The following is a 57,671-nucleotide window of genomic DNA, read 5'->3' as shown; positions in this document are numbered from 1 at the left end:
CGAAACGAGACGTATTTTTGAAGAAACAGGGGCACACTATACAATTGAAACAATGGCAGAGCTACCTAAATTAATTGAAACAATTAATGCTCGTTTAAATCGATAAAAATAAACCTCGGCAGATGTATAACTGCCGAGGTTTATTTTAATCTCGCTCATATGGAATGGAATCAGGTATTTCTGCAAATGGGTTTTTTTCATTGATACGATCATAAAACATTACGCCGTTTAGATGATCTAGTTCATGCTGAAATGCAATAGCTGGCAAACCTTTAAGACGCATTTTCTTTTCTTCGCCATCAATTGTTTTAAATTTGACTGTGATGCGCGCATGACGGGGTACATAACCAGGTATATTACGGTCAACAGAGAGACAACCTTCTCCTGCTGTTAGGTATGTGTTTTCGACAGAGTGGCTTACAATTTTCGGATTAATGGCAACAAAGCTTAATTGTTCACCAGCCTCATCTTTTAAATGTAGAGCAAACATACGCTGTAAGCTATTTACCTGATTGGCAGCTAGGCCAATACCACTACGCAAATTATATTTTTCTGCCATTTCAGGGTCTTGGCTGTTGATTAAATACTGAAGCATATCTTCAGCGAGCTTTCTTGTTTCATCAGTTAAAGGGAATTTAACTTCCTCAGCTTTTGTGCGTAAAGTCGGATGACCTTCGCGGATAATATCATCCATTAAAATCATATAGTAATCTTCCTTTCAACTTTGTAGTGCCTTACTAATAAGTATACATCACGTCTTAAAACAATCACATGTAAAAAGACCTTATTTGAATATACTCAAAAAATTTTTCTAATGCTATTAGATTTTCTAGATTGGGGTATTCTACTATTGGAAAACCTGTTGGAAAACTTAAGGAATATATGGTGTTAATAAGGTGTTGTAATACAGATTTTAGATATTGGTAATACAGTATAGGACAGTGGTATTGGAATGTTATTTTAGAAAAAATCTTTGTTTATAGCCGTAATATATGATTGACCGACAGTATTTTATTCAGTATACTGAGTGTCAAGAATAAGTTGTACTAGTAAAAATGGTGATTTATTTTAATACAGCTGAAAGGGAGATGTGACAAATGAGCAAGAAAAACAATAATATTTTTGATGCGAAACAAACGCTAACTGAAATCGAAGATAAATTTGAAATGTTTCAAATTTTAAATGAAGAAGGCGAAATTATAAATAAAGAGGCAGACCCAAAACTATCTGATGAGGAACTAGTTGAACTAATGACACGTATGGTTTACACACGTATTTTAGATCAACGCTCAATCTCACTAAATCGTCAAGGACGTTTAGGTTTCTATGCTCCTACAGCAGGTCAGGAAGCTTCACAACTTGCTTCTCACTTTGCATTAGAGCAAGAGGATTGGATTTTACCAGGTTACCGTGATGTACCACAAATTGTATGGCATGGCTTACCTCTTGAAAAAGCATTTTTATTCTCACGTGGTCACTTCATTGGGAATCAGGTTCCTGAAGGTGTAAACGTTTTAGCTCCACAAATTATTATCGGAGCACAATATATTCAAGCTGCAGGAGTGGCACTTGGTATTAAAAAACGCGGGAAAAAAGCTGTTGCCGTAACTTATACAGGTGACGGTGGTTCATCACAAGGTGACTTCTATGAAGGAATTAACTTTGCAGGTGCATTTAAATCTCCAGCAATCTTTATCGTACAAAATAACCAATATGCAATTTCAACTCCTCGTGAATTGCAAACAGCTGCTAAAACAATTGCACAAAAAGGTGTAGCAGCAGGTTTACCAAGTATTCTAGTAGATGGAATGGATGCGCTTGCAGTTTATGTAGCTACTCGTGATGCTCGTGAACGTGCAATTAATGGCGAAGGTCCAACATTAATTGAAACTATGTGTTACCGTTATGGTCCGCATACAATGGCAGGGGATGACCCAACTCGTTACCGTACTTCTGATACTGATAATGAATGGGCTCAAAAAGACCCTCTTGTTCGCTTCCGTAAATACCTAGAAGCAAAAGGTTTATGGGATGAAAAGAAGGAAGAAGCAGTAATTGAGCGTGCAAAAGAAGAAATTAAAGAAGCAATCAAAAAAGCAGATGCTGCTCCAAAACAAAAAGTGACAGAGTTAATGGAAAATATGTATAAAGGCGAAATGCCATCTAATTTAAAAGAACAGTATGAAATCTATAAAGAGAAGGAGTCGAAATAACCAATGGCACAAATGACGATGATTCAAGCAATTACAGATGCACTTCGCACAGAATTAAAGAATGATGAAAACGTTCTTGTATTCGGGGAAGATGTAGGTGTCAACGGTGGGGTATTCCGCGCTACAGAAGGCCTACAAAAAGAGTTCGGTGTTGATCGTGTGTTCGATACACCATTAGCAGAATCAGGTATTGGTGGGTTAGCAGTTGGTCTTTCTCTTCAAGGATTCCGTCCAGTTCCTGAAATTCAATTCTTTGGTTTCGTATATGAAGTAATGGATTCTATTAGTGGTCAATTAGCACGTATGAGCTACCGTAGTGGTGGTGTATACAATGCGCCAGTAACAATCCGTTCACCATTTGGTGGTGGTGTGCATACACCTGAAATGCACTCAGATAGCTTAGAAAGCCTAATGACAGCACAACCAGGTTTAACAGTTGTTGTACCATCAACACCATATGATGCAAAAGGATTACTTATTTCATCAATCCGTAATGATAACCCAGTTATTTTCCTAGAGCACTTAAAACTTTACCGTTCATTCCGTGAAGAAGTGCCAGAGGAAGCATATGAAATTCCGCTAGGCAAAGCAGATGTAAAACGCGAAGGTAAAGATTTAACAATTATCGCTTACGGATTAATGGTTCATGAAAGCTTAAAGGCTGCAGAGGAACTTGAAAAAGAAGGACATTCTGTAGAAGTAATTGACTTACGTACAATTCAACCAATCGATGTGGATACTATTATCGCATCAGTTGAAAAAACAGGACGTGCGATTGTTGTCCAAGAGGCTCAAAAACAAGCGGGTATCGCTGCAAACGTAGTAGCAGAAATTACAGAGCGCGCAATTTTAAGCTTAGAAGCTCCTGTTCTTCGTGTGGCTGCACCAGATACTGTGTACCCATTCCCACAAGCTGAAGGTGTTTGGTTACCAAACTACAAAGATGTAATGGAAACAGCGAAAAAAGTTTTAACATTCTAATAAAGCTTCTAAACTTGAAGAGTAAATAGAAAGGATGGGTACACATGGCATTTGAATTCAGACTACCGGATATTGGCGAGGGTATTCACGAAGGCGAGATCGTGAAATGGTTCGTTAAAGCTGGAGATACAGTTAAAGAAGACGATATTCTTTGTGAAGTACAAAATGATAAAGCAGTAGTAGAAATCCCTTCACCAGTAGAAGGTAAAGTAGAGGAAGTTTTAGTAGGAGAAGGGACTGTTGCCGTTGTTGGTGATGTCTTAATCCGATTTGATGCACCTGGTTATGAGGACTTAAAGCTTAAAGGTGACGATCATGCTGAAGCGAAAACAGAAGCACAAGTTCAAGCAACTGCTGAATCTGGTCAGAATGTAGAAAAAGCTCCTACAAACGAGGAGAAGGCACCAGAAAAAGCTCAAGATAAAGCTCCAGACAAAGTGGAGACTGTTGTTGATGAATCAAAACGTGTGATTGCAATGCCTTCTGTACGTAAATTTGCACGTGATAACGATGTTAACATTCGTGAAGTGAAGGGTACAGGTAAAAATGGTCGAATCCTAAAAGAAGATATTGAAAACTTCTTAAAAGGTGGAGGTACTGTAGAAGCTCAAGCTGCAAATGTTGAAGCAACTGAAGCAACGGCGCAGGAAGAGACAGCAGCACCGGCAGCACCAGTAGTTCTTGAAGGGGAATTCCCTGAGACGCGTGAGAAAATGTCTGGTATTCGAAAAGCGATTGCAAAAGCAATGGTACACTCGAAACAAACGGCTCCTCATGTTACACTAATGGATGAAGTCGATGTAACAGCTCTTGTAGCACATCGTAAAAAATTCAAAGATATCGCTGCTGAAAAAGGTGTTAAATTAACATACTTACCATATGTAGTTAAAGCTCTTATTTCAACTTTACGCGAGTTCCCAGAATTTAACCGCTCATTAGATGATGCTACACAAGAAATTATTCAGAAGCATTACTATAATATCGGTATTGCTGCTGATACTGAAAGAGGCCTACTAGTACCAGTTATTAAGCATGCAGATCGTAAATCTGTATTTGCAGTGTCTAATGAAATCAATGAGTTAGCGACGAAAGCCCGTGAAGGCAAGCTTGCGCCACATGAAATGAAAGGTGCTTCCATGTCCATTACGAATATTGGCTCTGCAGGAGGACAATGGTTCACACCAGTAATTAATCATCCTGAAGTAGCAATACTAGGTATTGGTCGAATTTCAGAAAAACCTGTAATAAAAAATGGTGAAATTGTAGCCGCACCTGTGTTAGCATTATCATTGAGCTTTGATCATCGTATGATCGATGGAGCCACTGCGCAAAATGCTTTAAATCACTTAAAGCGTTTGTTAAGTGAGCCAGAATTATTATTAATGGAGGCGTAACAAAAATGGTAGTAGGAGATTTCCCAATCGAAACAGATACTCTTGTCATTGGTTCAGGTCCTGGAGGATATGTAGCAGCAATTCGTGCAGCTCAAACTGGCCAAAAAGTAACAATCGTTGAAAAAAATGTACTTGGTGGTGTGTGCTTAAACGTAGGTTGTATCCCATCAAAAGCATTAATTTCAGTAGGTCACCGTTTTGAGCAAGCTAAACATTCAGATGACATGGGAATCATCGCTTCTGATGTGAAATTAGACTTCTCAAAAGCACAAGCATTTAAAGACAGCGTTGTTAAAAAATTAACTGGCGGTGTTGAAGGCTTACTTAAAGGAAACAAAGTTGAAATTGTACAAGGTGAAGCTTATTTCGTTGACGCTCATTCAGTGCGTATCATCAATGGTGAATCTGCTCAAACTTACACATTTAACAATGTCATTATTGCAACAGGTTCTCGTCCAGTTGAGATTCCAACATTCAAATTCTCTGATCGCGTACTAAATTCTACTGGTGCACTTTCTTTACAAGAAGTTCCTGGTAAATTAGTTGTTATCGGTGGAGGTTATATTGGTACAGAGCTAGGATCAGCTTACGCAAACCTTGGCTCTCAAGTAACAATTATTGAAGGCGGAAAAGATATTTTAGCTGGCTTCGAAAAACAAATGACTCAAATCGTTAAAAAAGGCCTTAAAAAGAAAGGCGTTGAGATTGAAGTTAACGCGTCTGCAAAAGGCGTTGAAGAAACTGAAAACGGCGTAGTAGTAACTTATGAAGTTGGCGGAGAAGAGAAAAAGGTTGAAGCTGATTACGTATTAGTTACTGTAGGTCGTCGTCCAAATACAGATGAAATGGGCCTTGCTGAAATCGGAGTTGAATTCGGTGAACGTGGTCTAATCAATGTTGACAAACAATGTCGTACAAATATTCCAAACATCTATGCAATCGGTGATATCGTAGCTGGTCCACAACTTGCACATAAAGCATCTTACGAAGGTAAAGTTGCTGCTGAGGCGATTGCTGGTGAAAAATCAGTTGTTGATTATCTTGCTGTACCTGCTGTATGCTTCACAGATCCTGAAATGGCAACAGTTGGTTATAATGAAGATCAAGCAAAAGCAGAAGGCATCGAATACACAGCAGCGAAATTCCCATTCGCAGCAAATGGTCGTGCTCTTGCATTAAACCAATCAGAAGGCTTCGTGAAGCTTGTTGCTCGTAAAGAAGACGGCTTATTAATTGGTGCTCAAATCGTAGGTGCTGGTGCATCTGATATGATCGCTGAAATGGGCTTAGCGATTGAAGGCGGAATGACTGCTGAAGATATCGCATTAACAATTCATGCTCACCCAACATTAGGTGAAATTACAATGGAAACTGCTGAAGTACTACTTGGCAACCCAATTCACATTGTAGCAAAAAAATAATGGTAACAGTTCTAACGGCTATAAAGCAAATGCTTTGTAGCCGTTTTTTGTATATTGACCGTAATTTTGTTAAAGTAAAGATATTGTTAGGAATATTCGAAATAATTTGGGGTGATAATGATGGATTTAGGCTTAAAGGGGAAAGTGGCAATTATTACTGGGTCAAGTAAAGGAATTGGTTATTATACGGCTATGCAGCTTGTCAAAGAGGGAGCACAGGTTGTATTGTGTGCTCGTGGAGAAAAACAGCTACAAGTGGCAGCTGGATGTATTAAAAATGAAACAGGTATAGATGTTTTAATTGTTCCAACAGATATTACAAAAGAAAAAGATTGTAAGTATTTAATCGAACGTACTGTAGAACAATTTGGCCATATTGATATTCTCATTAATAATGCAGGTACCGCTTCAGCAAATCCCTTCGAAACGGTGAGTAGTGAATTATGGCAAGCTGATTTAGATTTAAAGGTATTTGGGGCCATTCATTGTTCAAAATATGCGGCACCTTATATGCGAAAAGCTGGCGGAGGTGCAATCGTCAATGTGACAGCTGTAATGGCGAAGACACCTCCAGCAAGCTCACTTCCTACTACTGTAAGCCGTGCTGCTGGACTTGCCTTAACAAAGGCAATGAGCAAGGATTTAGGAAAAGATAATATTCGAGTAAATTCTGTCTGTATAGGTCTTATTCGTAGTGACCAAATTGAAAAGAAATGGAAAAAAGAAGAACCGGATTTATCGTGGGAAGAATATTCCCGTAAGGTGGGGCAAGCTATTCCGCTCGGTCGTGTAGGTGATACACAAGAGGCTGCAAACGTTATAACTTTTTTAGTATCTGATGCAGCGAGCTACGTTACAGGCACTTCAGTTAATATCGATGGTGGCTCTGGCCACGCATTATAGAAAAGTAAAAATCCACTATACTTATAGAAGCATAGTGGGTTTTTAAATTTTAACCTTCTTCATTAATAAGTACATTTTTACCACGTATTTTCATAACCAGTGGTATAAGTAACCAAGAAATTGCAACCACTAAAAATAGTAATGATAAAGGCTTTGTTATAAAAATAGAAAAGTCTCCATTCGAAATGGTTAATGCACGGCGCATATTATTTTCAATCATGGGCCCTAGTACAAGTGCAAGGACTAAGGGAGCAACTGGGTAATCATTTTTAGCAAATAGATAACCAAGAACACCACAAGCTACTAATAAAAATAAATCAAACGTAGCGAATTGAACGGCATAAACGCCAAAAATTGAAATCGCAATAATAATGGGCAATAAATACTTTTTAGGTGTTTCGATTATTTTGGCAAAAATTCGGACCAATGGCATATTTAATGCTAGTAACATTAAGTTACCAATAAACATACTGGCAATTAATCCCCAAGCAACTTGAGGATGCTCATCAAATAATAATGGACCCGGCTGAATATTATACATAATAAGTGCACCCATTAAAATTGCAGTAGTACCTGAGCCGGGAATTCCTAATGTTAGCAAGGGAATCATTGCACCGCCTGATGCAGCATTGTTCGCTGATTCAGGTCCAGCTACACCCGCAATATGACCTTTTCCGAATTGCTCGGGTGTTTTACTGAATTTTTTTTCGGTAATATAAGAAAAGAATGAGGCAAGTGTTGCGCCTGCACCGGGTAATACACCGATGAAAAAGCCTAGTAATGAGCCTCGAGCAATAGGAACAGCACTATCCTTTAAATCTTGCTTTGTTGGTAATACACGATTAATTTTTGCTAATTGACCATCCTCTTCTTCTTTTTCAAGAATGGTTTTAAATACTTCACCTAATGCAAATAAACCAACAGCGATAGTTAAAAATTCAATTCCAGAGAACAGCATAGGCTGACCAAATGTAAAACGTTCGATACCTGATACGGCATCTATACCAACTGTCCCGAGCATAAGCCCTAAAACAGTCATGATTAAAGCTTTGGTAATAGAACGTCCTGCTAGTCCACTTACTGCTGCAAGTCCTAATAGCATCAGAGAAAAGTATTCTGCGGGTCCAAATTTAAGTGCTAATTTTGACAATGGATTAGCTAATAGTATTAGACCTAGTAACGCTACAACTCCAGCACAAAATGAGCCAATGGCCGCGATAGAAAGAGCACTTCCAGCACGGCCTTGTTTAGCCATTTGATAGCCATCCAATGTTGTCACAACTGATGAGGACTCACCAGGCGTGTTTAATAGAATGGATGTTGTTGATCCACCATACATGGCTCCGTAGTATACCCCTGCAAGTAAAATAATTGAGCTTGTAGCGGCAGCCTCCGTTGGAAGTCCAGCTGTAATAGTTGCTGTAACGGGGATTAATAAAGCAACCCCGCTCATTGGACCTATACCTGGAAGTACACCAACTGCTGTACCAATTATGACACCAACAAGAGCGAATAAAAGATTTTGCCATTGAAGGGCAACAGCAAATCCATCAGCTAAAAATTGCAATGTCGACATATGTTCACTCCTGTACTAAAAAATTGGGAAACTAGGCAACGATCCTCCTAGTAAACTTGTAAATAAATAATAGACACCTAGTGAAAATCCAGCTGCAATAAAAATTGAATAAATAAGTTTAGTACGTTCCATTGTTTGGAAGCTAATACACAAAAATAAAAATGTTGTTATCATATAACCAATTTTTTCAAGGAAAAATACATACGCTAGAGCGCTACCCAAAATGATTAAGAACTTTTTGAGCTCTGTTGAAGATATTTTAGAAGAAGTTGTTGGTCCTGTGTTTCGCTCTCTCACAGCTTTTTTCCATGATTCATAAAATAATTGAAGACTTAATAAACCTAAAATAATACCTAAACCTAATGGGAAAATTTTTGGCCCAACTGTAGACCCATAAGCACTATCAGAAATCTGTGTTGCTTGAAAAATAAACAAAATGCTAAGTGCTAAGAGGATTATGCTAAATGTTTTATCAAATGTATAGCTCAAACGTTTTACACCTCCATTAAAAATAGATAAAGTTACACAAGTAGTTCTATATTTAATGGAAATACTTGTGTCTTTTTTAAAAAACGATTTTTTATTTTTGCATACCAAGAGCTGTAAGTAGTTCAATGATTATTTTATTTTGATTGTCTAGATAAGCTGTAAATTCTTCCGCATTACGGTATTCTGCTTGCCAGCCATTACGTGTCACCTCAGCTTGCCATTCTTTTGATTCAGACATTGCCTGTAATTTTTCAGACCAATAGGTAATCGCATCTTCACTCATATTTTTTGGACCGAAAATACCACGCCAAATTGTAAATTCCTCATCAATACCAGACTCTTTAAATGTAGGAACCTCTGCTAGCTCACCTTCTAAGCGTTCAGAGGAACTTACAGCTAATACACGAACATCTCCAGATTTAACATAAGTAGCAATTGTGGAGGCATCTGTTGCAATAACATCAGCATTGCCACCTAATAATGCTGTAACCGCCTCACCGCCACCGTCATAAGAAACATATTTAATTGTTTTTAAGTCAATGCCCGCTTTATAAGCCGGAATAATTCCTACTAGATGATCCATCGAACCCGGTGCAGAACCACCTGCTAATGTGACATTTTTTGGTGAAGTTTTCATGGCATTTAAAACATCTTCAAGCGTTTGAAAAGGAGAATCCTTTTTAACAACGATTGCGCCATAGTCACGTGTTAATTGTGCTAAAGGTGTAGTATCCTTATAGCCAAATTTACTATTTCCTTCAGCCTTTTCATGATTTATAAGGATCGGTGGTGATTTAACCATTAACATATAATCATTATTGGCCTCCTTTGTAGCAAATGTTGCCATGAAGGCAGCACCACCACCACCTGGCTTGTTCTCAACTTGAATTGCCTTATCAATTAACCCTGTGTCATTCATGGTTTTTGCTACTGCACGAGCGGTTAAATCCCAACCACCACCTGCACCAGATGGAGCAACAATGGTAATATTATTTTTCGGATAATCACTGGCGTTCTTTCCCTCTGTTTTTTCTCCATTTGATGATGAGCAGCCAACCAAACTAGTAAATAGTAAGCCAGCTACCATTATTTTAGAAATGTTCCTCCACATAAAAATCCCCCTTAAAAATAAAATGGTAGCGCTATCAATTTAGCGCTACCCATACTATAACTTACTTCATAATTTTAGGAATATTGTGATAATAATGTGAATTAACATCATTTTGTTCATAAAGTTTATTGAGAAATAAAGTATCGTCGTTCAGGACGACCAACTGTGCCATAAGTCAGTTCGGTATAGACCTGCTTTTGTGTAACTAAAAATTCTAAATAACGACGAGCGGTGGAACGGCTGACACCGATATTCTTTCCTAACAGCTCAGCTGTACTACCATTCTCCATTAAACTTAAATGGTTAATAACATGATTCATTGTTGTTGGATCAATCCCTTTTGGTAGTAATAACGGTGTTTCTTGAGGGCCGGATGAACCTGCTTTTGGCCAAAGATATTGAATTTTTTCTTGTGTAAAATTCTCATTATTTTTCAGCAATAAATGCTTGTAACGGAATTTTTCTATACTCTCTTTTAGTTGTTCGAATGTAAATGGCTTTAAAATGTAATCTGTAACATTTTTCCGATAAGCTTTCTGTACAATATGTGCCTCTGTGGCTGCGGTAATCAAAATAATGCTACTTGTTGGGCTTACTTCTTTAATTTTATCAATTAAATCAACCCCGAGTATATCTGGTAAAAAGACATCAAGTAATATAAGTTGCGGTGAAAATGATTGAAGCCAATCTAAAGCTTCTTCACCAGTGTTTGCCCGCGCAATTACTTTATAGCCTTCAATTTTTTCTAAAAAACGACAATGTACGTCTGCTACACGTACATCATCTTCAATTACTAGCACTTCAATATCGTTCATGGATCATAGTCCCCCTTTTGCTAATAGATACGATAAATAGGGCACCTCCTAAATCGCCTTTTTCAAGAGCAAGAGTGCCGTTTAGATCATGGATGCTGGAAATTACTTTTCTTAAACCATAGCCTCGATGTTTCCTATCTTTCGTGGAAATATTTTCAGAAAATAGTACATTTAATTTTTCTTGTGCTAAACCTTGACCAGAGTCCTCAACCTCAAAGATGATTTCCTCTCCATTATCTAATATAAAAAGCCTGATAATTGGTTGTCGCTCTTTGTTTTTATCAACCTCTTCAAAAGCATTGGTTAATAAATTCCCTATAATAGAAATAATTAGGCTTTTTTCAATGTTTTCAGGAAAGGTTTCTAAATAACTATCCTCATCAAAGATCAATTTGATCTTTAATTCACGGGCACGATTAAAAAATCCGATAATTAAACCATTTAAAAATGGGTCCTTTACACGCTTTGTTATAAATTGGGTTAGAGAAGAATGTCCTTGTACCTCTTTATGAATAATAGATAGTGCTTCATCAGAAGCATTTAATTGAATAAGGCCAGATATTGTGTAAAGGACATTATTAAACTCATGTGTTTGGGCACGTAAAGCCTCCGTATATTGTTTTACTTGTGATAATTCGATAGCCATTTGCTCTATTTCTGATTGTAATCGGAAACTTGCAACAGCGCCGACAACTTTACCATTCACCTTCATAGGTACACGGTTAACGATAATTTCATGACCATTAACAATCATCAATTTATCAAGTTGTTTTTCACCGTTCGTTAATACGTTAAGAAGATGTGTATTAGGTATATGCTGTTCGATATTATCACCAATGATAGAAGCTGAATCCGTTAAATTTAAGATTTTGGCGGCAGCATTATTTAGGGTTGTGATTTCACCTTTCTCATTAACCGTTATAATCGCTTCACGAACTGATTCAATTAAAGTATTTTTTTCTGTTAAGAGACTGGCAATTTCGCTTGGCTCTAAATTAAAAATTTGCTTTTTAATATTACGGGATAAAAAAATAGAACCGATTATACCGATGCTTAATGCAATCACCATCGTATAAAAAATATTATCAAGATATAAAAAATATAAGCTATCCAATTCACTTGTTAAGTATCCAATTGACACAACTCCAATAATCGATCCATTTGTGTCAAAGATAGGTGCCTTTCCACGAATGGATTGTCCCATTGAACCATTCGCAATGGAAATATAAGACTCACCATCGATTAATGCTCGGTTATTATCATCGCCAACCATGGTTTTACCAATACGGTCAGCGATAGGATGGGTGTAGCGTATGCCATGTTTATCTCCTATTACAACATAAGTAGCTTTTGCTGCAAGCATAATATCATTGCTAATTTTTTGTAGACTTTCGGAAGGATTATTTGTATGAAACGCTTCGATTACATCGCCCCTGCTAGCTGTTGTTTCAGCTAAATATAGTGCTCGGTTACCAATTTGTGTTTGCAACGCATCAGATATGGTCATATAAAAGAGAATGCCTGATAAAATGACAATAATAAAAATTAAAAAACTGCTGTAATAGGCAAAGCGAGCTTGAAGTTTTAATGTTTTAAAGATAATAGAAGATCCCACCTTATTGTGTATTATGGAAATTTTAGTAATGTATATAACTAGTATCTTTTGTAATTTTCGATTATATAAAAAATTTTTGAAAATTACTAGTTGGAATATTCTAAAAGTTACGAGAACCGAATCGGCACAATTAGCAAATGAAGCAGTTAAGTGATCTATTGATAAAATCTGTATGAGAGTATCATCAACAGCAACATCATGAAAGTTTTGGAGAATAGGAATTTGAATACCATTTCATAAAATTACTTAGATTTTTCAATCTTTACTAATTATTTTTCTAAAATTACAATAGACAGAAAATTCCTACAGATGTAGAATGAACGATATAGGGGGTGAAAAGTGGCGAAATGTTGAAAGAAAATTTTGCTGCACTATTGTTGCGAGTTGTTCGGATTATTGTTCAAATTGGCATACTAACCATTTTTTATTATATGGGAGTAGGGATAGTATCGTATTTACATATACCTCTTCCAGGAAGTGTTATTGGATTATTGTTATTAGCACTTTCACTCATTTTTAAAATCATTAAGGTTGAATATATTCAAGATGGAGCAAGTTTTCTCATTGGCATCTTAACGTTATTTTTCATACCTGCAACAGTAGGTGTTATTGATTATCCAGAACTCATGTCAATGACTGGACTGATCATTATCTTAGCCGTTATAGCTAGTACATTAATCTCTATTTATATTACAGGTCTACTGACACAAATCATTGAGAAAAAAGAATTGGCGAAAAAGGAAAACGCAGAAACAACTGTTGAAGAAGGAAAGGGGGAGTTATCCGTTGATTGAAGCGATTGTTATCCTTAGCACCATTTTCATGTTCATTTTATTTACAAAGCTTTATCAGCGAATTCCACATCCTATCATGATTCCTTTGGTCACAACAACGATTGTCAGTGCAGTGATTTTGCTAGTTTTTGATATCCCATATGCAACTTATATGAAAGGTGGAGAATGGCTTCAGCAGATGCTTGGACCGGCTGTTGTCGCACTTGCCTATCCCCTCTATAATCAACGAGCCATTATTATAAAATATAAATATTCTATTTTATCAGGACTTTTCATAGGTATGATCACAGGATTATTTACTATTTTTGTATTGTTAAAATGGATTGGTGTTAAAGCTAGCTGGATGCTGACGGCCTTACCTAAATCATTAACTACGCCTGTTGGAATGCAGGTAAGTGAGACAATTGGAGGTATTCCACCTTTAACAGCTGTTTTTGTCATGATTGCAGGGTTTGTAGGCGCTATTATCGGACCATTAGTCATTAAATATGGCAAAATCGACTCGGCGGTTAGTAGAGGTGTTGCAGTAGGTAGTGCCTCACATGGGGTAGGTCTTGTTAAATTAAGAGAATATGGGGAACAGGAATTATCAGTTGGTTCATTATCTATGGGCTTAACAGCTGTGATTGGGGCATTTTTTTGTCCTCTCTTTGTCTATTTATTTTTGTAAAGAGTTATTACTATTTTGTTGTCTAAAAAATTGAATTATTGACGTTTTATCGTGAATAAGCAAACAAGCTAGCTCTTCATGAAAGAGAGCTAGCTTGTTATGTTTAGAAAATCGGTTTCCGTTCTTTTATAACACGAATTGTTTTTAATGTGGTATCTTCTGGACCTTGTACTGGTAAACCAGCCTCGATATTCATTTGAATATAGTGAATATTTTCTTGGGTAATTATTTCCCCGGGAATAAAAATTGGAATTCCAGGAGGATATACCATAATAAATTCTGCACATATACAGTTATCTGCTTCTGCAAGTGGAACGACTTCTGTATCTGCATAAAAAGCATCACGTGGTGACATAGCAAGAGCTGGAATTTCTGGAACATTCACTAAAGCTTCTGTTATAGCCGCTTCAGAATCAAATGCTTTTGACATACGAGTTAATGCATTCACTAAAAGATTAATTTCTTTTTTCGTATCTCCTAATGTCACCAAACATAAAATATTATAAAGGTCAGATAGTTCCACTTCAATATTAGCGTTATGACGTAACCATTCTTCAGCTCTGTGGCCAGAAATACCTAAATCTTTTACACTAATAAGAAGTTTTAATGGATCCATATCATAGGTTGCAGAGGAGTGTAGTTTTTCCTTACCTGCACATTTTAAATGCGGGATCTGATTGATCCGTTTACGTGCATCCTTAGCTAAACGCAGTGCATCGTCGATTAAATCATATCCATGAATAGCTAGCTGGCGTCGAGCTGTGTCGAGCGAAGCAAGTAATGGGTATGATGTTGACGTAGTTGTTAGCATGGAAAATACAGCTTGTACACGTTTTGCTGAAACAAGACCTTCACGTACATTTAAAATAGATGTTTGTGTCATGGAACCACCGAGCTTGTGAACGCTTGTCGCAGCCATATCAGCGCCGGCTTCCATTGCGGAATACGGTAGGTCATCATGGAATTTTATGTGGACACCATGAGCTTCATCTACTACAACCGGAATATTACGATCATGAGCAATTTCGACAATACGCTTTAAATCAGCTGTAAAGCCAAAATAAGTTGGATTAATAACAAGTACTGCCTTTGTATCTGGGTAAGCATTTAATGCTTTCTCAACAGCTTCAGGGGAGATGCCATGAGAAATCCCATATTCACTGTCAACTTCAGGGTGAATAAAAATTGGAATTGCACCAGCGAATACAATCGCAGACATAATGGATTTATGAACATTCCGTGGCACTAGAATTTTATCACCTGGACCGACGACGGTCAGAATCATCGTCATGATGGCGCCACTAGTACCTTGAACGGAAAAGAATGTATGATCAGCACCAAAGGCTTCTGCTGCAAGGTTTTGTGCTTCTTTAATAGCACCCTTTGGTGAATGTAAATCGTCTAGTGGAGCAATATTAATTAAATCAATTGATAAAACGTTGTCGCCGACGAATTCACGGAAAGCAGGGTCCATCCCTTGCCCTTTCTTATGGCCTGGAATATGGAACTGTATGGGATGTCTGTTCCGATGTTTAAGTAATACGTCGAACAATGGAGTCTCTAGTTGTGACAACGCAGGTACCACCTCACTTTATAATATCTAAGAAAACAAATGAATTATAGCACCTAACGACACGAAAACATAGACTTTTCATAAAAAATAAAAGGATTTTTTTCAGGGTATCGAGAAATTAGTATCGAACGAAAGGGGAGGTACTATGAATTGGAATACACGTGTGACGGAGCTTTTACAGGTTAAATACCCAATTATACAAGGAGGATTAGCCTATTTAGCATACGCTGATTTAGCTGCTGCTGTGTCGAATGCTGGAGGTTTAGGGCAAATCACGGCTATGAGTTTACGAGATCCTGACTTGTTACGAGAGGAGATCCATAAAGTACGAACATTAACAGATAAACCATTTGGTGTTAATTTTGCAATAGGTATGCATGGGAAAGGCTATGAGGAGATGGTGCGCGTTGCTGTCGAAGAAGAAGTTCCGGTTGTGACAATGACCGGAGGAAATCCAGCACCTATATTTGATTTATTGGCAGGAACTAACATCAAAAAATTAGTCCTTGTAGCTGCACGTAGACAAGCTCAAAAGGCTGAGCAGCTTGGAGCAGATGCTGTCATGGTCGTGGGTCAAGAGGGCGGAGGTCATCTTGGACGTGATGATGTCGGCACAATGGTGCTGGTTCCACAAGTGGTTGATAGTGTGAAAATTCCTGTCATTGCTTCTGGCGGAATTGGTGATGGTCGCGGCTGGATGGCAGCTCATGCACTAGGTGCAGAAGGCATTGAAATGGGCACTCGCTTTATTGCGACAAAGGAGTGTGTCGATGCGTCAGAGGCTTACAAGGAGGCGTTACTTGCAAGTACAGAGGCTGATACAACAATTATTAAGCGCTCTATTGGTGCACCAGCACGAGCGTTACGTAATGAATTTACGGAAAAAATTTTAGAAATTGAAGAAAGAACACCAACATATGAGGCGTTAAAAGAATATATAAGTGGGACAGCCAATAAGCGTTTTATTTATGATGGAGATAGAAATCAAGGCTTTGGATGGGCAGGTCAAGTGACAGGGATGATTCACGATATCCCAACCGTTGAAGATCTAATCAATCGAATGGTTGCAGAAGCTGAAAGTATACGGTTAAAATGGGGGCATTAACATAAAGGTGGTTTTGTCGAATGGAATATTCTTATCCGTTTTCAACTGATTGGTCCACAGAGGAGATTGTGGATGTTGTTCAATTCTTCGAGGGAATCGAGAAAGCTTATGAAAAGGGCATCAAGCGTGAAATCATGCTAGCTAAATATCGTCGCTTTAAAGAGATAGTCCCTTCACAAGCTGAGGAAAAATCAATTTTTCGTGAATTTGAAGAGGCAAGTGGCTATATTAGCTATCCTGTCGTGAAACAAACAAAGGAAGCCGAAGATGGTACGATAATAAAAATTGTGCCTAAAGGTGGTCGATAAAAAAGTGGATGTGAGTCATACTCACATCCACTTTTTTATTTTTTGTGTTAAAAAACGACATATTGCATAAAATACATCAATCAAAATCCATACAAAATGAATCGAAATAGGGCTATTTTCCAACGATGATATTGTAAATAGGAAGTAGGCTTTCAAACGTTTCTTCTGTTAATTGGTGTAATTCGCTAGCAGTAAGCTTTGTTGCCTGCTCTTTTGGAATGTGTCGACCAATTAAGAACTCACCCTTTTTGACATCTCGCAGACGTATAAGCAATGCTTCAAGGTTGTCTTCTTCTTTTGCCTCTTCGAGAGAAATGGCTTCAGGGGACATATGGTCTCCAGACACAATAAAGTCATTAGGAAGCTGCTCTAGTAATGATTTATGAGCTAGTAAACGTTCAGCCATTACATTTTTTTGAGGTGCTTCATAAATAATAGCTAACACGATGAATAAATGTGTGTGCCATAGACCAATCTGAAAGTGAGGCAATGATTTATACCCTCTTTTATAGGGAGCAAAGGCAACCCAACTATCTTTTGGCGGGTTGACAGTTCTTCGAGCATGTTTGGCAACATGTGGAAAGAATTCTTCGCCTAACTGGCTAGAAAAATAAGTAGCAAACTGTTCTCCTAGCTGATTGAATTTTGGACGTACCTGTATATTTAACGCATCCATTCTTTGTTCTAAACCGTCTATTGTAAAAACTTTAAAGTCTTTGTTTGTCCACTTTATTTTTGACAATTTTATTTTACTCCTTTCGTTTTATAAGGTTTATTTTACGCTGATTTTGGGAAAAAATCTTATAACAAGAACTTTATCGAATTAGAAAAGTTTTTGTAAAAAAATTAAAAAAAGGAAGTGTTTTTTATGAAACCAATCGTAAAAATTATACGTAAAGTTGACATCGAAAAGCAATATGAACACATTTTACAATTAGAATTAGATTATGAATTAGCTTCGCTCTTTGCCGCGATGAATGAAAAAAATGACCTTGAAATTGAAAAAAGTAAAAAACGTCTGGCAGAAATTCAATCGGAACTTGAAAGTTTGCACGCCTATGCGTAATGGAAACCTAATACCTATTTAAAAAATCACTTGCTGAATATTCCGACAGCAGGTGATTTTTATTGTGACAAAGGGTAAAATAGACATTATATCTCTATGCAGTTAAAGTTTTATATTACCAAAATAAGTTATTAAGTTGTGGAAAAGGTACGAGGAGCATAAAAAGAACGATAGAAAAAAGAGCCTTTTCTTATATTCGAAGGGTGGGTTTTTAATGGACTTACAACAAATTGATGAATTTGCGAAAAGTATTATTTTTGAAGCTGGAAAACGTATTCGTGAGGCTTTTTCGTATAATCTAGTCATTGAGACAAAATCAGGTGCAAATGATCTTGTTACTAATATTGACCGAGAGACCGAATTATTCTTTATCAAGCAAATTAAAGCTTTTGATCCAACCCATAAAATCTTAGGAGAAGAAGGAATGGGCGAAAAAGTGGAAACGTTAGATGGAGTTGTTTGGATTATTGATCCGATTGATGGCACGATGAATTTCGTCAAGCAACATCGTCATTTCATGATTTCCATCGGTATTTTTGTGAATGGTGTAGGTAAGTTAGGGTACATATTTGATGTCATGCGTGAGGATCTATTTAATGCCATCGCGGGTCAGGGGGCATGGTATAACAATACACCCTTGCGTAAACTTCAGTCGGTTACAATGGATGAATCAGTTATTGGCATTAATGCACATTGGGTAGCGCCCAATCGACATATTCACCATGAAAAAGTAATAGAAATGGTGCGCAAAGTGCGTGGTACACGGTCCTACGGATCAGCGGCAATGGAAATTGCATTTGTAGTGAGTGGCAAATTAGATGCCTATGTCTCCATGCGTCTAGCACCATGGGATATTGCAGGCGGGACTATTATCGCTCAAGAGGTTGGAGCCGTTGCCACAAATTTACACGGAGAAGGCTTTGATTTTCTTCATCAGGATACTTTTATCATCGCTAATCCTTCAATCCATAAAGAATTATTGGAAAAATATATTGTGCCATATGAATAAAGAGGAGCCGTCTTTTTACTAGACAGCTCCTCTTTTTATCCTTTCCCTCTATAGGGAGAGAATTTATTCTACGGGAATTTAACTATGCTCAATCTATCTCTGTTGCAGCATACTTGCTTAAAGTAATCCTTGTGCACGTAGTTTACGCTTCATTTTAAAGGCTGTCATGAAAATGACACAAGTAGCCACAATGCCTGCTATTACACCAAATACATTACTAGCCGCAACAGAATAGCCGATAGAGCACATTGCTAATACAGCTGCTAATGCATAGATGGCCATTACGATTTTTGCACGATTCATAGCCTAGCCTCCTATATAAAAAATTGTTAATCAGATAATATTTTTTAGAATGATGGAAATTCTAATAAGGACATTTCTATCCTTCTTGTGCTATAATATCACAGTTAAACATTCGAAAAAAGAATATGGAGTGGAATAATGACAAACTTACGTCAAGATCTTCGCAATATCGCAATTATCGCCCACGTTGACCATGGTAAAACTACCTTAGTCGACCAATTATTAAAACAATCAGGTACATTCCGTTCAAACGAACATGTTGAAGAACGTGCAATGGACTCTAATGATATTGAACGTGAACGTGGTATTACAATTTTAGCAAAAAATACTGCAGTAAACTACAACGGAACTCGTATCAACATCCTTGATACGCCTGGACACGCCGACTTTGGTGGTGAGGTAGAACGTATTTTAAAAATGGTAGATGGCGTTTTACTAGTTGTCGATGCGTATGAGGGTTGTATGCCGCAAACACGCTTTGTATTAAAAAAAGCGTTAGAACAAAAGTTAACACCAATTGTAGTTGTAAACAAAGTTGATAAAGATTCAGCACGCCCATTAGAAGTAGTAGATGAAGTATTAGAATTATTCATCGAGCTAGGTGCTGACGATGATCAATTAGATTTCCCTGTTGTTTATGCATCAGGTGTTAACGGTACAGCTTCTCTTGATGCTGATCCAGCAAATCAAGAAGAAAATATGCAATGTCTATTTGAAAAAGTAATTGAAGCAATCCCAGCACCAGTTGATAACTCAGCAGATCCATTACAGTTCCAAGTTGCATTACTTGATTATAATGATTATGTTGGTCGAATTGGGATTGGACGCGTATTCCGCGGTACTATTGAAGTAGGTCAACAAGTTGCTTTAATGAAGTTAGACGGTACTGTAAAACAATTCCGTGTAACGAAGCTATTTGGTTTCTTTGGTCTAAAACGTGAAGAAATCCAATCAGCTAAAGCAGGGGACTTAATCGCCGTTTCAGGTATGGAAGACATCAACGTTGGTGAAACAGTATGTCCTGTTGACCATCAAGATGCTTTAACACCATTACGTATTGATGAACCAACACTGCAAATGACATTCTTAGTAAATAATTCACCTTTTGCAGGTCGTGAAGGGAAATGGGTAACTGCACGTAAAGTGGAGGAGCGTTTACGTTCACAACTACAAACGGACGTTTCTTTACGCGTAGAAGATACAGATTCACCAGATGCATGGACTGTTTCTGGTCGTGGAGAACTGCATTTATCAATTCTTATTGAAAATATGCGCCGTGAAGGCTTCGAGCTACAAGTATCAAAACCTCAAGTAATCATTCGTGAAATTGATGGTGTAAAATGTGAACCGTTTGAGCGTGTACAAATTGATGTTCCAGAGGAAAATGTTGGTTCGGTTATTGAATCAATTGGTACTCGTAAAGGTGAAATGTTAGATATGGTGAACAATGGCAATGGCCAAGTTCGTTTAACATTCTTAGTTCCTGCTCGTGGTTTAATTGGTTATACGACAGAGTTCATGTCGATGACTAAAGGTTTTGGTATTATTAACCATACATTTGATTGCTACCAACCATATATTCCAGGTCGCATTGGTGGACGTCACCAAGGTGTTCTTGTTTCAATGGAAACTGGTAAATCAACAACTTATGGTATGATGCAAGTAGAGGACCGTGGTACACTATTTGTAGAGCCAGGTACTGAAATTTATGAAGGTATGATCGTTGGCGAAAATACACGTGAAAATGATATCACTGTAAACATAACAAAAATGAAGCAAAAAACGAATGTTCGTTCTGCGACAAAAGATGCAACAAACGTTATTAAAAAGCCTCGTTTATTAACACTAGAAGAAGCGTTAGAATTCTTAAATGATGATGAGTATTTAGAAATCACACCAGAATCAATTCGCCTTCGTAAACAAATTCTAGATAAAAATGAACGTGAAAGAATAGCGAAAAAACTAAAAAACGCTGAACAATAATTTTTGCTTCCACGAAAGGAAGAGGAGTCTTGGATCTAAAGTCCGCTTTATTGGGTGAACTAAATGTTATTCAAGTTGCTGCACAGTCAAGTACAGATGAAACAGCAAAAGTTTATGGAAGAATGGCTGGTATCACTAGATTTTTATACGAAAATTTACCAAGCTATGAAATAGCAGGCTATGTTGTATTTCTTCTAGTATTTGTACTTTCTGCCATTGTCTATAAGCTAGGCTTTGCCAAGAAATTAAAGTTATCTCAAAATATTATTATTTATGCGTTCCTGTTTTTAGGTTGTATCATGCTAACGTTTTTCGCCTTATTCTTGCCGATGATTGAAGGGCTTATCGTAGCAGCCTTAATTTTAATTGTCTATAAAACAAGATTATGGCGTGAGAAAAGAGAAGAACAACAAGCTACCAATCAGTAACATTTAGGTTTTTATAATAAGAAATTTTACATGAAGCAGTCTTAGCGATAATAATCACGCTAAGACTGTTTTTTGATTTACACTAATATAAATGACAGGCCAAATTTAAGAAACTGCCCGGAAAGCTACCTATACACCTGCTGAAAAAATAAATCAAACATCATTGTCCTTATCGAACCGTAGAAAATACTACTTCAAGATAAATTGGTAGGCACCGAAATCTTCTGATGTGAATAAGTTAATGTCGATAGGCTTATTTTGATCACATCAAGGAGGAAAGGGAATGCGTTGGCTTACAAAAGGTTTATTATTGAGTGTCATTGCTTTGTTACTCCTTTCTTTGACGGCATGTAATAAAGCAGAGCTAGAACAAGTCAAAGTAGGGGAAGTTACTCGTTCAATTTTCTATGCGCCTCAATATGTAGCGCTTGAGAAAGGATTCTTCGAAGAGGAGGGGCTTTCTGTTGAGCTACAAACGATTGCAGGTGGCGATAAAACGATGACGGCGTTACTGTCAGATGGTATTGATATTGCTTTAGTTGGGTCGGAAACGTCCATTTATGTTACTTTACAAGGTGCTAATGATCCCATTCAAAATTTTGCCCAGTTAACACAAACGGATGGGACCTTTTTAGTGGCAAGAGATAAGATAGATAATTTTTCATGGGATCAATTGAAGGGCTCGACTTTTTTGGGGCAACGTAAAGGTGGTATGCCTCAAATGGCAGGGGAATTCGTGTTGAAAAAACATGGGATCGACCCTGTGAATGATTTAACGCTCATTCAAAATATCGATTTTGCCAATATTGCTACTGCTTTTGCATCGGGGACTGGTGATTATGTCCAATTATTTGAACCAACAGCAAGCGTCTTTGAGAAAGAAGGGAAAGGGTATATTATCGCTTCGTTTGGAACGGAGTCGGGCACTCTTCCTTACACATCCTTTATGGCAAAAAGTAGTTATTTAAAGGAAGATGCTGAAACTGTTCAAGCCTTTACAAATGCATTGCAACGAGCACAGGATTTTGTTCAAAATGAAAGCTCAGCAGAAGTGGCAAAAATAATTCAACCGTATTTTGAGAATGTTGATTTAGCGATTATTGAAACAGTGGTTGAGCGCTATAAAGCTCAAGGCTCCTATGCTACTGACCCTATCCTCGATGAAGGAGAGTGGGATAACTTGCAAACGATTATGGAGGAAGCAGGTGAACTTCCTCAACGTGTGGAGTATGAAAAACTTGTCAATACAACCTTTGCTGAAAAGGCTGCTGAGTAATATGGAATTTTTGCAGCTAGAGAATATTCACCATAGTTATTTTTCAAGCACACAGGCAAAGGAAGTATTACGTGATATCAGTTTAGCCATTCAGGAAGGAGAATTTGTCTCATTTATTGGACCAAGTGGCTGTGGGAAAACAACCCTATTATCGATAATTGCGGGTTTATTCCCTGCAACTGAAGGCAAGGTCTATATAGATGGGGAAGAACTATCGGCACATAATCAAACTAGCATTGGCTATATGCTTCAGCAAGACTATTTATTTCCGTGGAAGACTATTGAAGAAAATGTAACAATCGGTCTGAAAATCATGGAACGGAGCAATAAAACACATAAAGTAACGGCCAATGCCCTTTTGCATGAAATCGGCTTACCACATGTCGGGAACAATTATCCACGAGAATTATCAGGAGGGATGAGACAACGTGTGGCACTTGCTCGTACATTAGCTGTTAATCCAAAAATATTACTTTTAGATGAACCGTTTTCAGCTTTAGATTACCAGTCGAAATTAAAGTTAGAAGATTTAGTCGTTGAAACCTTAAAAACGTATAAGAAGACGGCTATTCTTGTGACACATGATATTGGTGAAGCTATCGCGATGAGTGAGCGTGTCTTTCTATTTTCTGCAAATCCTGGGACATTACACAAAGTGTTTGAAATTCCTAAAGCACTTCGCGAGCTCTCACCGTTTGATGTAAGACAGCATCCAGCCTATGCAGATGTTTTCCAAACCATTTGGAAGGAGCTGGAGAGCCTTGGATAACACATTATTTAAACAATATCAGCAGTTGTTAAAAAAGGAGAAACGCTTTGTTCGACTATATCAACTTATTATTCTGCTCCTATTTTTCGGAGGATGGGAGTTACTGTCAAGGTTAGAATGGATTGATCGTTTAATATTCAGCTCACCAACACATGTTTGGCATACCTTTATTGAAAAAGTAAACGATGGCTCTTTAACATTGCATGTTGGTGTTACTCTAATGGAGACGGTAATAGGCTTTATAGCGGGTACTTTACTAGGAACGTTAATTGCTATTGTTTTATGGTGGTCTCCGTTATTATCAAAGGTACTTGATCCGTATTTAGTTATTTTAAACGCGATGCCAAAAGTTGCGCTTGGACCGATTTTAATTGTAGCACTTGGTCCAGGATATTTTTCAATCATAGCGATGGGTGCATTGATTTCCATCATTATTACAACCATTGTTGTCTATACCGCTTTTAAAGGAGTTGACCCGAACTATAGTAAGGTTTTACAAACATTTGGGGCAACAAGATGGCAAATATTTCGGGAAGTGATATTACCAGCTTCTTTTCCTACGATTATTTCAACACTGAAGGTGAACGTTGGTTTATCGTGGGTAGGGGTTATAGTGGGCGAATTTTTAGTAGCATCAAAAGGTCTTGGTTATTTAATTATTTATGGCTTCCAAGTATTTAATTTCAACCTTGTCCTAATGTCATTGCTCATTATTGCATTTTTTGCAACTATTATGTATCAAGTGGTCGAATTGATTGAAAAGGCGATCATTAAAACTAATGAATAATAGAGAAAAAGAGGTGTCTCGAAATAGAGGCACCTCTTTTAAGCTTATAAATGTTAAAATTCTTTATCCATTTGTGGTGAAGTACGATAGAACCGGAAATTGCCAGTTTCAAGTCGTGCAACCGTATTATCTTTAATTCGATCATGGCAAATAGTACACATGTAAGTATGGATTGGACGATTACGCAACTTTTTTGCTAATGGCAAATTATCATCTATATTATGAATCGTATCGCAAATTACGCATTTTACGCGCATTGCATTCCCTCCTATTCAGCACGAATGGCTGATACGTTTTTAATAGGATTGTCTAGATTTGAACCATCTCTTAATAATACATGGATTGGACCATCTTCTAAAAGGGGCTTGCCATCTTGGCTATATTTTAAAATAAGGGTATTTGCTTCTTCAATTGTGAATGGATACTCTTGACCATCTTTGCATTCTAGGACGATTTTTGTCGCTTCAGGCTTAATTTCAGCATTTTTCAAGAAGTGACTCAATTCGATTCCAAATGTACCTGTTTCCATTCCTTTACGGTCAAATTTACGCTCTGATTTTAACGTAGGTGGGAATGTTGCCCCTTCCATAATTTCACGTGACCAGTGAGCGCCAACCTCACGCATATACTTGATGTCTGAATCTTCCTCGACATCTTGTGTAGTGAAGTAAGTATTTAAATCTAATTTACGATCATCAAAAATCCACACAGTGGGATCTAATGTTAGTTGGTATGAAACTGCACCCTTGATAGGAATTATTGTTTCCATAATAGAAATCCTCCTCAAAACTTGTATATCCAAGACATAGTATAACGCTAATGACTAGAGATAATAAAGAAATATAATTCGAATTCTCTATTTTCCAATGTAGACACTTGCATTTTTATCGACTAAAAGATAAACTTTATTAAGATAGAATCGAAGAAATATCAGATAATGGGGGCGTCCTCATGGATACGAAATCACAAACTTCTTTTCAAGAGAAGGCTTTGGAGCTACTAGTTGCTGATGCAGACAAGATTGCTCGTCTTATTCGAGTACAAATGGATCATTTAACAATGCCACAATGCCCTTTATATGAGGAAGTATTAGATACACAAATGTTCGGCCTGTCACGTGAAATTGATTTTGCTGTGAAGCTTGGACTAATTGAACGTGAAAAAGGCAAAGAAATTCTCGATTCACTCGAGAAGGAACTTTCTGTACTACACGACGCGTATACAGACAAATAAAAAGAAAAACTCAAACGCTTCTTTGCGCTTTGAGTTTTTTTACTAGAACGAGGTTTTCTAATGAGACAATACTTAAAACGTTATGCACAAAATTTTGATTACCCCTTATTTTTTACGGTCCTATTATTAAGTTTATTTGGGTTAATAATGATTTATAGTTCAAGTATGATGGTTGCTATTGTACAAAAAGAACAAGCACCTGATTTTTTCTATCGAAAACAAGTAATCAATTTAATGGTGGCATTCCTTGGCTTTATAGTGGCTGCTTTTTTCCCATATAAACATTATGCGAATAAAAATATTATGTTATTTCTAACCATCGTATTAATTGTGTTATTTACGTGGGTAAAAGTGGCTGGTAATGGGGCAGATCAAGTAGGCTCACAGAGTTGGATTGCTATTCCAGGTTTAGGGAATTTTCAGCCTTCGGAATATGCAAAACTATTTATAATCTTATATTTTGCAGCTGCTTTTTATCGAAAAGCGCAAAAATATACGTTTGAAAAGCTACAACCAACCGAAATATTCTATCCCATTTTCCTATGGATTTTAGTCGTTGCTGGGGTGGCCTTCGAAACAGATTTAGGTGCTGTTATTATTTTATGTGGAATAGCCGTATCTGTAGTTGCTTCAAGTGGTATTCCCTTTAAAACCTTTTGGAAGTTTTTTGGTGTATTAGCAGCATTCGGTGCAGCAATTTTAGGAATACTTCTGCTGTTCAAGGGAGAACTACTAACAGAAAACAGAAAAGGACGGATTTTATCTTATTTAAATCCGTTTGAGTACGAAGATGGTAGTGGACATCAAGTGGTGAATAGTTATTATGCTATTGGCGGAGGCGGCTTAGAAGGGCGCGGTCTTGGTCAATCCATTCAAAAATTAGGGTACTTGCCTGAACCACAAACGGATTTCATTATGGCAATCATAATGGAGGAATTAGGAATATGGGGAGTTTTAATTGTTTTATGTGGTTTAGGGTTTATTGTATATAAAGGTTTTTCTATTGCATTGCGAACGAAAGATCCATTGGCACGCATGATTGCGGCTGGTATTGCGAGCTGGATAGGCTGGCAAACGTTTATTAATCTTGGGGGTGTAACTGGGTTAATCCCGTTAACCGGTGTAACGTTACCTTTTATAAGCTATGGCGGTACATCTATAATCATTCTATCTTTAGCGATGGGGATATTAATCAATGTTTCTATGTTTGAAAAGGTAGAGCGGAAAAAAACACAATCATAAAGGGGGATACCTATGGAATCAATCAACAAAATTCTCGTAGCCAATCGAGGAGAAATTGCAATTCGTATTTTCCGTGCATGTACGGAGCTGAATATCCAAACTGTTGCCATCTATTCAAGGGAGGATAGTGGTGCCTTTCATCGCTTTAAAGCAGATGAAGCTTATTTAGTGGGAGCTGGCAAGAAACCAATCGATGCTTATTTAGATATCGAGGATATTATTGCCATCGCAAAAGATGCAGATGTTGATGCGATTCATCCAGGGTATGGTTTTTTATCAGAAAATGTGGAATTTGCCCGTCGCTGTGAGGAAGAAGGCATTGTCTTTATCGGACCAACTTCTCAGCATTTAGATATGTTTGGGGATAAAGTCAAAGCACGTTCGCAAGCCATTGCGGCAGAAATTCCTGTTATTCCTGGTACAGATGGTCCAGTAGCTGATCTAGCAGAAGTAGAGACATTTGCTAGCACTTACGGCTATCCAGTTATGATTAAGGCAGCACTTGGCGGTGGTGGTCGTGGGATGCGTTTAGTCCATACACCGGAGGAGCTTGCTTCTTCTTATGAAAGGGCAAAATCAGAGGCAAAGGCTGCTTTTGGTTCTGATGAGGTGTATGTTGAAAAAGCTATTATCAAACCAAAACATATTGAAGTACAGATTATTGGTGATCAGCAGGGCAATATTGTGCACTTATATGAGCGTGATTGCTCGATTCAGCGTCGTCACCAAAAAGTAGTTGAAATTGCCCCATCACATTCGATTTCACAAGAGTTAAGAAATCGTATTTGTGACGCTGCCGTGAAATTAATGAAGAATGTCTCGTACATAAATGCAGGGACAGTGGAATTTTTAGTCGCAGGCGAAGATTTTTATTTCATCGAGGTAAACCCTCGTATTCAAGTCGAACATACGATTACAGAAATGATTACAGGTGTCGATATCGTCCATGCCCAAATCAAGGTAGCAGCAGGTTATGCTCTGCATAGTGAAGAAATTCATATGCCGAAGCAAGAGGATATGCCAATGATTGGCTATGCAATTCAGGCTCGTGTAACAACAGAAGACCCTGCAAATGACTTTATGCCGGATACAGGGAAATTAATGGTATACCGTTCTAGTGGTGGTTTCGGTGTACGTTTAGATGCGGGGAATGGTTTCCAAGGTGCTGTCGTAACACCGTATTATGACTCTTTACTAGTGAAAATTTCAACATCAGGCATGAACTTTAAAGAAGCTGCTGCGAAAATGGATCGCAATTTAAAAGAATTCCGAATTCGTGGCGTCAAAACGAATATACCGTTTTTAAATAATGTGGTAACACATGAGAAGTTTTTATCAGGTGCTTTTGACACAAGCTTTATTGATACAACACCTGAACTATTCCATTTCCCTGTACGTAAGGACCGTGGGACAAAGCTGTTAAGTTATATTGGTAATGTGACATTAAACGGCTTCCCTGGTGTTGAAAAAAAATCAAAGCCTATTTTTGTACAACCGAATATTCCAAAAGTCGATACACAAATAGCACCTCCAGCAGGTACGAAACAGATTTTAGATACACAGGGAGCAGATGGCTTAGTGCAATGGATTTTAGCACAGGAAGACGTACTACTAACAGATACTACATTCCGCGATGCTCACCAATCCCTGCTTGCAACACGTGTTCGTTCACAGGATATGTATCAAATTGCAGATGCAACAGCTCGTATGATGCATCAGTTATTCTCGTTGGAAATGTGGGGCGGTGCAACATTCGATGTAGCGTATCGCTTCTTAAAAGAGGATCCATGGGAGCGATTAGCGAAACTGCGTGAACAAGTACCGAATGTGCTATTCCAAATGTTACTACGTGGAGCTAATGCCGTTGGTTATACTAACTATCCTGACAATTTAATCCGTGAATTTATCGCTGAATCCGCAGCATCAGGTATTGATGTGTTCCGTATTTTCGATAGCTTGAATTGGATTAAAGGAATGGAAGTAGCGATAGATGCTGCGCGTCAATCAGGAAAAATTGCTGAAGCGGCAATTTGTTATACAGGGGACATCCTCGACGACAGCCGTGCGAAATATTCAGTGCAATACTATAAAGATATGGCGAAAGAGCTTGAATCAGCTGGTGCCCATATTTTAGCTATTAAAGATATGGCTGGTTTATTGAAACCGGAAGCTGCGTACCGTTTAATTTCCGAGTTAAAAGAGACGACAAGTCTGCCAATCCATTTGCATACACATGACACAAGTGGAAATGGAATTTACTTGTATGCTAAGGCGATTGAAGCAGGTGTAGATATCATTGATACAGCGCTTGGATCTATGGCAGGTCTTACATCTCAACCGAGTGCCAATTCCTTGTACTATGCAATGAAGGGCGGTAAACGTGAGGTACGTGCGGATATTGATGCATTAGAAAAATTATCGTACTACTGGGAAGATGTTCGTAAATACTATAAAGATTTCGAAAGTGGCATGATCAGCCCACATTCTGAAATTTATGTACACGAGATGCCTGGCGGTCAATATAGTAACCTTCAGCAACAAGCAAAAGCAGTGGGTCTCGGCGATCGTTGGGAAGAAGTGAAACGTATGTATTCCCGTGTAAATCTACTATTCGGAGATATTGTCAAAGTGACACCATCTTCCAAAGTGGTCGGGGACATGGCACTCTTCATGGTCCAAAATGATCTTGACGAAAACACGGTTCTAACAAGGGGACAAACGATTGATTTCCCAGACTCTGTTATTGAATTCTTCCAAGGTTATCTTGGACAGCCACATGGTGGATTCCCAGAGGCACTGCAACAAGTCGTGCTTAAAGACCGTGAAGCAATTACAGTGCGCCCAGGGGAATTATTAGAGCCTATTCAGTTTGAACAATTAGAAGCTGTTCTAGAAGAGAAATTAAATCGTCCTGTTTCAAAGAAGGATGTATTAGCCTATGCTCTTTATCCAAAAGTTTTTGAGGAGTATGCGAAAACAGAAGAATCCTTCGGCAATATTTCGGTTCTCGATACACCAACATTCTTATATGGTTTAAAGCTTGGAGAAATCATTGAGGTTGAAATCGAAAAAGGTAAAACATTAATTATTAAACTAGTCTCGATTGGTGAGCCACAGCACAATGGGACGCGCGTTCTGTACTTTGAACTGAACGGCCAATCACGTGAATTAGTGATTCAAGATATGACAGTTGAGGTAGATGGCAACCTAGCGCTAAAAGCAGATCCAAGTAATCCAAACCAAATTGGTGCTACAATGCCAGGTACTGTGTTAAAGGTTGTTGTTTCTAAGGGCAGTCCAGTCAAACGTGGTGATCACCTATTAATAACGGAAGCGATGAAAATGGAAACAACGGTCCAAGCGCCAAAAGACGGTGTTGTAAAAGAGGTTTATGCAAGTGCAGGGGATGCTATTTCAACAGGTGATTTATTGATTGAAATTGAATAAATCGTTTTGAAAAAAGGTTAGTAGATACTTTTTTGGTATCTACATAACCTTTTTTATTTGTTGAAGGAGTCATTGTATCAAACTTGATTAGTCAAATGGTTGTATAATAACCATAACACCTTTATTCAGGCATTAAGCAGCATATAATGGTGGACGAAAATGACTTTTAGATATCCTTGCGTAAGTGATGGGAAGTTTAGCGTAAATTGCTAACTGTGCCTCTACCAGAGCAGCTTTAATTTTCAAACAGGCAAGCAATGTGCAAAAGATCAAGAAGTAACAATATTATTTGAACCGCAATGAAAGTAGAGGGACGTGAAAATGCTTAAAGCATTATTTAATTGGATGTTTGTCATAGGTTTAATCCTATTAGGAGGCCGCCTTATAACGATGATTTGTCGATATTTTGACATTCCTTTTACAACATTTTTTAAAGATTACGCCCTAGTATCTATGATTATTTTAATTGTAGGTATTATAGGAACGGAAACAATGAAGAAACAAAACTAAAGACATAGAAAAAGATTCGTCACATAATAGGTGGCGAATCTTTTTTTAATGGATTATTTCTTTTTCTCATTATAATTACTACGAGCTACTAGCATGATCATGTAACATAATAGGCCGAATAAAAGGGAAATAAATAATGAATGCAGTAAAGCTACCGTTAAATTCAGTCTAGTTAGGACTACTAACATACCAGCAATCACTTGTAAAATAACTATAGTAAATGCAATAACCCATCCATAGTAAATTACACGTTGGTTTTTATATTCTTTCACAGCGTGCCAAGTTATGTATGCAATCCAAATGAAAATAATAAGAACAGCTAGTCGATGTCCCATTTGCACCCATTCGTACATATTATTGGGAGGTGCAAAAGGTGTCTCATTATAGCAAAATGGCCAGTCAGGACAAATTAAGCTCGAATCTGTATGACGAACTAACGCCCCAGTATAAACGACTAAATAAGAATAAATTGTGACAGCAATTGTATGCCAACGTAACTTTTTACCAATAAATACGTTATCGGCATCAAATTTTCGATCGACTTCAAATACAATCATAGAAAGGAGAAGAACCGCAGCAAAGGAAATAAGAGAAATCCCAAAATGAAGGGCTAGGATGAAATCACCTTGTCCCCATAAAACTTGAGCAGCTCCTATAAGAGCCTGCGCGATTAAGAAAAACATTGCTAAAAAACCAAGTAACTTTACTTCACGAATATGTCCGAGTTTACGCCATGTCCATACTGTTAACACAAGAATTGAAATAGATACGACTCCAGTTACAAGACGATGTGAGAATTCAATAAGGACTTCTGGTGTAATCTCCTTTGGAATAAGAGATCCATTACAATCAGGCCAGTTTCGACCACAGCCTAAGCCACTATCTGTTTTAGTAACGAGAGCCCCACCTAGTAAAATAAGGAGCATCCCAACTGTAGCGGCAACAGCAAACCACTTCAAATACCTGTTGTGTTGCATAAAATGAGTCACCTACTTTATCTATCAACATTACAAGAACGTAATGTTTCTGCTACTAGATAATATCGAAAATACGTATAAAAAACAACTTGTAAAGAGAAGGGAGTAATAGATGTCGATTCCATTTCACAAATTGTTCATAATTTCGTGCTTTAACCTTCACAATTCATTTTAGAAAATGTTTTACTATAGATATGTTGTTTTTAATTATATTTCTAGACAAAGCTAATTTTTACAACTTCATCTAAATTTCACTTAATGTCTAGAAATCAATCGCAAATTTCGCTATAGTTATTGTTAGCGGAATATGCTTACAAAAATGAAAGGAGAGGTATTATGTCAAACGGTCGTACACTGGCGGCTACTAGAAATACTGGTCCAGAAACAACATCTGTTGTAAAAGATTTCTTAGCACTAATAAAAATTGGAATCGTTAACTCGAATCTTGTCACAACGTTTACAGGGATGTGGCTGGCTTTTCAGTTTACTAGTAGACATTTCTTGCAAGAGCTTGATGTTATCTTTTACACCATGCTGGGTGCAGCATTCATCATCGGTGGCTCAGGCGCAATGAATAACTACATTGATCAGGATATTGATCCTATCATGAAAAGAACAAAAGCAAGGCCGACAGTGACTGGCAGATTTAAGCCGAATTTCGTATTGACCATTGCCCTCTCATTTTTAATTGTAGGTGAAATTTTGTTATTTGCGGCATCGTTTGCAGCCGGCATGTGGGGACTAGTAGGAATATTTGCTTATGTCGTTCTGTATTCAATGTGGTCGAAGAGGAAGCATGTTAGCAACACTGTTGTAGGAAGTATTTCCGGGGCTATTCCTCCAGTTATTGGATTCGCGGCGGTTGAGCCTGCTTTAGGTCCGGGAGCACTTGCCTTATTCCTAATTATGTTTGCATGGCAACCACCACATTTTTATGCGCTTGCTATGAAACGAACAGAGGAATATCGTGCAGCTAAAATACCAATGCTACCTGTAGTAAAAGGATTTAAACGTACAAAGTACTCAATGTTATTCTGGATTCTTTTATTATTACCGTTACCTTTCCTTTTACCAGAGCTTGGAATTGGCTTTTTAACTCTTGCTACTACATTGAACTTGGGTTGGTTAATACTAGCTCTGAAAGGCTTTACAACAAAAGATGATATGAAATGGGCAAATAAAATGTTTATTTATTCATTGAATCATATGACCATACTATTTGTAGCCATGATCATATTTGCGGTGTTTAGCTAATTTAGGAATTCTTTCTTTTCTTAAAGAATTCATATAGACAGAACTAATGTCCTAGGTACACATGAAAATACAACAAAGAAAGAGGGGTTTAATTAAGCTATGATGAAAGGGCTTAAAAAATGGCGTCTTTTTTCACTTCTAGCAGTGATGATGGTCTTCCTTTCAGGTTGTGGTGAGGATTATCTATCAACACTGAAACCATCTGGAGAAGTAGGTAAACAACAATTGAACTTATTACTGTTAACTACTGTAATTATGACGCTAGTAGTAGTAGTAGTATCCGTTATTTATTTACTTGCATTCGTAAAATACCGTCGTTCACGCGTTGGTGAAAATGTGATCCCTAAGCAAGTAGAGGGTAGTCATACGTTAGAAGTGATTTGGACAGTTATACCGATTATTTTATTATTAATTATCGCTGTACCAGTTGTTACAACTACTTATAAATTCGCAGATGTTGCTGCAATGGATGAAGTAGATGAAGAAGGGAACAAAACAGCCCTTACAATCAATGTAACAGCAAAATTATACTGGTGGGAATTCGAATACCCTAACCAAGGGATCGTAACGGCTCAAGAGCTAGTAGTACCAACAGGTGAAAAAGTTTACTTTAATTTAAAAGCTGCCGATGTTAAGCACTCATTCTGGATTCCTGCTGTAGGCGGTAAAATGGATACAAACGTAGAAAACTTAAACAAATTCTACCTAGTATTTGATAAAGAATCAAAAGATCTTAAAGATGGCGTATTTTATGGAAAATGTGCTGAATTATGTGGACCTTCACATGCTTTAATGGACTTTAAAGTAAAAACATTAAGCCCAGATGCATTTGATGCATGGGTTGACGCAATGAAAGCGACAGAAGGACAAACTGCTGACAAAGCTTCAACAGATCTTGGTGAAGCAACTTTTGCTAACAGCTGCTTAGGCTGTCACGCTATCTCAGGTTCAGGAGCAGGCGGTACACCTGGTCCAAACTTAACTACGTTTGGTGATCGTAACCGTGTTGCTGGTTTCTTAGAACACAATGAAGAAAGCTTAAAAGCTTGGATTAAAAACCCAGAGGAATTTAAACCAGGTAACTTGATGATGAATGCTGAAGGCACTGCGCCTATCTACGGTAATTTATCTGACGAGGAAATTGAAGCTCTTGCAACTTATATCATGGGCTTATCAGTAGAAAAATAATTTTCGTTCTATAGTAACAAATTTTGAGGGAGGTAAAAGTTGTGAGCTCATACACACAGAAAAAGGGCTTTGGAGCAACTGTCTGGGATTACATTACTACTGTCGACCATAAAAAGTTAGCAGTTATGTATTTATTAGCCGGAACATTGTTCTTCGCTATCGCTGGTTTTGAAGCGTTATTAATGCGTATTCAGTTAATGAAACCAAATAACGATTTTGTATCAGCTGGTTTTTTCAATGAATTATTAACAATGCACGGAACAACAATGTTATTCCTAGCTGCTACTCCATTACTATTTGCATTTATGAACATGCTTGTACCATTACAAATTGGTGCGCGTGACGTTGCATTCCCGTTCCTTAACTCTTTAGGGTTCTGGTTATTCTTCCTAGGTGCAGTATTCCTTCACCTGTCATTCTTTATGGGTGGCGCTCCTGATGCGGGCTGGACTTCTTATGCATCATTATCTTTATATTCTCCAGGACATGGTATTGATTTCTATGTTCTTGGTTTACAAATTTCAGGGGCAGGTACTTTAATTTCTGGTCTTAACTTCATCGTTACGATCATTACAATGCGTGCTCCAGGTATGACATTCATGCGTATGCCATTATTCACTTGGACTTCACTTGTATCAAGTGCGTTAATTTTATTCGCATTCCCTCCATTAACAATTGGTTTATTAATGATGTTATTTGACCGTATGTTCGGTGGTAACTTCTTTGACCATACAATGGGTGGTAACACAGTTATTTGGGAACACTTATTCTGGATCTTCGGACACCCAGAGGTTTATATCCTAGTATTACCTGCGTTCGGGTTATTCTCTGAGATTATCCCAGCGTTCTCTCGTAAACGTTTATTCGGATACTCTTCAATGGTATTCGCTACAATTTTAATCGGTTTCTTAGGGTTCATGGTTTGGGCCCACCATATGTTTACAACTGGTCTTGGGCCAACAGCAAACGCAATCTTCGCTGTTGCAACAATGGCTATTGCTGTTCCAACAGGTATGAAAGTATTCAACTGGATCCTAACAATTTGGGGCGGATCTATTAAAGTTACAACACCAATGCTTTATGCACTTGGTTTCATCCCGTCATTCGTTGCGGGTGGTGTTACAGGGGTAATGCAAGCATCTGCTCCTCTTGACTATCAACTACATGATTCTTACTTTATCGTAGCTCACTTCCACTATGTAATCGTTGGTGGTATCGTTACAGCATTATTTGGTTCAGCTCATTTCTATTGGCCAATTTTCTTCAACCGTATGTTAAACGAAACGCTTGGTAAAATTACTTTCTGGATATTCTTTATCGGATTCCATTTAACGTTCTTCGTTCAACACTTCCTAGGTTTAATGGGTATGCCACGTCGTGTATTCACTTACATGGAAGGTCAAGGTTGGGACCAATTCAACTATATCTCTACAATCGGTGCATTAATGATGGGTGTAGGGGTTATCTTAATGGTAATCAACTGCTTAATGTCGATCAAAGGCAAACCAGCAGGTCGCGACCCATGGGGCGATGGACGTACTTTAGAATGGTCAATTCCACAACCAATTCCATTCTATAACTTCCGTCAAACACCACTTGTTCGTGGTTTAGATCCATGGTGGATTGAAAAACAAGAAGGTAACAAAGAAGTGACATTTGCTGAGCCACTAGGTGATATCCATATGCCAAATAACTCAGCGATTCCATTCGTTATTTCATTAGGTATGTTTATTGCAGCATTTGGTGCTCTTTACAATCCAGATGCAGATAAACCTTGGTCAATCTACATTTTAATCATTGGTTTAGCAATTACTTTCGGTGCGATGATTTTCCGTTCTGTTAAAGACGATCATGGCTTCCATTTACACAAAGAAGATATTATTGAAATTGAAGAACAACTTTACGGCAAAGGAGGAAATAAATAATGGATTTCAATACTAAGTTTACTCCTCATACTTGGCCAGACCATCCTGAACAAGCTACGATGGAAGGTAAAAATAAAGTCGTTGGTTTCTGGATTTTCCTTGCCTGTGAAGTTGTACTTTTCGCAAGTTTATTCGCTACTTACCTAGCGCTTAAGAACAAAGGGCCAGCTGGCATGGAGTTCACAACACAAGGTTTATTTGAATTACCATTAGCATTTGCAATGACGATGTTATTATTAACATCTTCATTAACATCTGTATACGCAATTTACCATATGCGTAACTTTAACTTTAAAGGTATGCAAACTTGGTTAGCAATTACTTTAGCTTTAGGTCTTGGATTCTTAGCACTTGAAATTTATGAATTCCAACACTATGTGCACCTTGGTTTTACATTTAACCAATCTGCATTCGCAACTGCATTTTATTCTTTAGTTGGTACACACGGTTTCCACGTAACTTTAGGACTTGTATGGATTGCAACTTTAATGATCCGAAATGCTAAACGTGGGTTAAACTTGTACAATGCACCTAAATTCTTCGTAGCTGCTTTATATTGGCACTTTATCGATGTTGTTTGGGTATTCATCTTTACAGTAGTATACTTGATGGGAGTGATCGGATAATGTCTTCACACGATACACCTATAGTTGCTAAGTCACAGGCACAATATGAATATGATCGTCATCATAATGCCGTTCATATGCGTAAACAAGTAATCAACTTTGCGATCATGATTTTCTTTACTTTTATCGCTTTCGCAGTAGTTGCAGCCGATTTTTCTAAATACTTAATCATGCCATTAGTATTATTATTGGCTGGTGTTCAAGTTGTACTTCAGCTTTATTCTTTCATGCACTTAGAAGACAAAAAAACACACTTCGGTGGCGTTATTGGTTTCTTCATGTGGATGGGAATTTTAATCGCATTTACATTCTTCTTAGCATTTTTAACAATCATTTGGTGGTAATCACCAATAAAGCACGTTCGTCATATTGTACGAACGTGCTTTTCTTATTGTATCTTTTGAAAACCCCTTGCTATGCGAGGGGTTCCAAAGGGCTTCTAGCTATGGACAAGAAAAAAACCCCAGCCGTACAATGAAATCAGGTCTGGTCAACCGACTTCGTACGAAAGGGGCTCCAAATGGATAATAAAAGTTTAGCACACACGACATGGAATTGTAAGTATCACATCGTCTTTGCGCCAAAATATAGAAGGCAGATTATTTATGGAAAAATCAAAGCAGATATAGGTAGAATTCTTCGCCAGTTATGTGAAAGAAATGGAGTAGAAATCATTGAAGCTACAGCCTGTCCTGATCATATTCATATGTTGGTGAGTATTCCACCAAAAATAAGTGTTTCATCGTTTGTAGGTTATTTGAAAGGGAAGAGTAGTTTAATGATATTCGATCGGCATGCGAACCTGAAATACAAATATGGAAATAGGAAGTTTTGGTGTCGCGGATATTATGTAGATACAGTAGGTCGAAACAGAAAAATCATACAGGAATATATAAAAAATCAATTGCAAGAGGATATTCTTGAGGATCAAATGACTATGAAAGAATTCATTGATCCATTTACAGGAGAAGAAATACAAGCAAAAAAGCGAAAATAATAAAACCACTTTAGTGGTAGCGTGAAAACGGAGTGCGGTTGGCGGACCTTTCAGTGTGTCTTTAGACATGGGCCAGTACCCCAGCGTTTCACGCGTAGAGCAAACCACCAGTTAGACTGGTGGTTCTGATTGTAGTGAAGTTATGTAGATTTCAAAAAGAAGCAAACACTGTTAAACTTAACATTTGTTCACCTTTCGTTCATTGCAGTATAGCTGTAAGCGTTTTATAATAGGAGTACTGAAGTTTAAAGGAGTGCGTTCTATATGCCACTTAGTATATTTGGTTTCCAAGCATTGTGGAGCCCATATTTAATAGGGGTTCTTGTTTTTATAACAATCATCTATTTTTTAGTCACAATAAAGTGGCGTAAGGATTTTAAAGTAAGTGAGCCTTTAAAAAAGGGTGAAGCCATTTACTTTGTGTTAGCCATGATTACTATTTATATTATCAAAGGTTCTCCAATTGATTTAATGGCTCATATTATGTTTACGATGCATATGGTGCAAATGGCTATATTATTATTACTTGTTCCCATCTTCCTAATTAAAGGGATCCCTTGGTGGGTTTGGAAAGTTGCTATTGAGGCACCAGTTGTTAGAACGTTGTTTAAAGTACTGACATTACCTGTTGTTGCAGTATTTGTGTTTATTGGTTTATTTTCCTTCTATCATTTACCTTCAATATTAGATTACATTAAATTAAATGAAACATTACATGGTACCTATACATTTGTATTATTTCTTTCTGCTGTTTTTATGTACTGGCCTTTAATTCAAAATATGCCTAATAGAGCTCATATGAAGCCATTACATAAATTAGCCTATATTATTGCCAATGCCGTGTTAATTACACCTGCTTGTGGATTAATTATTTTCGCTCCTAATGCAATGTATGAAACATATACAAATGGTGAAGCATGGTTAAAAGCAATGGAGCTTTGTGTACCAGCCTCTACGTTATCAGGCTTATCTTTATCAGGACCAGAGCTATTTACAGACATGAAGCCTGTTGCAGACCAGCAATTAGGTGGCGTGTTAATGAAAATCTTACAAGAACTTATTTTTGGTGTATTAATTGGTACAATCTTTACAAGATGGTATCGTTCTGAACAAAAGGATCCAGATAAAATTACTGCTGACGCATTAGCTGCACACCAAAAAAAATGGGAAAGCCAACAGCAGCATTAATTTTAAAATAGAAATTTACTATGTATAAGGAGTTTTGACAATGGAATTGCAAATTTTGCCTACTATAAGTACATCATTTATCGTGATTAGTGCTGTACTCGTAGCGATAGGTTGGGGCTTAATTATAAAAAGAAATGTAGAAGGACATAAAAAAGTAATGCTTGCTGCAGGTGTAGCTGCACTTATTTTCTTTATTATTTATGCTTCACGAACAGTGTTTATAGGTAATACTGCTTTTGGTGGTGGTGAACATTTAAAACCATATTATACGTTTTTCTTGATTTTCCACATTATCCTGGCAACATCCGGAGCCGTATTTGGTATTGTTAGTATTATTTCAGGTTTAAAAACAAATCTCAAATTGCATAGAAGAATTGGACCAATCACAAGTATTATTTGGTTCTTTGTTGCGATTACAGGTGTCCTTGTTTATTTACTATTATATGTTTTATTTGAACCTGGTGAAACGACTTCAGTTATTAAAGCCATTTTAGGATTTTAAAGAAAATCTCCCTCCTTATTTTTGTACAGGAGGGAGATTTTTTGTAGTAGGCTGAAATAAAGAAAGTACCACGACAAAAAGTAATGGTCCAATTAAAATGCCAAGAAAACCAAAAATTTTAAACCCAATAAACATGGCAATAAAAGTATTTAAAGATGAAAGTCCAATCTTATCGCCAATAATCTTTGGTTCAATCATTCTTCGTACTAAAAATTGTCCCACGGTTAATAACGTTAAGATCCCAGCATAAAGATAATCACCAGCAAACGCCTGGTAAATAGCCCAAGGGACTAATAAGAGAAATGAATCGAGAAAAGGGATAAAGTCTAACACAACAAGCAAACAAGCTAACAGTATCGGAAATGGTGTTTTTAAAAAGTAAAATGCTGCGAATGATATAGCAAAAATACTAAGGCCGACTAGGAATTGAGCTTTTAGAAATCCAAATAGGGCTAATTTTACACGTTGTCCAATGAAAATTATTTTTTGATGATAATGAAAAGGAACGGGCATTAATAATTTCCGATTAATGCTAGGCAAATCTAAAAGTAGCATGTACAAGACAATCCAGTAAACAAAAATATCAAATAAACGAGTGGGAATATATGTTAGTAATGTTGACCAGACATTAATGTTTGTTAAGGATAGGGCGAATTTTTCAATAGAAGCCAAAGCTTTTGCAATCATAAATTGGATTTGTAAAACTAATTCTACAGGTAAATGATAAGTGTAGTTACTGAGTTTAGATTGCATTTGTATCCATAAAGCAGATAATTGATTAAGGTACTCAGGAATATCCATGATAAATGAAGAAAATTGTTTCCAACTTATAAAGAGAAGGAGACTACATAATAATAAAGTTATAGTTAAAAAAAATAAAAAGAAAATGAAAACAACGATTTTACGTTTTTTTCGAAACCGTTTACTCATTCGAACAATAATAGGCTCTAAAAGTAAAGCGGTTAAGTAGGCAAGTAAGATTGGTAATGATATTGAAATGAACCAGAGAATAAAAATGCCCATTGCAATAACAATAATGGGATGACGAAAAAAAGGACGGTTAAAAAACGATAACATATTCTCACCTACATCATGTAAAAGATATAGGTAGTATGAGAAGAAAAAATAATTTTACTCAAATAAAAAAAGACTGGACCACCAGTCTTTTCACATCGATGAAGCTATCTACGCTATACTTGCTATCACTTTAAAACTCTAAAGATTAGCGTGCGTTTACAGGTTCAAAGTTATTTTTATTTGTAGGCTCGATTGAGAATTGATCTAATTCTAATTTAACCTTTTTTAAGATTTCTTCACATTTTTTAACAAGATGTGCTGGGTAAACTTCGTCATCCCCATATTCTACACCATGTGGATAATAATATTTACCAAGAGCTGGTTTCATTAACGTAAGGATGGCATCATGTGCGCCTACATCACCAGAAATGGCATATGCGAATACGCGTAGGTAATAGCGACCTTCACGAGTATCGAAACGTTTATCGAATGTCATACGCTCGTAATCCCAACCGCCATCACATTCTAAACCATGTTTTTTCATAATGCTGACAATTAGCTCTTGATCAGCTGTTAAATTTTCAAGGTTAGTATTTTCAAAATACATGTATAGTCCTCCTTTAGGTTCTCGTACAAAGTATACGCTCATTTTTATAATAGAGCATATTTGACATTGTTGCAATGACAACATTGTGTCAACCCAATTACAATTGATATAATAACTTACAATAATGGTGATGAAAAGGAGTCCTGTATGAAAGCTTTATTACGCATTTTAATGCTTTGTGGTGCAATTGCAATAATCGGCTTTATGTTCTTTAATACCCCCAAGGAAAATGAGCCACTAGAAGGGCCAAATACCAATTCAAATATCATACCCCAAACAAAGCTAAAGCAGGAGGCCGCTGTAGGTGCAATGACACGTCCACAAACGGGCATATCAACATTGATAGGAAAAGACACACAAACTGTGTTGGAGCAGTACGGGGAACCAGCAAGAAAAGAACCATCCTCTTTTGGCTATCAATGGTGGGTCTACAATGATGATGTCTCTACGTTTTTTATGGTTGGTGTTGAAAAAAATGTGGTGAAGCAAGTTTACATAGCAGGACAAAATATCGATGCATTTCCTTTTAAAGTTGGTCAGAAACGCGATGAAATATACCGCATGACAATTATTGACTATGAGGTAGCAGCTACTGTTGGTGACAATATTTTCATCTTCTCCATGAGTGAAGAGGATATGCAAACTAGGCTACTTGTTAAATTTGATGGTCTTTATGCACAGCTTTATATAGATCGGGAGACAAGTGAATTGCAGGGAATACGTTATACAGACAGTGAAACACTTGTCCTTCATCAGCCCTATGAAATGAGCTATCAAGGGGAACTAGTTAGACGGACACCGCCTTCCTCTTTTTTGCAACAAGAAATCGATGTGGCTAGTGCCAAACAGCTTGATGATTTATTAAATGTGACGAGAGTCCATCATGATTTACCACCTTTAGAAATGGATAACTCGTTAGAAGAAGTGGCAAGAAAGCATAGTGAAGATATGAAGGTACAAAACTTCTTAGCACATGAGTCCCCAACATATGGTGACTTAAAAAAAAGATTACAAGCTAATAATATCGAGTATAGTGATGCCAATGAAAATCTTGCCACCGCTTATTTTGATGCAATAGAAGCGATGCACGGTTGGACAAACTCTCCTGAGCATAGGAAGGTACTTTTAAATGATAGATTCACACGCGTTGGTTCAGGCGCTTTTGTGGATTATTATACACAAATTTATCTAGAGCCGGCTTCTTCGCAAAAGATGGATAGTAAAGAAAAAGATAGTGAAGGGCAAACAAATGAAGAGCCTGTTAGTGAAGATTCTATAGAAAAAACTGATCAATTATCACCATAATAGAAGAAACCCCCTTATGAAGACAAGCTTTGATTAACCGAGTTTGTCTTCATTTTTTATTCCCTCTTTAGGCTTCTGCATTTTTCGTCACACCGTTACAAAAGCCGTCATATGATAGAGAACCGAAGGGGGGAATGAGGTTTGCAATTAGCTGAGTTATTAAAAGACTGGCCATGTAGTGTGACAGGAGGATCTATTCGAACAGAAATAACAGGTGTAGAGGATTACGCTCAGGCAGTACAACCTGGTGACATTTTTATTGTACGAAAGGGTAAAAAAACGTCGGGTAGTCGTTTTGTTAAAGAAGCATTGGCACGAGGTGCTGCTGCCATTGTGTCTGAAGAAAGTATTTCTTTACCCATTATAGATAAAGAAATTCCTTTTGTATGGGTTCCTAATACCGCATTATTTTTATCGTATGCAAGTGCCAAACTTGCTGCTTTTCCAGCAGAGGCTTTAACAGTTATTGCGATAACAGGAACAAACGGAAAAACAACAGTGAGTCATTTTGTAAGTCAGCTTTTAAACGCTCTACATAAAAAAACAGCAGTTATTGGTACAGTTGGTTTTTTCATCAATGGTGAAAAGCAACAAACAGCTTACGAACAATTAACAACATTGCAAGCAAAAGAGTTACATCCGATCCTAAAGCAATGTGTACGAAAAGGTGTGACACATGTTGTACTAGAAGCCTCTTCAATGGGTTTACAACAACATCGACTTGATCATTGTGATATTGATTGTGGTGTATTTTTAAATTTATCAGATGATCATTTAGAAGATCATGGAGGGTTAGAAGCCTATAAACGTGCGAAAAAGAGATTAGCGGATTTATCCAAAAAGCTAGTGTTAAATGGAGATGATAATTTTTGCCGTTCCGTTGGTATCTATGATAAGAAAAAATCTTGCTCATTTGGCTTTGATAATCACAATGATTTACATATACAAATTGTCAGTGAATCAGCTGGAAAAACTGTACTTTGTCTACAAACTACCGCGAGTGAGCATATTGTTGAAATCCCTTTTGTCGGAAAATATCATGTACAAAATACGATAGCAGCCTTAATGGCAGTATGGCGTATAGGGGTCCCTATGGAAGATATTGTAGAGCATATGTGGTCTTTAAAGCTACCAGAAGGAAGGCTTGAGAAAATTGATAATCCGTTAGGTATTGAGGTATATGTAGATTATGCCCATACTGCTGAAGCCTTACAAGCTGTATTACAAACCTTTGATCGTTCCAAAACCATTTACCTAGTCTTTAGTTGTGGAGGAAATCGCGATAAGGCGAAACGATTTGCTATGGGTGCAGTGGCGAGTAAATATGCTGATGTAATCTATTTAACAACAGATAACCCACGTGATGAAGATCCAATTGTTATTAATGAAAGTATAATTGCTGGTTTTACAGAGCAACAATACTACGAAATTTATCTAGATCGAAAACTTGCTATTCATCAAGCTTTAGCAAAGGCGAAAAAGGGCGATATTGTCCTTGTTGCCGGAAAAGGGCATGAACAAACACAGCAAATTAAAAATCAAAAATTCCCTTTTTCCGACCAACAATGTATCAAAGACTATTTTTCAAATCTAATTACAGACGACGCTGAATAACAAAGAAAGAGCCCGTAGCTATGGCAAGCTTGCGCCCCGTCTCATCCTCTATATCACATTCCATGACAAGCGTTTGACGTCCTTTATGGACAAAACGACCACGTGCAATCAATTCTTTGTTCTTCGTTGTGGCGATATAGGAGACATTCATATTTGTAGTGACTACATTATATCCCTCTGGTACAGAGCGTGAAGCAAGTCCTCCCATAGCTGCATCTGCAATCGTTGCAATAATGCCGCCGTGTGGTACCTTAATCGTATTATGGATGACAGGAGTAATAGGGATACGGACCTCGCTCACTTCAGGCTCAAATTTTCCTACCATATGTAGAGCAGCATTAATATAACGACGATGAATGCCTTGTTGTTTATCACGTAATCCATTTAAAAGATGAAATAAAACTTCCTCATCTTCCTCAGTACTTTCTTGTAAAATTGCGCCAAGTAATTGTTCAATTTGTCCTTTAGCTGTTGACATCAATTGGAAAACCTCTTTCATTAAAAATATCATTAATGTAAAATTACCATAAAATCTGTTATGATGGGAAAGAGATTGGGGGAATTAAAAATGATGATGACCTCTGACTGGGTAATCATTTTAGATGAGGCCGAAGAGCTTTGTAAGATGATTCTTTCCTCAGAACCAGCGATCGCGCTACAACAAGCGTATGATGCAGTATATAGTGATACGCAAATTGTAGAGGCTATTTATGCATTTAATCGCATGAAAGAGCAGTACGAAGATGTACAACGTTTCGGAAAATATCATCCGGACTACCATACAATCATGAAGTCAATTCGCCAACAAAAGAGGGCACTTGACTTAAATGAGAAAGTTTCAGCCTTAAAAATTGCTGAAAACGATTTTCAGGATTTACTGGATGAGATTAGCCTTTTAATAGGAAAAACAGTCTCTGAAGCGGTAAAAGTTCCTGTAAGTAATCCATTCTTTGCCTCTGGTTCATCTTGCGGAGGAGGATGTGGCTCGGGTGGTTCTTGCTCTTGCTCAGCGTAATGTAAGGTGTGTATAAAACACATCTCTTCTAGACTGTAAACAACTCGAAGGTACTTGCAGTTGTTTACAGTCTTTTTTCATTATGTAGTGAAAGTAATTTCGGGAGCTTTCAAAAATAAAGGGAAGGACTTGCTAATGTCCTTCCCTTTCTATTGTTTATATCAAGCTTGCTTTTGTAATAACTCTACAGCAATATCGGGGCGATCAGTAATAATGCCTTGTGCTCCATTATTGATCAATTTGTTCATTGTGTCTATGTCATTGATCGTCCAATAGTGAACAGGTATATTCAGATTATTTAAAAACTGAATAAATTTAGGCGAATCTAAAGCAATAACCCCTGATTTAGGTGGGATTTGAAATACATCTACTTTTGGATGATATAAATGTCCAAATTGACTTGAGAAGGAAGCGAATGCTTTTCTTACATCCGATTCACCTGCACCAAGTGCTACCTGATTTTGAGCATATAAATTGAAGCGATCTATTTGTTCACCGTAAAAACTTGTTACCACGACACGATGTTCAGCGCCAAGTTCTTCAATTAAACGCCAAAGTTTTGAAGGCATTAGACTTCCTTCATACGTATCAGGAGCATCTTTTATATCGATATTGATTAGCATGTTTGGATAACTTTCTAATAGCTCTCGTAACGTTACTACATTTAATTTATCCTCTCTATATGGAAAAGCTCCATCTAGATCTTCAAACTGGTAGCCATGGTTTAAGGCGTTAAGTTCTGCCAATGTCATATCAGCAACGAGACCATAACCATCTGTAGTACGTTCAACTGTTTCATCGTGGAAAACAATAATTTCCTCATCTTTCGTTAGGCGGATATCGATTTCAAAGCCATCAACACCTAGCTGCGCAGCTTTTTCAAAAGCCATCATTGTATGTTCGGGTGCTAAATGAGCTCCGCCACGATGTGCAAGTATTACAGGGCGATCAAATTGTAATGCTTGTTTGCTTTCTCGTTGCTGCGGTTTAGAAATCGCTTTACTACCTGCCCACGCCGCTGCACTTGCTGCTGCAATGGCAAGCGCAATTTTTGTTTTCTTACCCATATTCGTCCTCCTTAACAATTATCGTCATATAAAAAGTATAGTGATTTCATTTTTCATTGATTGTAAGTGCTCAACGTTGGAGAGCTACCAAAACTAGAAACTAGTATAAGTGAATAAGGTGATTTTTTCATGCTGATTTTTGCCGTCATCATATAAAATAATTGTTATGGAGATTAAGTGTTAAAACGTTCCATTATCGAGGCGTTAGCAGCATTTATTATTCCTTTTAATGTAGCAACCATTCATTCATCAAAAACACCTGATTCATAATTCTGCCAAGTTCAATGTTTATGCTTTTCCATTATAACGGAAAATTGAGCGTTCTGTCAGCTAAACTCTGTTGCTATCATTTTCTGGTCTATGGTATTCTTTTAGGTAAGAAATGAGGGAATCCAATATGAACGAACGACAAGGGCTAATCGTTTACGTCCATCAATTAAAACATGCGAAGTCTCTTCGGAAATATGGTCATGTTCTTTATATTTCTAGAAGGCAAAAGTACGTAGTGCTTTACTGTGATCGTGAGGATATTGACATGATGACAACAAAACTACAACGCCTCCCATTTGTGAAAGACGTTGTAGAGTCTTATCGTCCATTTGTGAAAACTGAATATGAAAATGCAAAACCAGATAAAGCAAAGGAATACGACTATAAAGTAGGTCTATAATATTAAGTTAATGCAGGTATATAGTTATTTAGTCTTAATATGCCGATTAAGTATTGATAAAATAGTTTTGATTCCGAAAATATAGATGAGTGCTTTATTTCTACAACAACTGCTTTTCGATCGAGTTGTTCTATTTGTGCTTCAAACATTTTTTGTCGCTTTGTTGGTTGTTCCTCATTATATGGGATGCCTTCTCGACAAATATATATAGGCATGAATTTACTTTCACCGACTGGTTTCAGGGCGACAGCTAAAGAAATTACCTTCTTATCTTCTTTTGTAGAAGTTAGTATAAAGGCTTGATGAAAACGTTCCTGATTGGTTTTAATAATTTCGAGTAGCTCGTAAACATCACCATAGCCTTCACCTAATTCTATAAATTGTTGTGGCATAATAATTGCACATCCTTTCCATTATCATAGTATCATGCTGCGGGAGGTCAAGCACATGAAATTTGCATTAAGCTTTTTTTCTATTTTAGCACTAATTATTACAGGAACGTTATTTTTCCAATATCATGCTTATTCTTCTGATCTAGAAACTGGCATAGGTGATTTTCATTACTCACAGGAAATAGAAATTGTTTATCGTGAAAATAGCTTGGATATTCGTCACCATTTTAAAAATCTGCCGAATCAAAAGGTGAAGATTAAATGGCCAGAAAAAGCAACGAATGCTAGTTGCTTTATCGAAAATGAAAAAAGCTGTGAACGTTTATCAGATGAAGTTTCTTATTTTGCAAAAGGAGAAACAAAATCACAATCTGTGTCATACATAATTCCCATTGAGGGTGGCTTAAAAAATAAGATGCTCCTTCAAAATGTTTTTGCTACACTAATGAATGGTGAAGCATCTTATTCAATTGTATCTATTTCGACGGACAGTAAAGTGAATGGACAATGGATTACAGGTCTACCATTAGTTGGTCAACAACAATTAGTTCATGTCAATTATACAATGTTTAGAGGAGATGGAACGGTTCAAGATCTTTATTGGCAAGCAGGTAAGCTTAAAGTACAAGAGCAATCCCCTGTATTATCGATCTATGCCCAGCAGGCCATTCCAAATGATTTCCTAAAATCATTCGAAAATTTACAGTTTTTAAATGATGAACATATTGCCATTATTCAAGAGAAAAGTCCAGTAGTAGCTCATGATGAGAGATTGTTATTTTTACCAACGCTTACTGCACAAGCTGTTGAACAGGAAGTGATTTTGTCACAAATTAAATCTCAATTTAAATTTGTGGATTCTCCAGAATGGTTACCTGAAGTTGTGGCATCCTACTTATTAAACGACCAAATTGGCGGAGAAAGAACGAAGAAAATTATCACGAACTTAAATGAATATATGACGGATAATCAACAACAAGCTTGGCAGGAAACGCTGAAAAAACTAGGGGATGAATCGATTTCACCGGATACATTGGACAAGTATTTATCGCAAGTATTAGATGCTAAGACATCCTATTTTACATTAAACGCACAGCAAAAAAATGGAATATATCCACTTTTATTTGAGGATGCACGAGATGTGTATGTCAATGATGTGTTGAAGGAAGACGTACGTGTTATTCGCTATGAAGGGCAAACGTTGTATACTGCAGATACATTATTACCTGAGCTTGGTTACTCAGCTGAGGAAGGGCAGAATGGTTATTATGTAAATAGTGAGCATCGTACATTCCGCTTCCCTAAAGAGCCAGGATTCTATGTCTTCAATCAACGAAGATATTCGACTATTTCTGAACCAATTATTAAGATTGCTGATCATTATTATGTAGAAGAGGCTTGGTTACAACGTTTATTCTTGGTAGAATTACAAAAGAAAGATGAGCGAATTCAAGTATTAGCACAAGAACAATAATAACTTTTGCAGCGGAGGGCCACTCTTTCGCTGCAAAAATACTTTATATGGATGAAAGTACGGTGATATGCTGTTATGAGAGTTGTAGCAGGAGAACGCAAAGGAATGCCGTTAAAAGCAATAGCTGGAAATACGACAAGACCTACAACAGACAAAGTAAAGGAATCGATTTTTAATATTATCGGTCCGTTTTTTGACGGAGGGATTGCACTTGATTTGTTTGCCGGAAGTGGAGGCTTGGGTATTGAATCATTAAGCCGAGGGGCGGAGCGTGCTATTTTTATTGAAAAAGACGCCAAAGCATTCCAGGTGCTACAAGAAAATATAAAAAAATGTCGCTATGAAGAGGATACAGAGCTCTTTCGAATTGATGCAAAGCGTGCTGTGAAAGCGCTATTAAAACGTGATATTACCTTTAAATTAGTCTTTTTAGATCCTCCTTATCATCAACAGGAATATTATGATTTAGTACAGGTTCTTGTTGACAACGATAAAGTTCAACGAAATGGTATTATTTTATGTGAACATGCAAAAGAGGTACCATTACCTCAGCATTTTGGGGAGTTTGTTTTAACAAGACAAGAAACATATGGCGGAACTATCATTTCGGTTTATCGCTGTAAAGAGGAAGAGGGAGAATAAGTTGTCTGAGAAAATTGCTGTAGTTCCTGGGAGTTTTGACCCTGTCACATTCGGCCATCTAGATATTATCAAGCGTGCGGCAGATGTGTTTGACATTGTATATGTAGCAGTATTAAACAATTCAGCGAAGAATCCGTTGTTTTCCGTAGAGGAACGTATGGCTTTAATGGCTGAAGTTACAAAAACATTACCAAATGTTCGTATAGAAAGTTCTTCGGGCCTTCTTATTGACTATGCCAAGGAAAAAAAGGCGAAAGCAATTGTTCGTGGTTTACGAGCAGTTTCAGATTTTGAATATGAAATGCAAATTACTTCTATGAACCGTTTCCTAGATGAAACCATTGAAACATTTTTTATTATGACGAAGAATCAATATTCCTTCCTAAGTTCTAGTATAGTAAAAGAAGTTGCGAAATACGGTAGTGATGTTAGTGAACTAGTTCCAACATGTGTCGTACAAGCTTTAAAAGAAAAGTATAATTTTGATAAGTAATATTGAGAGGATGTCAAAAAAAATGACATCCTCTTTTTTCTTTAGTGAAAGCTATCGTTATTTCAGAAAAAATAGAGCATAAATAGTTGGCACAATGATTATGCTAAGGAGGCGGAATTTTATATAAGGTCTTACAGATAGTTTTGCTGATTTTGCGATAACAAAGATTTGTAAGTGAATACTGATACTTTGCATGGTTAATAAAATCACCACTAATAAAGTGATGTACGGAAAGTCTGGAAAGGCAGTAACCGTCATTTTAAGGCCATTTGTCACCTCGAGGATAGCTGCAATAGAAAGTTCGACCGTATAAGGTAGTTTTGGTATTAGCTGATCTAAGCCCTCCTGTACGATGGTCTGAATCGTTGTAAAAAAGATGATGGTTGTACCAACTAACAGAATTGTTGGAGCGGTTTCTTTAATACTTTCTGAAAAAGGAGCACTATAGAGTGGTGTGTTGTGTACGGATATACTAGGTGGATCAGTTTTGCGAAATAAGTAATAGCCTGTTACTAAGCAACAAATATTAAAAGTATGTAGTAAACATAAAAACAACCATCCAAACGTATTACTGTTTAGTAAATCAAGGCTTACAAAACCTAGAACGAACAATGGACTTGGTGCATGACAAACAGCAAGTAAAAAATTTGCTTCTTTTGTGTGTAATTGACCACTATTTTTTAAATATACAATGGTTGTCGCGCCTGTTGGATAGCCACCAAGTGCACTAATAATGTAGGCTTGTACGTATAAAGAGGCTCTTTTTGTTTTTGTTCGCATAGGAGCCGTTAAACGCAGAAGCCATTGTGTTAACACGAGATATGGCAGTAAATATGGAAAAAGTGCTTCCATGAAAAGATTTAAGCCTAAATCAGTACCACTATGAGCGGTTTGTGGGAATAACAAGAGTAAGAGAATGAGAATTACGCAGAGCGCTATTTGAATTGTAGCAAACATGTTATCAACTCGTTTCAACTTTTTGTCATTCACATAGGCAAATGCTAAAATCAATATATGTGAGAATGGCAAAAACATGAACGTATGGTTTTGCAAGCGTCCTAGGAGGTGTTTAGTAGTGAAGAAAAAAATTGGAATTTATGCAGTGTTGTTAGTCGTGATTTGTTTTTTGATGTTATACCGACTAGACGCGTATATTATGAAACCTGGAAGTGCCTATGATGTCAGTAAATTTGTAACTGTCGATAGCAAAGAGGCAGATAGTTTGGGATCATTAAGTTTAATGACTGTCGCGATGCAGCAAGCCACACCGTTTTCGTATTTATGGGCAAAAGTTCAAAAATATCAAAAACTAATGGATATGGAGCAAGTACGAAACCCTTTAGAAGATGATGAGGAATATAATATTCGACAGTTAAAATTAATGTCTGATTCTCAGTTTAATGCGAAATATGTAGCTTTCCAAAGGGCTGGGTTAGAGACAAAGGTGCATTTTAATGGCGTATTTATATTAAATGTGTTAGATGGCGGAGCATCGGACGGTATTTTAAAAGCTGGGGATGAAATTATCGAGGTTGACGGTCAAAAAATAACGAGCCAGCAAATGCTTGTTGACCTTTTAAAGCCTAAGCAGCTTGGAGATAAGGTAACAATTCAATTTAAACGTAATGAAGAACGCAAACAGGAGACCATTACGTTGCAGGAAATCCCTAATACGCAAGAACATAGAGCAGGTTTAGGGATATCTTATACAGAAAGTAAATCTATCGAAACAATTCCGAAAGTAACGATGAAAACGGAGGATATCGGAGGGCCTTCAGCTGGTTTGATGTTTACGCTTGAAATATTGGATCAGCTTCTTGATGAAGATTTAACGAAAGGCTACGCAATTGCTGGTACTGGTGAAATGCTAATAGACGGTTCTGTAGGTAGAATTGGCGGAATTGATTATAAGGTTATTGCAGCTGATCGAGATGGCATGGAAATCTTCTTTGCGCCAGATGATGAAATTTCTAAAGAAATGAAGGCGAAATATCCAGAGCTAGAATCTAATTATGCAACTGCTGTAAAAACGGCAAAAGAAATCAAAACCAAAATGAAAATCGTTCCTGTGAAAACGGTAGATGATGCCATCGACTATTTAAAGCAGCTACAGCCAAAATAAAATCTAAACCCGAACTATTTCGAAACGAAAGCTTCACAGAATAGTTCGGGTGTTTTTTGATGTAAAAATCTTTTGGAATAGTTAACAACGGATAGGCGGTGTTTGATAGTCCTTAGGTAGGGGGCGATCCTTTGTTCCTTGTTCGATACTCAAATTGTATAGCTCTGCAGCATGAATATCGATAGCTAACATCGCATCATTGGTAGCTGCTACTCGGCTAATTAAAGGTAACTCAATATCCTTTTTGTGCTTACCTATATAAGCTTGTCCTTTAGAACTCATGCCTAGTAATCGAATAAAGGTTGGCTGTTCAAAATTTTGAAGCTGTTCTTTTGTAAAGCCAGTATAAATATGTGTGATCATACGTTGAAGACGAGTCCATGTATAACGTTTGGATTTTACTTTTTCCATAAAGCTATTGAAAGAATTGCTGGTCTTGGCTGCCTTCACTATGGCATTTTCAATACCTTCTGTTACTTCTGCATAACGAGTGAGTTCTGAAGGTGTATGTCTTATTATAGTGAACTGCAATAATGGCCAAAATCTTTCCCAGCTTGCAAAATGGTTATATTTATTATACCAATCAGCTAAAAAGTCAAAAGTGGACTCTGGGACAACATTTTGCACACTCTGTAAAGAACTTGTGGACGCAAGAGCTTTACGTATACCCGTTGCACTGGCGATCGATGAATCTTCCTTTAAAACATCATGATAGCCTGCTGCGATGCGAGGAATTGTTAGTGGTTTAATATGGCTCCCAAGTGACTTGGCTGCTTCAAGATAATGAAAGCCCAGAATATTATTTGGTTGAGCAAGATCGATGTATGGAGCAGGGAACTTCTGAGAAAGCTGTTCATAGGCATAATGTAGACTTTTAGGATAGCTTGCACCTGTTTTAAGGCTTTCTTTAATAAGTATGTCATATTCAGAACGGTTGTGGTCAATCAGCTCAAAAGTGTTCAAAAACGGTTGAATAGAACCATTCTCACTACCAAAGGCAAACGACTCACAGCCAACAGCGCTTAATAAAGAAATAGCGCCTTTTGCAAAATCGGAGGCAGGTGCTGTACTATAGACATAAGGAAGCTCGATCACTATATCCACACCGCCAGCAAGGGCCATTTTAGTACGTGTCCATTTATCAACCATGGCAGGTTCTCCACGTTGTAAAAATGTTCCGCTCATCACTGCAATGACGATATCCGCCTGTGCTACTTTTTTAGCCTGTTTTAAATGATAAGCATGTCCATTGTGAAAAGGATTATATTCAACAACAATTCCAACCGCTTGCATGCTTTTCCCCCTTATAATTTGTGTCTTTATTTAAAACTGTAGGAGCAAATACACTTCTCATAGTATATAATTATAGGTGGGTTTTAAAGTGGTGACAAGAAATTATCTTGACATCTATTTTTACACATTATATAATCAACAGTGTTGTCTCGAGGTGATTAAACGAATGAAATGGTCAATTCATCAATTATCTAAATACCGCCAAAACGGGATGCCAATCGATGCCTTTGTCCAGCTGGATGAAGTGATGGAGCGAAACCAGGATATTCGAGCAATTTCGCCCGTTCATGTAAAAGGGCTATGTACTTTTGGTGCATCGCAAATGACATGTCAGTTAACTGTGACAGCGACGTTAACACTTCCATGTGCTCGCACGTGGGAGGATGTTGAGTTTCCTATCGAAGTTGAGACAGTTGAAATTTTTAGCTGGATTGACGAAGATAAGCGAGGAGACGATGACGGAGACATTCACTATATTGACGGTGAAGTCATCGACATGAAACCAGTTCTTGAGGAATTAATTTTACTTGAGGTACCAATGCAAGTGTTCAAAGAAAATTCTGAAGGACAAATGCATGGCGGTAAAAATTGGTCTTATGCAACAGATGAAGACGTAGAGCTACACAAAAAAGCTGATGAACAAAAAGTGGATCCAAGACTAGCTGCTTTAGCTAAGTATTTTGATCAAACAGACGAATAGACGATCTGTAAGGAGGTGCCATCAATGGCTGTACCATTTAGAAGAACTTCTAAAACTGCAAAAAGAAAGCGTCGTACGCATTTCAAATTATCTGTACCTGGTATGGTAACTTGCCCTAACTGTGGTGAGGCTAAATTATCACACCGTGTTTGCAAAGCTTGCGGACAATACAAAGGTAAAGAAGTAGTTAGCAAATAATACAGTGTTTGCTCACTTAAAAGGCTAGTAGAGAGACCATGGCTCTTTACTAGCCTTTTTGTTGGCTTAAAAAGACGGAATATTTTGTTGATTATGAAGTTCTTTACAATAGTAAAATAATTGTATGATACAATTTATTCATTGAAACAAAGGGGGTAACAATATGTCTTATAAAATTGATAATGCTGATGGCATTATGACGTTTACAATTAATCGTGAAGAGAAGCGGAATGCGGTTAATGATGAGGTTATGGATGGTCTTCAAGAAGTCATTACATATATTCGTCAGCATGAAGATGTCCGATTTTTAGTAGTGACAGGTGCTGGTGATAAATCATTTTGTTCTGGTGGGGATTTATCAGAGTTTCATTCGTTAGAAACAGAAGATGAGGCATTTGGTATGTTAAGTAAGATGGGGAAAATATTATATGAACTTGCAACACTGCCGGTGCCGACTATTGCTCTTATAAATGGTACTGCTGTTGGAGGTGGTTGTGAGATTGCTACAGCCTGTGATTTTCGTCTAGTGGCAAGTCATGCGAAGTGTGGCTTTATTCAAGGGACCTTAGCGATTACAAGTGGTTGGGGTGGAGGTACATACTTATTTGAGCGGGGATTACGCCATGATCGTGCGATGAAGATGCTTGTAGATGCAAAGCCATATCCCGCACAGCTATTATATGAGATAGGGTGGGCTATGCGTGTTTTTGAAGGCTCGAAAGAAGAAGCGTTGGATGATTTTATTGAACATATGCGTAAAATCCATCCTTCTGTTCATAAGGCGTATAAAGAAATTGAACTTCGGAAGTGGCGTGAACGCAATATGTATGAGCGTGTAATGGAGGAAGTTCGGACATGTGCAAAGTTGTGGGAAAGTGACGCGCACCACCAAGCAGTTAATAATTTCTTGACAAAGAATAATAATAAGTAATGTATAGAGGCAGTGATAAGAGGAAATCAAGATCACTGTCTTTTTTCATGCAATGATTCTATTTTGCTCGTTACTGCATATAGTAGTAAAAAATGCGAGGGTGATAGATTATGGAATTGAAAAAAAGAAAAGATCAATGGACAAAGGAAGACGATGAAAGACTAGCAGAGATTGTCTTGCATAATGTGCAAAATGGTAAAACGCAGCTAGAAGCCTTTGAAATGGCGGCTGCAGAACTAGGTCGTACAAAACAAGCATGTGGTTTCCGCTGGAATAAAACATTACGTGGTCAATATAGTCAGTCGCTATTAGCTGTGCGAAATCAGCCGCAACAATCTATGCGAAGTCACTTGAAATTGGCATTGACAAGTTTTGACGAATTAACTGAGGCTTATCAAACGCTTGAAATGAAGCATCGTGAATTGCAAAATGAGCATGAGAAATTGGTGAAATGGCTACAGCAAGGCTATTCATTGATGAAAGATTAAAGTGACAGGTGTGAGGCATTTTTAAACAATGAAATTCATTGCTTTTCTGGAGGTAAAACCCTTTCTGTATATCGTCAACAATCAAACAATCCTGTATAATAAAAGAACCAATATTTAAGGTGCCTTAGATCTAATCTAGGGCACCTTATTCTTATCGTTTTATTTTGGCTTTGGAAATTTCTTTTGTCCGAAAGAGGAGCACTTGTAGCGTTCAATCACCATGTCCTGAGTGGATGACGATGCCTGATTTAATGGTTCTGAAATCTCAGGGTAGTGAAAGACATAGTTTAGTTAACCGTTATCATAAGAAGTGACTCAGAGGACAGTACACATTGAGATAGAAAGGGTGTAAAAAATGAAAGTGGCCATAATAGGTGCCGGAGCAGTTGGTCAATTAACAGCAAGTTTTTTAGCTGAGTCGGGTACATCGGTATCATTGGTTGTGAGAAGACAGGAGCAGGTTAATGAGCTAAATACTAAAAAGTTGACACGTATCAACGTGGACGGAACTAAAACTGTGCAAAATATTGTTTCTACAACAAATTTGACTTCTCTTCCAATGCAAGATTTACTAGTGATTGCTGTTAAATATAGTCATTTGCAACAGCTCTATAAACAATTAGCTTTATTACCAAGTGATATGCCGTTACTATTTATGCAAAATGGATTAGCGCATTTTGAGGAAGTGTTAAACTTACCGCAAAAAAACATTGCCTTTTGCTCTGTGTCCTTTGGTGCTCAAAGGGTAGATCAAACAACGGTTCGTCATAGAGGGGTAGGACTGTGTAAAATTGCTGTAGAACGAGGGAAACAACACACCTTTGAGAAGTTACTTCAATTACATTGTTCTTTGTTTCCAGTTGAAATGGTTAGTAATGCGGAGCAAATGCTTTTTGACAAAGCCATACTTAATAGTTTGATTAATCCTTTAACTGCTGTACTACAATTAAACAACGGGGAGTTAGTAACAAATAAACAAGCGTTTTTACTGATGGAAAATATTTATCAAGAGCTTACTGAAGCGTTTGAAAACATGGAACACTCCATATCTTTTGGTGATGTGGTAGACTTATGTAGGAAAACAGCCGAAAATACATCATCTATGCTGGCGGATCGCCTGCAGGGTAGAAAAAGTGAAATTGAAACAATAGTTGGCGTCATTTTAAACAAAGCATTGGCAAAGGGTCATCATTTGCCAACTTTGCGTACTTTATATCACCAAGTACTTGCACTAGAGGAGAGCGGTGAAAGAAGTTGAAAGACCTTTTACATATCGTGATTAGTATCATTATTTTTTGTCCAATAGTTCTTTTTGTTATTGTTTATCTCGTAGGTAGAAAAATTAAAATTCGTGGCACACATGCTTTTGGAGCAGCCTCTGATGTTACGACATTGTGTTTGTTTTTTTCGGTCCCCTTAGCTATTGGGGTGTTGTGGCGTGTGAATGTAGGAGCACTTTTAGTGATTCTTGCACTAATGATGGCTATGATTTTTACATATATTGATTGGCGAACGAAAAAGGAACTAGAAGTGAGGCCGTTATTAAAGAAGATTTGGCGTTTTTTGTTTTTAATACTTAGTACAGCATACGTAGTCATTTGTATCGTAGGCGTTATTCAATCCATTATAGAATATTTACATGTAGTCTAAGCATTTTCTTTTCATGTTGAAGCTATAAGCGTTAAAATAGTAGCATTGAAAATAGTTATTAAAAAATCATTTTGTATGAATGGGAATATTCATTGCATTTATACACCTTAGTGCTAGAAGCATAGTATTGGGTGAAAACATTAAATTTAATTTTTTTGTATGTTTTTGTACCGAATGAACAGGAATGGGTACCCTTCTTAGAGGGAGCTTTTAAGATACTCGTTCTCTGGCATAAGGTGTATCCACATTATGTTGCCTAAAGTATTTTTCGAGCAAGTTCGGAAAAACCGAATTGGGATTATGTGCATAGTATGA

The 57,671-nt window shown here is 37.3% G+C and carries 62 protein-coding genes (1 of these 62 running past the window's edge); 43 read left to right on the top strand and 19 right to left on the bottom strand.

From position 1 onward, the window contains the following. Positions 1 to 106: the 3' portion of a phosphonoacetaldehyde hydrolase gene (gene phnX / locus ABC382_RS11425; RefSeq protein ID WP_322604681.1), read on the top strand. It extends 686 nt beyond the left edge of the window; only the last 106 of its 792 coding nucleotides appear in the window; its start codon lies off the left edge, out of view; its stop codon occupies positions 104 to 106. A 39-nt stretch (positions 107 to 145) separates the two neighbouring features. Here phnX and def read toward each other — a convergent pair whose 3' ends face one another. Beyond that, positions 146 to 703 (bottom strand): peptide deformylase, encoded by a 558-nt coding sequence (def, locus tag ABC382_RS11420; RefSeq protein WP_274795799.1) that lies wholly within the window; start codon positions 701 to 703, stop codon positions 146 to 148. A gap of 394 nt (positions 704 to 1,097) precedes the next feature. On the opposite strand from def, the gene pdhA reads away from it, so the two are divergent. From pdhA to ABC382_RS11395, 5 genes are all read left to right on the top strand, one after another. Next, a complete protein-coding gene (gene pdhA, locus ABC382_RS11415; protein WP_274795800.1) occupies positions 1,098 to 2,213 on the top strand; it encodes a pyruvate dehydrogenase (acetyl-transferring) E1 component subunit alpha in 1,116 nt (371 codons plus the stop codon). Between the two features lie 3 nt (positions 2,214 to 2,216). Continuing rightward, complete coding sequence (locus ABC382_RS11410; protein WP_274795801.1) at positions 2,217 to 3,194, top strand: alpha-ketoacid dehydrogenase subunit beta; 978 nt, start codon at positions 2,217 to 2,219, stop codon at positions 3,192 to 3,194. Between the two features lie 44 nt (positions 3,195 to 3,238). Then, positions 3,239 to 4,588 (top strand): dihydrolipoamide acetyltransferase family protein, encoded by a 1,350-nt coding sequence (locus ABC382_RS11405; protein ID WP_322604680.1) that lies wholly within the window; start codon positions 3,239 to 3,241, stop codon positions 4,586 to 4,588. Positions 4,589 to 4,593: 5 nt separating this feature from the next. After that, positions 4,594 to 6,009, top strand: coding sequence for a dihydrolipoyl dehydrogenase (lpdA, locus tag ABC382_RS11400; RefSeq protein WP_274795803.1), 1,416 nt, complete (start codon positions 4,594 to 4,596; stop codon positions 6,007 to 6,009). Between the two features lie 120 nt (positions 6,010 to 6,129). Continuing rightward, positions 6,130 to 6,912, top strand: coding sequence for an SDR family NAD(P)-dependent oxidoreductase (locus ABC382_RS11395; protein WP_274797274.1), 783 nt, complete (start codon positions 6,130 to 6,132; stop codon positions 6,910 to 6,912). A 49-nt stretch (positions 6,913 to 6,961) separates the two neighbouring features. Here the strand turns inward: ABC382_RS11395 and ABC382_RS11390 are convergent, their stop codons facing one another. From ABC382_RS11390 to ABC382_RS11370, 5 genes are all read right to left on the bottom strand, one after another. Next, entirely contained in the window at positions 6,962 to 8,488 is a 1,527-nt protein-coding gene (locus tag ABC382_RS11390; protein ID WP_274795804.1) for a tripartite tricarboxylate transporter permease, read from the bottom strand. Positions 8,489 to 8,503: 15 nt separating this feature from the next. Beyond that, on the bottom strand, positions 8,504 to 8,977 hold the full coding sequence (locus ABC382_RS11385; RefSeq protein ID WP_274795805.1) for a tripartite tricarboxylate transporter TctB family protein: 474 nt from the start codon (positions 8,975 to 8,977) through the stop codon (positions 8,504 to 8,506). A 91-nt stretch (positions 8,978 to 9,068) separates the two neighbouring features. Beyond that, complete coding sequence (locus ABC382_RS11380) at positions 9,069 to 10,088, bottom strand: tripartite tricarboxylate transporter substrate binding protein (RefSeq protein WP_412926817.1); 1,020 nt, start codon at positions 10,086 to 10,088, stop codon at positions 9,069 to 9,071. Between the two features lie 125 nt (positions 10,089 to 10,213). Further along, positions 10,214 to 10,903 carry a response regulator gene (locus ABC382_RS11375; protein WP_274795807.1) on the bottom strand — a complete coding sequence of 230 codons (690 nt, stop codon included), beginning with the start codon at positions 10,901 to 10,903 and terminating at the stop codon, positions 10,214 to 10,216. Next, entirely contained in the window at positions 10,890 to 12,518 is a 1,629-nt protein-coding gene (locus ABC382_RS11370) for an ATP-binding protein (RefSeq protein ID WP_412926816.1), read from the bottom strand. The genes ABC382_RS11375 and ABC382_RS11370 overlap by 14 nt, the downstream gene beginning before the upstream one ends. 347 nt (positions 12,519 to 12,865) lie before the next feature. Here ABC382_RS11370 and ABC382_RS11365 point away from each other — a divergent pair, with 347 nt between their 5' ends. Next, on the top strand, positions 12,866 to 13,312 hold the full coding sequence (locus tag ABC382_RS11365) for a CidA/LrgA family protein (protein WP_412926815.1): 447 nt from the start codon (positions 12,866 to 12,868) through the stop codon (positions 13,310 to 13,312). After that, positions 13,305 to 13,982 carry an LrgB family protein gene (locus ABC382_RS11360; RefSeq protein ID WP_274795810.1) on the top strand — a complete coding sequence of 226 codons (678 nt, stop codon included), beginning with the start codon at positions 13,305 to 13,307 and terminating at the stop codon, positions 13,980 to 13,982. Before ABC382_RS11365 ends, ABC382_RS11360 begins: the two co-directional genes overlap by 8 nt. A 103-nt stretch (positions 13,983 to 14,085) precedes the next feature. Here ABC382_RS11360 and ABC382_RS11355 read toward each other — a convergent pair whose 3' ends face one another. Further along, positions 14,086 to 15,555, bottom strand: coding sequence for an aminotransferase class I/II-fold pyridoxal phosphate-dependent enzyme (locus ABC382_RS11355; protein WP_274795811.1), 1,470 nt, complete (start codon positions 15,553 to 15,555; stop codon positions 14,086 to 14,088). Between the two features lie 145 nt (positions 15,556 to 15,700). On the opposite strand from ABC382_RS11355, the gene ABC382_RS11350 reads away from it, so the two are divergent. Both ABC382_RS11350 and ABC382_RS11345 read left to right on the top strand, forming a co-directional pair. Next, entirely contained in the window at positions 15,701 to 16,660 is a 960-nt protein-coding gene (locus ABC382_RS11350; RefSeq protein WP_274795813.1) for an NAD(P)H-dependent flavin oxidoreductase, read from the top strand. Positions 16,661 to 16,680: 20 nt separating this feature from the next. After that, entirely contained in the window at positions 16,681 to 16,968 is a 288-nt protein-coding gene (locus tag ABC382_RS11345) for a UPF0223 family protein (RefSeq protein ID WP_312506822.1), read from the top strand. Between the two features lie 112 nt (positions 16,969 to 17,080). On the opposite strand, the gene ABC382_RS11340 is transcribed toward ABC382_RS11345, so the two are convergent. Next, positions 17,081 to 17,710 (bottom strand): YktB family protein, encoded by a 630-nt coding sequence (locus ABC382_RS11340; RefSeq protein ID WP_274795815.1) that lies wholly within the window; start codon positions 17,708 to 17,710, stop codon positions 17,081 to 17,083. 126 nt (positions 17,711 to 17,836) lie between these two features. Between ABC382_RS11340 and ABC382_RS11335 the strand changes: the two genes are divergently transcribed. Continuing rightward, positions 17,837 to 18,034 carry a hypothetical protein gene (locus ABC382_RS11335; RefSeq protein ID WP_274795816.1) on the top strand — a complete coding sequence of 66 codons (198 nt, stop codon included), beginning with the start codon at positions 17,837 to 17,839 and terminating at the stop codon, positions 18,032 to 18,034. 214 nt (positions 18,035 to 18,248) lie between these two features. Then, positions 18,249 to 19,043, top strand: a complete 795-nt coding sequence (locus ABC382_RS11330; RefSeq protein WP_312506820.1) for an inositol monophosphatase family protein — start codon at positions 18,249 to 18,251, stop codon at positions 19,041 to 19,043. A gap of 117 nt (positions 19,044 to 19,160) precedes the next feature. On the opposite strand, the gene ABC382_RS11325 is transcribed toward ABC382_RS11330, so the two are convergent. After that, positions 19,161 to 19,346: a DUF5325 family protein gene (locus ABC382_RS11325; RefSeq protein ID WP_004224770.1), complete on the bottom strand. Its 186-nt coding sequence runs from the start codon at positions 19,344 to 19,346 to the stop codon at positions 19,161 to 19,163. Between the two features lie 138 nt (positions 19,347 to 19,484). Here ABC382_RS11325 and typA point away from each other — a divergent pair, with 138 nt between their 5' ends. The 5 genes from typA to ABC382_RS11300 all read left to right on the top strand — a co-directional run bounded on the left by typA (position 19,485) and on the right by ABC382_RS11300 (position 24,589). Beyond that, positions 19,485 to 21,329 carry a translational GTPase TypA gene (typA, locus tag ABC382_RS11320; RefSeq protein WP_274795818.1) on the top strand — a complete coding sequence of 615 codons (1,845 nt, stop codon included), beginning with the start codon at positions 19,485 to 19,487 and terminating at the stop codon, positions 21,327 to 21,329. A 29-nt stretch (positions 21,330 to 21,358) separates the two neighbouring features. Further along, on the top strand, positions 21,359 to 21,757 hold the full coding sequence (locus ABC382_RS11315; RefSeq protein ID WP_274795819.1) for a YlaH-like family protein: 399 nt from the start codon (positions 21,359 to 21,361) through the stop codon (positions 21,755 to 21,757). A gap of 283 nt (positions 21,758 to 22,040) precedes the next feature. Beyond that, positions 22,041 to 23,033 carry an ABC transporter substrate-binding protein gene (locus ABC382_RS11310; RefSeq protein WP_312506819.1) on the top strand — a complete coding sequence of 331 codons (993 nt, stop codon included), beginning with the start codon at positions 22,041 to 22,043 and terminating at the stop codon, positions 23,031 to 23,033. A gap of 1 nt (position 23,034) precedes the next feature. After that, positions 23,035 to 23,802 (top strand): ABC transporter ATP-binding protein, encoded by a 768-nt coding sequence (locus tag ABC382_RS11305; RefSeq protein WP_312506828.1) that lies wholly within the window; start codon positions 23,035 to 23,037, stop codon positions 23,800 to 23,802. Continuing rightward, positions 23,795 to 24,589, top strand: a complete 795-nt coding sequence (locus ABC382_RS11300) for an ABC transporter permease (RefSeq protein WP_274795822.1) — start codon at positions 23,795 to 23,797, stop codon at positions 24,587 to 24,589. The genes ABC382_RS11305 and ABC382_RS11300 overlap by 8 nt, the downstream gene beginning before the upstream one ends. A 53-nt stretch (positions 24,590 to 24,642) precedes the next feature. Here ABC382_RS11300 and ABC382_RS11295 read toward each other — a convergent pair whose 3' ends face one another. Beyond that, positions 24,643 to 24,846 (bottom strand): YlaI family protein, encoded by a 204-nt coding sequence (locus ABC382_RS11295; RefSeq protein WP_312506818.1) that lies wholly within the window; start codon positions 24,844 to 24,846, stop codon positions 24,643 to 24,645. An 11-nt stretch (positions 24,847 to 24,857) separates the two neighbouring features. Next, the gene (locus ABC382_RS11290) at positions 24,858 to 25,358 is read right to left on the bottom strand and encodes a molybdopterin-binding protein (RefSeq protein WP_274795824.1); all 501 of its coding nucleotides are present in this window, start codon (positions 25,356 to 25,358) and stop codon (positions 24,858 to 24,860) included. Between the two features lie 182 nt (positions 25,359 to 25,540). Here ABC382_RS11290 and ABC382_RS11285 point away from each other — a divergent pair, with 182 nt between their 5' ends. From ABC382_RS11285 to ABC382_RS11270, 4 genes are all read left to right on the top strand, one after another. Further along, the gene (locus ABC382_RS11285; RefSeq protein WP_004224778.1) at positions 25,541 to 25,822 is read left to right on the top strand and encodes an Fpa/YlaN family protein; all 282 of its coding nucleotides are present in this window, start codon (positions 25,541 to 25,543) and stop codon (positions 25,820 to 25,822) included. A gap of 60 nt (positions 25,823 to 25,882) precedes the next feature. Next, complete coding sequence (locus ABC382_RS11280; RefSeq protein WP_274795825.1) at positions 25,883 to 27,064, top strand: FtsW/RodA/SpoVE family cell cycle protein; 1,182 nt, start codon at positions 25,883 to 25,885, stop codon at positions 27,062 to 27,064. 12 nt (positions 27,065 to 27,076) lie between these two features. Then, positions 27,077 to 30,511: a pyruvate carboxylase gene (gene pyc / locus ABC382_RS11275; protein ID WP_412926814.1), complete on the top strand. Its 3,435-nt coding sequence runs from the start codon at positions 27,077 to 27,079 to the stop codon at positions 30,509 to 30,511. A gap of 321 nt (positions 30,512 to 30,832) precedes the next feature. Next, entirely contained in the window at positions 30,833 to 31,021 is a 189-nt protein-coding gene (locus ABC382_RS11270) for a hypothetical protein (protein WP_274795827.1), read from the top strand. A 53-nt stretch (positions 31,022 to 31,074) separates the two neighbouring features. On the opposite strand, the gene ABC382_RS11265 is transcribed toward ABC382_RS11270, so the two are convergent. Then, positions 31,075 to 31,998 carry a COX15/CtaA family protein gene (locus ABC382_RS11265; RefSeq protein ID WP_274795828.1) on the bottom strand — a complete coding sequence of 308 codons (924 nt, stop codon included), beginning with the start codon at positions 31,996 to 31,998 and terminating at the stop codon, positions 31,075 to 31,077. 336 nt (positions 31,999 to 32,334) lie between these two features. Here ABC382_RS11265 and cyoE point away from each other — a divergent pair, with 336 nt between their 5' ends. From cyoE to ABC382_RS11225, 8 genes are all read left to right on the top strand, one after another. Continuing rightward, entirely contained in the window at positions 32,335 to 33,252 is a 918-nt protein-coding gene (gene cyoE, locus ABC382_RS11260) for a heme o synthase (RefSeq protein ID WP_274795829.1), read from the top strand. 99 nt (positions 33,253 to 33,351) lie between these two features. Next, entirely contained in the window at positions 33,352 to 34,440 is a 1,089-nt protein-coding gene (gene coxB / locus ABC382_RS11255) for a cytochrome c oxidase subunit II (RefSeq protein WP_274795830.1), read from the top strand. 41 nt (positions 34,441 to 34,481) lie between these two features. Continuing rightward, positions 34,482 to 36,365 (top strand): cytochrome c oxidase subunit I, encoded by a 1,884-nt coding sequence (gene ctaD, locus ABC382_RS11250; protein ID WP_274795831.1) that lies wholly within the window; start codon positions 34,482 to 34,484, stop codon positions 36,363 to 36,365. Further along, positions 36,365 to 36,991: a cytochrome c oxidase subunit 3 gene (locus ABC382_RS11245; protein ID WP_036125326.1), complete on the top strand. Its 627-nt coding sequence runs from the start codon at positions 36,365 to 36,367 to the stop codon at positions 36,989 to 36,991. Before ctaD ends, ABC382_RS11245 begins: the two co-directional genes overlap by 1 nt. Further along, entirely contained in the window at positions 36,991 to 37,335 is a 345-nt protein-coding gene (locus tag ABC382_RS11240) for a cytochrome C oxidase subunit IV family protein (protein ID WP_274795832.1), read from the top strand. The genes ABC382_RS11245 and ABC382_RS11240 overlap by 1 nt, the downstream gene beginning before the upstream one ends. A gap of 176 nt (positions 37,336 to 37,511) precedes the next feature. After that, a complete protein-coding gene (tnpA, locus tag ABC382_RS11235; RefSeq protein ID WP_412926813.1) occupies positions 37,512 to 37,988 on the top strand; it encodes an IS200/IS605 family transposase in 477 nt (158 codons plus the stop codon). 264 nt (positions 37,989 to 38,252) lie between these two features. After that, positions 38,253 to 39,176 (top strand): cytochrome c oxidase assembly factor CtaG, encoded by a 924-nt coding sequence (gene ctaG / locus ABC382_RS11230; protein ID WP_274795833.1) that lies wholly within the window; start codon positions 38,253 to 38,255, stop codon positions 39,174 to 39,176. A 40-nt stretch (positions 39,177 to 39,216) separates the two neighbouring features. Further along, complete coding sequence (locus ABC382_RS11225; RefSeq protein WP_274795834.1) at positions 39,217 to 39,678, top strand: DUF420 domain-containing protein; 462 nt, start codon at positions 39,217 to 39,219, stop codon at positions 39,676 to 39,678. A 15-nt stretch (positions 39,679 to 39,693) separates the two neighbouring features. On the opposite strand, the gene ytvI is transcribed toward ABC382_RS11225, so the two are convergent. Next, positions 39,694 to 40,755 (bottom strand): sporulation integral membrane protein YtvI, encoded by a 1,062-nt coding sequence (gene ytvI / locus ABC382_RS11220; RefSeq protein ID WP_274795835.1) that lies wholly within the window; start codon positions 40,753 to 40,755, stop codon positions 39,694 to 39,696. A gap of 145 nt (positions 40,756 to 40,900) precedes the next feature. After that, the gene (locus ABC382_RS11215) at positions 40,901 to 41,302 is read right to left on the bottom strand and encodes a YugN family protein (protein ID WP_141903391.1); all 402 of its coding nucleotides are present in this window, start codon (positions 41,300 to 41,302) and stop codon (positions 40,901 to 40,903) included. A gap of 147 nt (positions 41,303 to 41,449) precedes the next feature. Here ABC382_RS11215 and ABC382_RS11210 point away from each other — a divergent pair, with 147 nt between their 5' ends. Next, positions 41,450 to 42,607 carry a CAP domain-containing protein gene (locus ABC382_RS11210; protein ID WP_274795836.1) on the top strand — a complete coding sequence of 386 codons (1,158 nt, stop codon included), beginning with the start codon at positions 41,450 to 41,452 and terminating at the stop codon, positions 42,605 to 42,607. A gap of 141 nt (positions 42,608 to 42,748) precedes the next feature. After that, positions 42,749 to 44,221 carry a UDP-N-acetylmuramoyl-L-alanyl-D-glutamate--2,6-diaminopimelate ligase gene (locus tag ABC382_RS11205; protein ID WP_274795837.1) on the top strand — a complete coding sequence of 491 codons (1,473 nt, stop codon included), beginning with the start codon at positions 42,749 to 42,751 and terminating at the stop codon, positions 44,219 to 44,221. Here ABC382_RS11205 and ABC382_RS11200 read toward each other — a convergent pair. Then, the gene (locus tag ABC382_RS11200) at positions 44,202 to 44,699 is read right to left on the bottom strand and encodes a PaaI family thioesterase (protein ID WP_274795838.1); all 498 of its coding nucleotides are present in this window, start codon (positions 44,697 to 44,699) and stop codon (positions 44,202 to 44,204) included. The genes ABC382_RS11205 and ABC382_RS11200 overlap by 20 nt on opposite strands. A 90-nt stretch (positions 44,700 to 44,789) precedes the next feature. Here ABC382_RS11200 and ABC382_RS11195 point away from each other — a divergent pair, with 90 nt between their 5' ends. Further along, complete coding sequence (locus tag ABC382_RS11195) at positions 44,790 to 45,236, top strand: YlbF/YmcA family competence regulator (protein WP_274795840.1); 447 nt, start codon at positions 44,790 to 44,792, stop codon at positions 45,234 to 45,236. Positions 45,237 to 45,397: 161 nt separating this feature from the next. Here ABC382_RS11195 and ABC382_RS11190 read toward each other — a convergent pair whose 3' ends face one another. Then, the gene (locus ABC382_RS11190; RefSeq protein WP_274795841.1) at positions 45,398 to 46,303 is read right to left on the bottom strand and encodes a glycerophosphodiester phosphodiesterase family protein; all 906 of its coding nucleotides are present in this window, start codon (positions 46,301 to 46,303) and stop codon (positions 45,398 to 45,400) included. 397 nt (positions 46,304 to 46,700) lie between these two features. On the opposite strand from ABC382_RS11190, the gene ABC382_RS11185 reads away from it, so the two are divergent. Continuing rightward, positions 46,701 to 46,973: a YlbG family protein gene (locus ABC382_RS11185; RefSeq protein WP_054611705.1), complete on the top strand. Its 273-nt coding sequence runs from the start codon at positions 46,701 to 46,703 to the stop codon at positions 46,971 to 46,973. Between the two features lie 2 nt (positions 46,974 to 46,975). Here ABC382_RS11185 and ABC382_RS11180 read toward each other — a convergent pair whose 3' ends face one another. Continuing rightward, a complete protein-coding gene (locus ABC382_RS11180) occupies positions 46,976 to 47,365 on the bottom strand; it encodes a DUF7147 family protein (protein ID WP_274795843.1) in 390 nt (129 codons plus the stop codon). 55 nt (positions 47,366 to 47,420) lie between these two features. On the opposite strand from ABC382_RS11180, the gene ABC382_RS11175 reads away from it, so the two are divergent. From ABC382_RS11175 to coaD, 3 genes are all read left to right on the top strand, one after another. Beyond that, positions 47,421 to 48,839, top strand: a complete 1,419-nt coding sequence (locus ABC382_RS11175; RefSeq protein ID WP_322611382.1) for an RNA polymerase II — start codon at positions 47,421 to 47,423, stop codon at positions 48,837 to 48,839. Positions 48,840 to 48,914: 75 nt separating this feature from the next. After that, positions 48,915 to 49,481, top strand: a complete 567-nt coding sequence (rsmD, locus tag ABC382_RS11170) for a 16S rRNA (guanine(966)-N(2))-methyltransferase RsmD (RefSeq protein ID WP_312506813.1) — start codon at positions 48,915 to 48,917, stop codon at positions 49,479 to 49,481. Position 49,482: 1 nt separating this feature from the next. Continuing rightward, positions 49,483 to 49,974, top strand: a complete 492-nt coding sequence (gene coaD, locus ABC382_RS11165) for a pantetheine-phosphate adenylyltransferase (RefSeq protein WP_274795847.1) — start codon at positions 49,483 to 49,485, stop codon at positions 49,972 to 49,974. Between the two features lie 57 nt (positions 49,975 to 50,031). On the opposite strand, the gene ABC382_RS11160 is transcribed toward coaD, so the two are convergent. Further along, entirely contained in the window at positions 50,032 to 50,931 is a 900-nt protein-coding gene (locus ABC382_RS11160) for a hypothetical protein (protein ID WP_312506812.1), read from the bottom strand. 118 nt (positions 50,932 to 51,049) lie between these two features. Between ABC382_RS11160 and ABC382_RS11155 the strand changes: the two genes are divergently transcribed. Further along, entirely contained in the window at positions 51,050 to 52,096 is a 1,047-nt protein-coding gene (locus ABC382_RS11155) for a SepM family pheromone-processing serine protease (RefSeq protein ID WP_274795849.1), read from the top strand. Positions 52,097 to 52,177: 81 nt separating this feature from the next. Here ABC382_RS11155 and ABC382_RS11150 read toward each other — a convergent pair whose 3' ends face one another. Next, positions 52,178 to 53,389, bottom strand: a complete 1,212-nt coding sequence (locus ABC382_RS11150; protein WP_412926812.1) for a nucleotidyltransferase — start codon at positions 53,387 to 53,389, stop codon at positions 52,178 to 52,180. 166 nt (positions 53,390 to 53,555) lie between these two features. Here ABC382_RS11150 and ABC382_RS11145 point away from each other — a divergent pair, with 166 nt between their 5' ends. The 6 genes from ABC382_RS11145 (at position 53,556) to ABC382_RS11120 (ending at position 57,356) form a co-directional block, all read left to right on the top strand. After that, positions 53,556 to 54,089, top strand: a complete 534-nt coding sequence (locus ABC382_RS11145) for a YceD family protein (protein ID WP_274795851.1) — start codon at positions 53,556 to 53,558, stop codon at positions 54,087 to 54,089. Between the two features lie 24 nt (positions 54,090 to 54,113). Next, positions 54,114 to 54,287, top strand: a complete 174-nt coding sequence (rpmF, locus tag ABC382_RS11140; protein ID WP_004224819.1) for a 50S ribosomal protein L32 — start codon at positions 54,114 to 54,116, stop codon at positions 54,285 to 54,287. 163 nt (positions 54,288 to 54,450) lie between these two features. Beyond that, positions 54,451 to 55,218 carry an enoyl-CoA hydratase/isomerase family protein gene (locus ABC382_RS11135; RefSeq protein WP_322611383.1) on the top strand — a complete coding sequence of 256 codons (768 nt, stop codon included), beginning with the start codon at positions 54,451 to 54,453 and terminating at the stop codon, positions 55,216 to 55,218. 110 nt (positions 55,219 to 55,328) lie between these two features. After that, the gene (locus tag ABC382_RS11130) at positions 55,329 to 55,706 is read left to right on the top strand and encodes a transcriptional regulator (protein WP_274795853.1); all 378 of its coding nucleotides are present in this window, start codon (positions 55,329 to 55,331) and stop codon (positions 55,704 to 55,706) included. Positions 55,707 to 56,061: 355 nt separating this feature from the next. Further along, the gene (locus ABC382_RS11125) at positions 56,062 to 56,964 is read left to right on the top strand and encodes a ketopantoate reductase family protein (protein WP_322604671.1); all 903 of its coding nucleotides are present in this window, start codon (positions 56,062 to 56,064) and stop codon (positions 56,962 to 56,964) included. Further along, positions 56,961 to 57,356, top strand: coding sequence for a DUF3397 domain-containing protein (locus tag ABC382_RS11120; RefSeq protein WP_312506808.1), 396 nt, complete (start codon positions 56,961 to 56,963; stop codon positions 57,354 to 57,356). The genes ABC382_RS11125 and ABC382_RS11120 overlap by 4 nt, the downstream gene beginning before the upstream one ends. Positions 57,357 to 57,671 lie beyond the last annotated feature (315 nt).

It is taken from the genome of Lysinibacillus phoenicis (assembly GCF_047238325.1).
Classification (GTDB): domain Bacteria; phylum Bacillota; class Bacilli; order Bacillales_A; family Planococcaceae; genus Lysinibacillus; species Lysinibacillus irui.
This window is presented reverse-complemented; position numbering and strand designations above follow the sequence as displayed.

Bases quoted from the DNA above. Each gene is read 5' to 3' on its own strand.
- ABC382_RS11130 (WP_274795853.1), top strand. From the start codon at position 55,329: ATGGAATTGAAAAAAAGAAAAGATCAATGGACAAAGGAAGACGATGAA.
- tnpA (WP_412926813.1), top strand. From the start codon at position 37,512: ATGGATAATAAAAGTTTAGCACACACGACATGGAATTGTAAGTATCAC.
- ABC382_RS11285 (WP_004224778.1), top strand. From the start codon at position 25,541: ATGGATACGAAATCACAAACTTCTTTTCAAGAGAAGGCTTTGGAGCTA.
- ABC382_RS11405 (WP_322604680.1), top strand. From the start codon at position 3,239: ATGGCATTTGAATTCAGACTACCGGATATTGGCGAGGGTATTCACGAA.
- typA (WP_274795818.1), top strand. From the start codon at position 19,485: ATGACAAACTTACGTCAAGATCTTCGCAATATCGCAATTATCGCCCAC.
- ABC382_RS11335 (WP_274795816.1), top strand. From the start codon at position 17,837: ATGAAACCAATCGTAAAAATTATACGTAAAGTTGACATCGAAAAGCAA.
- ABC382_RS11125 (WP_322604671.1), top strand. From the start codon at position 56,062: ATGAAAGTGGCCATAATAGGTGCCGGAGCAGTTGGTCAATTAACAGCA.
- ABC382_RS11210 (WP_274795836.1), top strand. From the start codon at position 41,450: ATGAAAGCTTTATTACGCATTTTAATGCTTTGTGGTGCAATTGCAATA.
- cyoE (WP_274795829.1), top strand. From the start codon at position 32,335: ATGTCAAACGGTCGTACACTGGCGGCTACTAGAAATACTGGTCCAGAA.
- ABC382_RS11365 (WP_412926815.1), top strand. From the start codon at position 12,866: ATGTTGAAAGAAAATTTTGCTGCACTATTGTTGCGAGTTGTTCGGATT.
- ABC382_RS11145 (WP_274795851.1), top strand. From the start codon at position 53,556: ATGAAATGGTCAATTCATCAATTATCTAAATACCGCCAAAACGGGATG.
- pyc (WP_412926814.1), top strand. From the start codon at position 27,077: ATGGAATCAATCAACAAAATTCTCGTAGCCAATCGAGGAGAAATTGCA.
- ABC382_RS11310 (WP_312506819.1), top strand. From the start codon at position 22,041: ATGCGTTGGCTTACAAAAGGTTTATTATTGAGTGTCATTGCTTTGTTA.
- ABC382_RS11150 (WP_412926812.1), bottom strand. From the start codon at position 53,389: ATGCAAGCGGTTGGAATTGTTGTTGAATATAATCCTTTTCACAATGGA.
- ABC382_RS11185 (WP_054611705.1), top strand. From the start codon at position 46,701: ATGAACGAACGACAAGGGCTAATCGTTTACGTCCATCAATTAAAACAT.
- ytvI (WP_274795835.1), bottom strand. From the start codon at position 40,755: ATGTTATCGTTTTTTAACCGTCCTTTTTTTCGTCATCCCATTATTGTT.
- ABC382_RS11390 (WP_274795804.1), bottom strand. From the start codon at position 8,488: ATGTCGACATTGCAATTTTTAGCTGATGGATTTGCTGTTGCCCTTCAA.
- ABC382_RS11325 (WP_004224770.1), bottom strand. From the start codon at position 19,346: ATGAATCGTGCAAAAATCGTAATGGCCATCTATGCATTAGCAGCTGTA.
- ABC382_RS11200 (WP_274795838.1), bottom strand. From the start codon at position 44,699: ATGTCAACAGCTAAAGGACAAATTGAACAATTACTTGGCGCAATTTTA.
- ABC382_RS11345 (WP_312506822.1), top strand. From the start codon at position 16,681: ATGGAATATTCTTATCCGTTTTCAACTGATTGGTCCACAGAGGAGATT.
- ABC382_RS11375 (WP_274795807.1), bottom strand. From the start codon at position 10,903: ATGAACGATATTGAAGTGCTAGTAATTGAAGATGATGTACGTGTAGCA.
- ABC382_RS11280 (WP_274795825.1), top strand. From the start codon at position 25,883: ATGAGACAATACTTAAAACGTTATGCACAAAATTTTGATTACCCCTTA.
- ABC382_RS11195 (WP_274795840.1), top strand. From the start codon at position 44,790: ATGATGATGACCTCTGACTGGGTAATCATTTTAGATGAGGCCGAAGAG.
- ABC382_RS11225 (WP_274795834.1), top strand. From the start codon at position 39,217: ATGGAATTGCAAATTTTGCCTACTATAAGTACATCATTTATCGTGATT.
- ABC382_RS11350 (WP_274795813.1), top strand. From the start codon at position 15,701: ATGAATTGGAATACACGTGTGACGGAGCTTTTACAGGTTAAATACCCA.
- coxB (WP_274795830.1), top strand. From the start codon at position 33,352: ATGATGAAAGGGCTTAAAAAATGGCGTCTTTTTTCACTTCTAGCAGTG.
- ABC382_RS11290 (WP_274795824.1), bottom strand. From the start codon at position 25,358: ATGGAAACAATAATTCCTATCAAGGGTGCAGTTTCATACCAACTAACA.
- rpmF (WP_004224819.1), top strand. From the start codon at position 54,114: ATGGCTGTACCATTTAGAAGAACTTCTAAAACTGCAAAAAGAAAGCGT.
- def (WP_274795799.1), bottom strand. From the start codon at position 703: ATGATTTTAATGGATGATATTATCCGCGAAGGTCATCCGACTTTACGC.
- ABC382_RS11395 (WP_274797274.1), top strand. From the start codon at position 6,130: ATGGATTTAGGCTTAAAGGGGAAAGTGGCAATTATTACTGGGTCAAGT.
- pdhA (WP_274795800.1), top strand. From the start codon at position 1,098: ATGAGCAAGAAAAACAATAATATTTTTGATGCGAAACAAACGCTAACT.
- ABC382_RS11330 (WP_312506820.1), top strand. From the start codon at position 18,249: ATGGACTTACAACAAATTGATGAATTTGCGAAAAGTATTATTTTTGAA.
- ABC382_RS11175 (WP_322611382.1), top strand. From the start codon at position 47,421: ATGAAATTTGCATTAAGCTTTTTTTCTATTTTAGCACTAATTATTACA.
- ABC382_RS11240 (WP_274795832.1), top strand. From the start codon at position 36,991: ATGTCTTCACACGATACACCTATAGTTGCTAAGTCACAGGCACAATAT.
- ABC382_RS11135 (WP_322611383.1), top strand. From the start codon at position 54,451: ATGTCTTATAAAATTGATAATGCTGATGGCATTATGACGTTTACAATT.
- ABC382_RS11265 (WP_274795828.1), bottom strand. From the start codon at position 31,998: ATGCAACACAACAGGTATTTGAAGTGGTTTGCTGTTGCCGCTACAGTT.
- ABC382_RS11410 (WP_274795801.1), top strand. From the start codon at position 2,217: ATGGCACAAATGACGATGATTCAAGCAATTACAGATGCACTTCGCACA.
- ABC382_RS11180 (WP_274795843.1), bottom strand. From the start codon at position 47,365: ATGCCACAACAATTTATAGAATTAGGTGAAGGCTATGGTGATGTTTAC.
- ABC382_RS11160 (WP_312506812.1), bottom strand. From the start codon at position 50,931: ATGTTTGCTACAATTCAAATAGCGCTCTGCGTAATTCTCATTCTCTTA.
- ABC382_RS11270 (WP_274795827.1), top strand. From the start codon at position 30,833: ATGCTTAAAGCATTATTTAATTGGATGTTTGTCATAGGTTTAATCCTA.
- ABC382_RS11215 (WP_141903391.1), bottom strand. From the start codon at position 41,302: ATGTATTTTGAAAATACTAACCTTGAAAATTTAACAGCTGATCAAGAG.
- ABC382_RS11245 (WP_036125326.1), top strand. From the start codon at position 36,365: ATGGATTTCAATACTAAGTTTACTCCTCATACTTGGCCAGACCATCCT.
- lpdA (WP_274795803.1), top strand. From the start codon at position 4,594: ATGGTAGTAGGAGATTTCCCAATCGAAACAGATACTCTTGTCATTGGT.
- rsmD (WP_312506813.1), top strand. From the start codon at position 48,915: ATGAGAGTTGTAGCAGGAGAACGCAAAGGAATGCCGTTAAAAGCAATA.
- ABC382_RS11380 (WP_412926817.1), bottom strand. From the start codon at position 10,088: ATGTGGAGGAACATTTCTAAAATAATGGTAGCTGGCTTACTATTTACT.
- ABC382_RS11190 (WP_274795841.1), bottom strand. From the start codon at position 46,303: ATGGGTAAGAAAACAAAAATTGCGCTTGCCATTGCAGCAGCAAGTGCA.
- ABC382_RS11305 (WP_312506828.1), top strand. From the start codon at position 23,035: ATGGAATTTTTGCAGCTAGAGAATATTCACCATAGTTATTTTTCAAGC.
- ctaG (WP_274795833.1), top strand. From the start codon at position 38,253: ATGCCACTTAGTATATTTGGTTTCCAAGCATTGTGGAGCCCATATTTA.
- ABC382_RS11295 (WP_312506818.1), bottom strand. From the start codon at position 24,846: ATGCGCGTAAAATGCGTAATTTGCGATACGATTCATAATATAGATGAT.